The sequence below is a fragment of the Natrinema gelatinilyticum genome, assembly GCF_024266705.1.
Lineage (GTDB): Archaea > Halobacteriota > Halobacteria > Halobacteriales > Natrialbaceae > Natrinema > Natrinema gelatinilyticum.
Window position 1 is genome coordinate 2,549,902 of the sequence record NZ_CP100756.1, and the last position, 57,671, is coordinate 2,607,572.

At 60.6% G+C, this 57,671-nt stretch carries 41 protein-coding genes (2 of these 41 only partly in view); 19 read left to right on the forward strand and 22 right to left on the reverse strand.

The genetic code is table 11. The annotated features are described in order from the left end of the window. The 4 genes from NJU76_RS12565 to NJU76_RS12580 form a co-directional block, all read left to right on the forward strand. Positions 1 to 544: the end of an alkaline phosphatase family protein gene (locus NJU76_RS12565; RefSeq protein WP_254529063.1), read on the forward strand. 1,142 nt of this gene lie to the left of the window's left edge; the window shows 544 of its 1,686 coding nt (coding positions 1,143–1,686); its start codon lies off the left edge, out of view; the stop codon is at positions 542 to 544. A 96-nt stretch (positions 545 to 640) separates the two neighbouring features. Continuing rightward, on the forward strand, positions 641 to 1,303 hold the full coding sequence (locus NJU76_RS12570) for a helix-turn-helix domain-containing protein (protein ID WP_254529065.1): 663 nt from the start codon (positions 641 to 643) through the stop codon (positions 1,301 to 1,303). A gap of 274 nt (positions 1,304 to 1,577) precedes the next feature. Beyond that, positions 1,578 to 3,227, forward strand: a complete 1,650-nt coding sequence (locus NJU76_RS12575) for a right-handed parallel beta-helix repeat-containing protein (protein WP_254529067.1) — start codon at positions 1,578 to 1,580, stop codon at positions 3,225 to 3,227. A gap of 190 nt (positions 3,228 to 3,417) precedes the next feature. After that, positions 3,418 to 5,064 (forward strand): flippase, encoded by a 1,647-nt coding sequence (locus tag NJU76_RS12580; protein ID WP_254529069.1) that lies wholly within the window; start codon positions 3,418 to 3,420, stop codon positions 5,062 to 5,064. A 209-nt stretch (positions 5,065 to 5,273) separates the two neighbouring features. Here NJU76_RS12580 and NJU76_RS12585 read toward each other — a convergent pair whose 3' ends face one another. Continuing rightward, complete coding sequence (locus NJU76_RS12585) at positions 5,274 to 6,539, reverse strand: polysaccharide deacetylase family protein (RefSeq protein WP_254529071.1); 1,266 nt, start codon at positions 6,537 to 6,539, stop codon at positions 5,274 to 5,276. 225 nt (positions 6,540 to 6,764) lie between these two features. On the opposite strand from NJU76_RS12585, the gene NJU76_RS12590 reads away from it, so the two are divergent. Then, on the forward strand, positions 6,765 to 7,745 hold the full coding sequence (locus NJU76_RS12590) for a glycosyltransferase family 2 protein (protein WP_254529073.1): 981 nt from the start codon (positions 6,765 to 6,767) through the stop codon (positions 7,743 to 7,745). A gap of 187 nt (positions 7,746 to 7,932) precedes the next feature. After that, positions 7,933 to 9,051, forward strand: coding sequence for a PKD domain-containing protein (locus tag NJU76_RS12595; RefSeq protein WP_340681216.1), 1,119 nt, complete (start codon positions 7,933 to 7,935; stop codon positions 9,049 to 9,051). Positions 9,052 to 9,259: 208 nt separating this feature from the next. Here NJU76_RS12595 and NJU76_RS12600 read toward each other — a convergent pair whose 3' ends face one another. Next, positions 9,260 to 10,606: a polysaccharide deacetylase family protein gene (locus NJU76_RS12600; RefSeq protein WP_254529082.1), complete on the reverse strand. Its 1,347-nt coding sequence runs from the start codon at positions 10,604 to 10,606 to the stop codon at positions 9,260 to 9,262. Positions 10,607 to 10,856: 250 nt separating this feature from the next. Between NJU76_RS12600 and NJU76_RS12605 the strand changes: the two genes are divergently transcribed. Beyond that, on the forward strand, positions 10,857 to 12,551 hold the full coding sequence (locus NJU76_RS12605; protein WP_254532463.1) for an asparagine synthetase B family protein: 1,695 nt from the start codon (positions 10,857 to 10,859) through the stop codon (positions 12,549 to 12,551). Between the two features lie 365 nt (positions 12,552 to 12,916). Continuing rightward, positions 12,917 to 13,255, forward strand: coding sequence for a hypothetical protein (locus NJU76_RS12610; protein WP_254529084.1), 339 nt, complete (start codon positions 12,917 to 12,919; stop codon positions 13,253 to 13,255). A gap of 17 nt (positions 13,256 to 13,272) precedes the next feature. Here the strand turns inward: NJU76_RS12610 and NJU76_RS12615 are convergent, their stop codons facing one another. After that, a complete protein-coding gene (locus NJU76_RS12615) occupies positions 13,273 to 13,884 on the reverse strand; it encodes a DUF7344 domain-containing protein (protein WP_254529086.1) in 612 nt (203 codons plus the stop codon). Between the two features lie 409 nt (positions 13,885 to 14,293). On the opposite strand from NJU76_RS12615, the gene NJU76_RS12620 reads away from it, so the two are divergent. Next, a complete protein-coding gene (locus NJU76_RS12620) occupies positions 14,294 to 15,283 on the forward strand; it encodes a DUF1616 domain-containing protein (RefSeq protein WP_254532465.1) in 990 nt (329 codons plus the stop codon). Between the two features lie 614 nt (positions 15,284 to 15,897). On the opposite strand, the gene NJU76_RS12625 is transcribed toward NJU76_RS12620, so the two are convergent. The 5 genes from NJU76_RS12625 to NJU76_RS12645 are packed head-to-tail and all read right to left on the reverse strand — an operon-like array spanning position 15,898 to position 22,357. Further along, on the reverse strand, positions 15,898 to 17,886 hold the full coding sequence (locus tag NJU76_RS12625) for a hypothetical protein (protein ID WP_254529088.1): 1,989 nt from the start codon (positions 17,884 to 17,886) through the stop codon (positions 15,898 to 15,900). Then, positions 17,876 to 18,838: a glycosyltransferase gene (locus NJU76_RS12630; protein WP_254529090.1), complete on the reverse strand. Its 963-nt coding sequence runs from the start codon at positions 18,836 to 18,838 to the stop codon at positions 17,876 to 17,878. Before NJU76_RS12630 ends, NJU76_RS12625 begins: the two co-directional genes overlap by 11 nt. Before the next feature lie 2 nt (positions 18,839 to 18,840). Beyond that, positions 18,841 to 19,911, reverse strand: coding sequence for a DUF354 domain-containing protein (locus NJU76_RS12635; RefSeq protein ID WP_254529092.1), 1,071 nt, complete (start codon positions 19,909 to 19,911; stop codon positions 18,841 to 18,843). Then, positions 19,911 to 20,957 carry a glycosyltransferase family 2 protein gene (locus NJU76_RS12640; protein ID WP_254529094.1) on the reverse strand — a complete coding sequence of 349 codons (1,047 nt, stop codon included), beginning with the start codon at positions 20,955 to 20,957 and terminating at the stop codon, positions 19,911 to 19,913. Before NJU76_RS12640 ends, NJU76_RS12635 begins: the two co-directional genes overlap by 1 nt. Beyond that, entirely contained in the window at positions 20,957 to 22,357 is a 1,401-nt protein-coding gene (locus NJU76_RS12645) for a nucleotide sugar dehydrogenase (RefSeq protein ID WP_254529102.1), read from the reverse strand. Before NJU76_RS12645 ends, NJU76_RS12640 begins: the two co-directional genes overlap by 1 nt. Positions 22,358 to 22,755: 398 nt before the next feature. Between NJU76_RS12645 and NJU76_RS12650 the strand changes: the two genes are divergently transcribed. After that, entirely contained in the window at positions 22,756 to 23,406 is a 651-nt protein-coding gene (locus NJU76_RS12650) for a helix-turn-helix transcriptional regulator (RefSeq protein ID WP_254529104.1), read from the forward strand. 393 nt (positions 23,407 to 23,799) lie between these two features. Here NJU76_RS12650 and NJU76_RS12655 read toward each other — a convergent pair whose 3' ends face one another. Further along, positions 23,800 to 23,988, reverse strand: coding sequence for a hypothetical protein (locus tag NJU76_RS12655; protein ID WP_254529106.1), 189 nt, complete (start codon positions 23,986 to 23,988; stop codon positions 23,800 to 23,802). 78 nt (positions 23,989 to 24,066) lie between these two features. Here NJU76_RS12655 and glmS point away from each other — a divergent pair, with 78 nt between their 5' ends. After that, positions 24,067 to 25,875, forward strand: coding sequence for a glutamine--fructose-6-phosphate transaminase (isomerizing) (gene glmS, locus NJU76_RS12660; RefSeq protein WP_254529108.1), 1,809 nt, complete (start codon positions 24,067 to 24,069; stop codon positions 25,873 to 25,875). An 817-nt stretch (positions 25,876 to 26,692) separates the two neighbouring features. Here the strand turns inward: glmS and NJU76_RS12665 are convergent. Continuing rightward, positions 26,693 to 27,586 carry a carboxypeptidase regulatory-like domain-containing protein gene (locus NJU76_RS12665; protein WP_254529109.1) on the reverse strand — a complete coding sequence of 298 codons (894 nt, stop codon included), beginning with the start codon at positions 27,584 to 27,586 and terminating at the stop codon, positions 26,693 to 26,695. A gap of 1,214 nt (positions 27,587 to 28,800) precedes the next feature. On the opposite strand from NJU76_RS12665, the gene NJU76_RS12670 reads away from it, so the two are divergent. Further along, positions 28,801 to 29,262, forward strand: coding sequence for an SPW repeat domain-containing protein (locus NJU76_RS12670; protein ID WP_254529110.1), 462 nt, complete (start codon positions 28,801 to 28,803; stop codon positions 29,260 to 29,262). A 56-nt stretch (positions 29,263 to 29,318) separates the two neighbouring features. Here NJU76_RS12670 and NJU76_RS12675 read toward each other — a convergent pair whose 3' ends face one another. Then, entirely contained in the window at positions 29,319 to 29,831 is a 513-nt protein-coding gene (locus NJU76_RS12675) for a hypothetical protein (RefSeq protein WP_254529113.1), read from the reverse strand. A 227-nt stretch (positions 29,832 to 30,058) separates the two neighbouring features. Between NJU76_RS12675 and leuS the strand changes: the two genes are divergently transcribed. The 4 genes from leuS to NJU76_RS12695 all read left to right on the forward strand — a co-directional run bounded on the left by leuS (position 30,059) and on the right by NJU76_RS12695 (position 35,302). Beyond that, positions 30,059 to 32,785, forward strand: coding sequence for a leucine--tRNA ligase (gene leuS / locus NJU76_RS12680; protein WP_254529118.1), 2,727 nt, complete (start codon positions 30,059 to 30,061; stop codon positions 32,783 to 32,785). 229 nt (positions 32,786 to 33,014) lie between these two features. Beyond that, positions 33,015 to 33,617, forward strand: coding sequence for a DUF420 domain-containing protein (locus tag NJU76_RS12685; protein WP_254529120.1), 603 nt, complete (start codon positions 33,015 to 33,017; stop codon positions 33,615 to 33,617). A gap of 64 nt (positions 33,618 to 33,681) precedes the next feature. Further along, positions 33,682 to 34,581 (forward strand): thiamine-phosphate synthase family protein, encoded by a 900-nt coding sequence (locus NJU76_RS12690; protein WP_254529122.1) that lies wholly within the window; start codon positions 33,682 to 33,684, stop codon positions 34,579 to 34,581. A gap of 22 nt (positions 34,582 to 34,603) precedes the next feature. Next, complete coding sequence (locus tag NJU76_RS12695) at positions 34,604 to 35,302, forward strand: class I SAM-dependent methyltransferase (protein WP_254529129.1); 699 nt, start codon at positions 34,604 to 34,606, stop codon at positions 35,300 to 35,302. Positions 35,303 to 35,522: 220 nt separating this feature from the next. On the opposite strand, the gene NJU76_RS12700 is transcribed toward NJU76_RS12695, so the two are convergent. From NJU76_RS12700 to NJU76_RS12715, 4 genes are all read right to left on the reverse strand, one after another. Then, positions 35,523 to 36,287, reverse strand: a complete 765-nt coding sequence (locus NJU76_RS12700; protein WP_254529131.1) for a DUF7001 family protein — start codon at positions 36,285 to 36,287, stop codon at positions 35,523 to 35,525. 17 nt (positions 36,288 to 36,304) lie between these two features. Beyond that, a complete protein-coding gene (locus tag NJU76_RS12705) occupies positions 36,305 to 37,234 on the reverse strand; it encodes a sulfide-dependent adenosine diphosphate thiazole synthase (protein ID WP_254529139.1) in 930 nt (309 codons plus the stop codon). 214 nt (positions 37,235 to 37,448) lie between these two features. After that, a complete protein-coding gene (locus tag NJU76_RS12710; protein ID WP_425604302.1) occupies positions 37,449 to 38,912 on the reverse strand; it encodes an MATE family efflux transporter in 1,464 nt (487 codons plus the stop codon). 155 nt (positions 38,913 to 39,067) lie between these two features. Beyond that, complete coding sequence (locus NJU76_RS12715) at positions 39,068 to 39,334, reverse strand: YgaP family membrane protein (protein WP_254529143.1); 267 nt, start codon at positions 39,332 to 39,334, stop codon at positions 39,068 to 39,070. A gap of 455 nt (positions 39,335 to 39,789) precedes the next feature. Between NJU76_RS12715 and NJU76_RS12720 the strand changes: the two genes are divergently transcribed. Beyond that, positions 39,790 to 42,270 (forward strand): DNA topoisomerase I, encoded by a 2,481-nt coding sequence (locus NJU76_RS12720; protein WP_254529145.1) that lies wholly within the window; start codon positions 39,790 to 39,792, stop codon positions 42,268 to 42,270. A 20-nt stretch (positions 42,271 to 42,290) separates the two neighbouring features. Here NJU76_RS12720 and NJU76_RS12725 read toward each other — a convergent pair whose 3' ends face one another. Continuing rightward, positions 42,291 to 43,619, reverse strand: a complete 1,329-nt coding sequence (locus NJU76_RS12725) for an APC family permease (protein WP_254529147.1) — start codon at positions 43,617 to 43,619, stop codon at positions 42,291 to 42,293. After that, complete coding sequence (locus NJU76_RS12730; protein WP_254529149.1) at positions 43,616 to 45,211, reverse strand: ABC transporter substrate-binding protein; 1,596 nt, start codon at positions 45,209 to 45,211, stop codon at positions 43,616 to 43,618. The genes NJU76_RS12725 and NJU76_RS12730 overlap by 4 nt, the downstream gene beginning before the upstream one ends. A 368-nt stretch (positions 45,212 to 45,579) precedes the next feature. Here NJU76_RS12730 and NJU76_RS12735 point away from each other — a divergent pair, with 368 nt between their 5' ends. Then, positions 45,580 to 49,800, forward strand: coding sequence for an outer membrane protein assembly factor BamB family protein (locus NJU76_RS12735; RefSeq protein ID WP_254529151.1), 4,221 nt, complete (start codon positions 45,580 to 45,582; stop codon positions 49,798 to 49,800). 71 nt (positions 49,801 to 49,871) lie between these two features. Here the strand turns inward: NJU76_RS12735 and NJU76_RS12740 are convergent, their stop codons facing one another. Together NJU76_RS12740 and NJU76_RS12745 are read right to left on the reverse strand one after the other, a co-directional pair. After that, on the reverse strand, positions 49,872 to 50,513 hold the full coding sequence (locus NJU76_RS12740; protein ID WP_254529153.1) for a TlpA family protein disulfide reductase: 642 nt from the start codon (positions 50,511 to 50,513) through the stop codon (positions 49,872 to 49,874). 728 nt (positions 50,514 to 51,241) lie between these two features. Next, positions 51,242 to 55,189: an Eco57I restriction-modification methylase domain-containing protein gene (locus NJU76_RS12745; protein WP_254529161.1), complete on the reverse strand. Its 3,948-nt coding sequence runs from the start codon at positions 55,187 to 55,189 to the stop codon at positions 51,242 to 51,244. 119 nt (positions 55,190 to 55,308) lie between these two features. On the opposite strand from NJU76_RS12745, the gene NJU76_RS12750 reads away from it, so the two are divergent. Then, positions 55,309 to 55,989: a LysE family translocator gene (locus tag NJU76_RS12750; RefSeq protein WP_254529163.1), complete on the forward strand. Its 681-nt coding sequence runs from the start codon at positions 55,309 to 55,311 to the stop codon at positions 55,987 to 55,989. Positions 55,990 to 56,050: 61 nt separating this feature from the next. Here the strand turns inward: NJU76_RS12750 and NJU76_RS12755 are convergent, their stop codons facing one another. From NJU76_RS12755 to NJU76_RS12765, 3 genes are all read right to left on the reverse strand, one after another. Next, positions 56,051 to 56,725: an HD domain-containing protein gene (locus tag NJU76_RS12755; protein WP_254529165.1), complete on the reverse strand. Its 675-nt coding sequence runs from the start codon at positions 56,723 to 56,725 to the stop codon at positions 56,051 to 56,053. A 177-nt stretch (positions 56,726 to 56,902) separates the two neighbouring features. Then, a complete protein-coding gene (locus NJU76_RS12760) occupies positions 56,903 to 57,244 on the reverse strand; it encodes a hypothetical protein (RefSeq protein ID WP_254529167.1) in 342 nt (113 codons plus the stop codon). Next, positions 57,241 to 57,671 carry the 3' portion of a penicillin acylase family protein gene (locus tag NJU76_RS12765; RefSeq protein WP_254529176.1) on the reverse strand. 2,011 nt of this gene lie beyond the right edge of the window, so only the last 431 of its 2,442 coding nucleotides appear in the window; the start codon falls outside the window, past its right edge; it ends in the stop codon at positions 57,241 to 57,243. Before NJU76_RS12765 ends, NJU76_RS12760 begins: the two co-directional genes overlap by 4 nt.

Here is a 57,671-nt window from a genome sequence, read left to right on the forward strand (position 1 = left end):
CGTCCGCATCAACCTCGAGGGGCGGGATCCGGACGGTGTCGTCAGGCAGGACGCGTACGAACAACTCCGCGAAGATCTCATTCGCCGGCTCCAGGCCGTCGAAACGCCGGACGGTGAACCGTTTTTCGAGACCGTCGCGCCGCACGAGCAGTACTTTCACGGCGACGAAATCGATCAGACGGTCGATATCGTTACGATCCCGGCCGATTTCGAGCACGTGATCTCTGAGCAGCTAGTCGACGGCGATTACTTCGGCCCGGCGGAGCCCTGGAACCACAAACTCGACGGCGTCTTCGTGGCGATGGGCGACGGAATCGACGAGAGCGCACCGCTCGAACGAGCACATCTCTTCGACGTTGCACCGACGGTCATGGCAGCGATGGGAGTCCCGTACAGTGACCGGATGGACGGAGGTATCGTTCCAGTTGTCGATCCGGTCGAGTCGACCACGTATCCGGCGTACGACGACCACGATGAGGAGCGACGCCCGGAAACGAACGAGACGGTAACCGATCGGTTGGCCGATCTGGGGTACATGAATTGAGCGGACGAATTTGCCGGACTGTTCGGGTTAGTACAACCGTCTCTTATTCGCTCTATAAGTATAGAATCCCGATGATGCAGTACGATATCGACACTGATGGGATTTATCGCAGAAATCCACCTCGTTCACGATGAACTGCCGTTGGCGGCGACGATAGAACGTCAGTCTAGCGTGACGCTTAGATACGAGTACGAGATGACGACAGACGACCGGCGTATCCAGTTTGTTTCCGCCTTCGACGACGAGTACGGTGCCCTGGAGGAGACGCTAGCGTCCGATCCGACCGTGTCGGAACTGGACTGCATCGCCACGTTCGAGAATCGGGCGATCTATCGTATCGTTGTCGACACCGATCTACAGATCGTTCCGGCTCAATGTGCCGAGTATGGGTTGTTCGTGTTCACGGTAACGAGCGCCAACGGTGGCTGGGTTATCAGGGCACACCTTCCGGGCCGCGACGCGTTGACTGCGTTCCGGAAGTGGTGTCGCGACCGCGAGATTTCGTTCCGCGTGAATCAGTTGTACGATTCCTCGGTGTCGGACGATCGAGCCTACTTTTTGACCGAACGCCAACACGAAATACTCACGGTCGCGTACTACGCCGGGTACTTCGAGGTTCCGCGAGACGTGACACAAGACGCTCTCGCCGAGCGACTCGATATCTCGGACTCAGCGGTTTCCCAGCGGCTTCGGCGCGCCATATCGGAACTGATCACCGCGACACTCGAGAATAATTGTACGCCGGCCGAATACAGCTGATACCGGTCGTCGTGCTCGATTCGTTTCTCGTGACGGTCACCCCACTGTCAACCAGTCGGTCGCCGTCGCCGCACCAGCACGAATCGTGGCCCTTCTCGCTGACGGTGCGGGGTCGGGTCGTTCACTCGCCGACTTCCCTTTACCGATCAGAATCGATTCACTTTCATAAATCAATTCTGTCATGATTGCTGCTCTCCACTCCCAAACTTAAAAGCTTGCTATCCGAAGACAAAGTTACTGGACCCATTCATTATTCATACTAAAATGACCATCAATGTCGGAACGAAGCGGCACGCAGCGCTCAAACGAAGACAGTTCTGGCCATTCTAAGGCGACGGATAGGGGTGGCGGTCGGATAAATTCAAAAGAATTGACATCACAATCACAGTCGAGACGAACGGTCTTGAAGGGGACCGCAGCCGCGTGTGCTGCCGGGGTCGGATTGACGTCGACCGCCAGTGCGTCGTCGAACTCGTACGAACAATACTACGATGATTATCGAACAGTCGTAGACGTAACAGACGCCGGAGCGGACAACAGTGGCAACGAATCGATCACGCCGGTTCTCGAGGAACTTCGAGAAGACGACACGCTGCTCGTGTTTCCAGAAGGGCGATACTATATGGACGAGCAGTTTCGATTTACCGGGTTCGATAACTTCGGCCTCGTCGGACAGGACGCGACGCTCGTCCCGGCAACCTATTGGAACTTCGAAGGGCCGCAGTATCGATTGTTCCGTCTCGGACTCTCGTATAAGCCCGGAAATCACATCCGTTTCGAAGGATTCGATATCGATCAGACCGCTCCCGATACCGGTATCAGAACAATCGAAGCGTTCGCGGCTGACCGACTCGAGGTGCGCGACATAACGATCTACGGCCAACACGACAGCGGTACCTGGGGACCAGGGCGGTTCAACATTACCGAAGCCGACGGCAAAGGTATCGTCGATCAGTTCTGGGCACCGGACGGCGGTGAATGGATCAACGATACACCGACCGCGGGTGATCGCTGGCGCGGTCCAACCGGTATCGTGGCGAACATGAACAAGGGAACGCTCCAGTTCAAACACTGCTGGCTCGGCGCGTTTCCGGACAACGGCCTCTATGCGAAGAACAGCAACGGCACGATCATCGTTCACGGTGGCCTTTACCGGAACAGCAACGGTGCGAACGTCCGAGTCGGTGGCCAAAACAGCCAAATTCGGTGGCCGACCGTCGAAGTCGATTCGATGCGGCCAGAGGATCGATCACAGCGCGGCATCCGAATCGAGAACGGTAACGGCGTCAAGGTCTACGGTGCGGCCGTCACGATCACTGCTCCGGAACCGACCAGCCACGCGATTTCGCTGATGAACACCTGTCAAAGCGCGCGGATCGAAAACACTCAAATCGACATCCAGGGTTCAGACGTCAACCACGGGATCGTCCTGTCTCCGGGATGCGGGGAAACGGCCCTCGTCGACACGACGATATCTCACGAAACAGCGGGCGGCTTCCCGCTCTGGATCATGGATACTGATCGGACCGATCGGGTAATAGGCGAATATCTGACAATTACGGGGGAAGCAGGCGACGCCAGCGGATTCCGTGATGCGATTCGCTGCGAACGGGACAACTGTCGCTTCAACGAAATCCAGGTCGAACAGAGCGGCCGGAACGGCGCGAACCGGAACGCCATCGTCAATTCGGGACGCGATCTGACCGTCTACAAGAGCGATTTGCAGGCCGATCGGTATCCATACATCGACACCGGTTCCAACACACTCGTTCTCGGTTCGACACTGGCATCATCGGGAGGAAACGAGGCCGTTTGCCTCTACTCGTCCTCGGAGAATCCGACCTTCAAGCAGAACCGGCTCGTCAACGGAATCCAGGATTACGGTGCGAGTTCTGTTACGGCCTGGTCGAACGACTACAACTAGTAGTCCTCCCAATAATTCGTGAACACCATTCTGATCCGACCGCCTAAATTATTTGCTGCCGGTTGTTTAACTCCCGTATAATAACCCCCCGTCGTCGCTACCCGATCAGTATAGTGAGTCCGTTGGATGGTGAGCATATGTCGGCAACGGAAGCTGGCAACTGGCTGGCCGAGCGTTTCAGGGTAAAACTATGAACAGGAGTCTCGCAAGCGGCGTCTTTTCCGTCGTTAGTTCGAAAATAGTCGTCCTCGTCATAACTGCTCTCTCAACGCCGTTATTGTACCGATTTCTCGGTGCGGCCGCGTTCGGCGAATACGCATTTTTGCTCTCCGTCTTCGCGATATACATGATCTTCATCAGTTCCGGGATTACCGACGGCGTACGGAAATTCCTGGCCGAAGACCGTGGGGTGGCCAACTGGAGCGAATACGTCGTGGGGTTTTACTTCCGATTGGCGGTTCTTCTCTCCGTTATCGGTGCTCTCTTACTGGTCGTCGCGACCTGGACTGGACTCGTCTCCAATGCGTTCGGAGCCGATCTGTCCGTCTATTTTTACGTCCTCGCTGCGCTCGTCATTTCCGCTCAATTTCGTGACTACGCTCGAAAGACGCTCATGGGCTTTGGTCTCGAGCGGTATTCGGAGCCGCTGAAGATTCTCGACAAAGTCGGTTTCGTCGTGATCGCGATTCCACTGGTCTACGTCGGAGTCGGGGTAATGGGGGCCCTCGCGGGTCATCTGATCGCGAGTTTACTCGTCTCTCTGGTCGGACTTACACTCATTCATCGACAGGTTTCGTTGTCGTGCGTATTCTCCAGTCCGCCGGAGCGATTTCCTCGAAGACAGATGCTCACGTTCAATTCGATGAGCATTGCGCTGATTTTCCTGATGATGTCGCTCTATCACATCGACATCATGATGCTCCACCGATTTCGAGAAAGCTCGGCGGTCGGAAACTACAAGGCCGCGCTCACGCTCGCCGAATTCCTCTGGTTCGTTCCGATGGCGATTCAGACCGTGTTCGTCCACTCGACGTCGGAACTGTGGTCTCAGAACCGGCTGCGCGAGATTTCCGAGCTGGCGTCACGGACGACGCGCTATACGTTTCTGATAACGGCCGTCATGGCCGTCGGACTCGCTGCGCTTGCCGACGTTGCCGTGCCGATGTACTTCGGCCCCGAAGCCATCCCGGCGATCATGCCACTTCTATTATTACTCCCAGGTGCGCTCGGCTTTGCGCTCGCACGACCGATCCTGGCGGTTTCACAAGGAGAGGGGACGCTCCGATACCCTGTCGTGGCTACTGGCGGAGCGGCAGTGATCAATTTCGCGCTCAACGTCATCCTCATACCTCCGTTCGGAATGGAGGGTGCAGCCATTGCAACCAGCATCGGCTACGGCTCGATGTTCTTGTTCCATTGCTGGAGTGCTCGTCACGTCGGTTTCGACCCGCTCGCGGACGCTCGCCTCACTCGATCCGTGATTACTACAGTACTCGCGGCCGTTCCGATTGTCGCCCTTTCTGCGGCTATTTCGGATCGGTGGATTGCTATCGCGGTCGTTCCACCAACCGGATTAGTAATCTTCGTTGCGTTTGCGTTGCTCGTCGGTGCGCTGGATCTGGCCGAGCCCTTCGAGGTTCTGTCAAAGTTCCCAGATCCGATCGGAACGAAGGCTGATACGATCTATGAGTGGCTCATCGGCAGCGACCGTAGTAACGAGCCGGGGTCGACTCGAAACTGGCTACAGCATCTGCTGTTTGTCGCTGGCCTGTCGCTCTTGCTTTCTGGACTCGCTTTCGGTATTCTGGATCCGGGTATACAAACTGTTACTCCGTGACCGAGTCTCTTTTTTGTGTGCCGATGTCTGTTCACGAAATTTGAAATATTCCGTTTTCAGTCAGTTCGTGACGATACAGTCGGGTCACTTACTGGAACCAGGAGAATCGAGAGAAGCGACTGATCGGTAGAATTGACCGACACGAGTGAGTTCGTCCGATATAGCTTCACGGCCGATGGAAACGCGTTCCGAAGCACTGCCGGGAAACATTACGATTCTAATAATTCTGTTGCTGTTACGACCTCGACGCTCTTTCCGTCGATGTATTTGAGAACGCTTTCGAACTCGCTCGTGGTGATGCCCTTTTCGTTACCGAAGTAGTCGAACTGTAACACCGCGAGTTGGCCGTACTCGGCGGCGTAGTCGACGTACCTGTCCGTTACCTCGCCGGCAGTGCCTGAGAAGAATCCGAGGTTGTACGGGTCGGTGAGCGGTAACGCATTCGGGCCGCCTCCGAACCGAAACGCCTGCTCGTGGTACTCCTCGACGAGATCACGGGCGGTCGGACTGAGTATATTCCGCGGTGTGATAAAGTGCTTCGCGCCGTTCTCGAAGCCTAGTTCCTCGAGATGTCTCTTCGTGCGTTCGATCATCCCCTTTTGCATATCGGGAGAAAACTCGTGAAGGAATTTCGAGCCAGTACGCGGTCGTGCCGCCATGTCCCAGCCTGCGTCTTTCATTTCCCCGAGTCTGTCGATGGTGAGCCTCCCGTCTTCGCCGATGGCTTCGGGGATGACCGCTTCGACACCCGCATAGTCGTACGACTTCATTATTTCGAGGGCGTCGGTGTAATGACTCTCGAGTATCCCGTCGAACAGGAGCATCACTTTTCCCGTTTTCGGACGATCGACAACTCGGAGGTCGTCGACCTGACAATCGATTCGACCGGTCATGTCACCGCGTCTCCGAACAGATAATCGAATTTGGCGAACGTCCGACAGATCGGGTTGGGTCTCGATCCGGCCAATGCCGAAGTCGACGCGTACCCACCGATCGGCTGGCCCGATGAGCGTTCGCTGCAACACGTGGGCGTTCTGTGAGTTCGGAGCGAACAACTCGAGCGTGAGGCGGAGCTGCCTGCGACCGGTGAATTTGACGGCCAGCGAGAGGTTCTTTCCGGCCAGGTCCATCCCGTCGGGAATACTCTTGTATATGCCCGCTGCTTCAGTCCCTTCACTCGCGGTGAGGTGGGCCGATTGCGACCCGGCGTACGGATCGTCCGTTCCCGCTCCGAGTTTGCCGCTGTCGATCAAGGCCGACCACTTGTCGAGGGACTCGAACTCCTCGATCGATTCGCCGGGTAGTCCCAATCCGTCGTCGGTGTCGGGCTGGTCGGAGTCTCCGTCGTTCTGTTTCTGCTTCGGGGAATTGTTTTCTCCACGCCACTTGTCTAACCGTGAAAGACAGCCGGATAGGCCGAGCGTTCCAGTCGCTGCAACAGTGGTCAAGATCGATCGTCGGTTTCGATTCGCCATCGACCGCGTCGATGAACTGTTTGACTTTTCTTATATGGTCATTAATTGACCCGTTCGGCCGGATTGCGTCGGTCCCCGGTTCACCAGAAAGTCGTCCGGTCGGTAACTTTGATCTGGATCGTTCGCCGCAAGTGTCACCGCCCGACTCAGTGTTCCGACTCCAAAACAACGTCCCCCGACTTATCTACGTGATAATAATCCGATGAGATGGGGTACTGCTGAGAAATGACTCGAGTCAGCGTTATTATCCCGACGTACAACAGAGCGACGAAGCTCCCGAATGCCATCGACAGCGCGCTCGATCAGACGATCGACGACCTCGAAGTGATCGTCGTCGACGACGGATCGACGGACGGCACCGAGTCTGTGTTAGCCGGGTACGACGACCAGCGCGTTCGACCGGTCGTTCACGCTACCAACCAGGGTGCCAACGTCGCACGAAACACGGGGATCGACCACGCGCGCGGGGAATATGTCGCTTTCCTCGATTCGGACGATAGATGGCATCCCCAGAAACTCGAGCGTCAACTTGCGTCCCTCGAGGACCGCTCGAGCGATTGGGTCGGCGTCTACTGCGATAAAACGTATGATCTCTCGGGAACGAACGGCTGGCTTCGGGGTGTCGCCGCGTCGGTTCTCGCTCGCGCAGATGACGTGCCCACCCGAGACGGTGGTGAGGAACTTATCGGAGAAATCCTCGCGGGCAACGTCCATCCGAGTGCGGGATCGACGCTGCTCGTCGAGACCGATGTCGCTAAGAAGGTCAACGGCTTCGACGAAACGCTCGATCGGTTTCAGGATCCTGAATTCTGTCTGCGGGTCCTCAAGCAGGGGAAGCTCGCGTACGTCGATGACCCTCTCGTCCGCTGTGAGGAGACCGGACATCCGCCGGCGGACGTGATTGCGAACGCGAGCAAGGAATACCTGGCGACGTACGAAGACGAAGTCGAACGGTTCGAGGACGAGGGTTACGAGATTCGTTCGACTCATGCACTGATCCTCGCAAAGCGGTATTTTGCGGAGGGCAGATTTCTTCGAGGAGCACTCCACCTCCGAAACGCTGCAGTATCACCGCGAACCTATCCCGGCGTCTGCTGGGTTGCAGGTGTTGGCGTTCGACGCCGGCCACTCCCTGTCGTCGTGACAGTGGCCGTGCTGTTGCTGTTGGTCGCGACGTCGTTCGGGAGGCGTGCACTTTCCTCGTGAGTAACACGTTTACGACTATTTCTGATTTGGAACGTTCTGGGGCAGCAGGTTTTAATTTCATACACTGATGCAGCATTGAAACAGTACTGTTTCTTCAGGTTATCATATCTGTATTAAAACGGGTCCCATCCCATCAATTCGATGGATGAGACCCGAAACACTCACGAACACACTCCCACGACGATCAGTGTTGGCTACGACAGGCGGATGTGTACTCGCAAGCGCGAGTATCACCGGTGCCGCCGGCCAGACCGACACGGGGGGTGTCTCTCAAGAGTCGTTCGCCATTCGTGAAGGAACGGCGGAAGAGACGACTGTCTATGTTACCACTGCAGATGCCGACGGGCCGACTGCCTTCGTTATCGGCGGAATGCATGGGAACGAAGTCGCTGGCTATACCGCTGCGGGAAAGATTTCTAACTGGACGATTGAGGTTGGCACGCTCGTTACGATACCTGAGTCCAATGCTGTCGCTATCGAACGGGGGACCAGGAACGACCAACACGGAAACAACCTCAACCGTGCATTTCCCGAGTGGTCAGAGCCCGAAACGGAACTTGCCCGAGCTATCTGGGATGTCGTCAGCAAGTACCAACCCGACGTCGTCATTGACCTCCACGAGTCGACCGGAATTTACGGTGGTGACGTAACGAACGGCGTTGGACAGGCGATTTTCACCGGCACCAATTCCGACGAGGCTGCTCAAGTCACGGACTTCGTCAATCGGAACTACGTCGACGACTCGGATCTCGTGTTCCAGGTCGGTGGATTCTCGTCTCCGGACGTCCAGCCGCGAGATCTACTCGTCCACAAGGCAGCCCGTGATCTAGGAGCCGACGCATTCCTCGCGGAGACTTACTCCGGCGTCGCACTCGAGAAGCGTGTCCAGTGGCATACGGCAATCGTCGAGCGGCTCCTCAAAGACGGGGTATCTCCGAGCGGGATTCTTTCCGACTCCGAACGGACCGTCGAGTCGCAGTCCCAAACCCAAACGATTGAGACGGCGAGCGTCGATAGCGGATCGACGACCGACAAACCGACCGCGAAGATCACCACGCTACCGACCTGGACCTCCGCTTCGTCCGTCCAAAAGGGCGAGACGATCACGCTCGACGGCTCCCAGTCGAAATCTCCCACTGGTGGCATCGACTGCTACGAGTGGAAGATCGGTCCCGACGGAACCTACGAACAAGCCGGACCAAAGATCGATGTGACGGTCGAGGAGAACAACTACCCAGTCACGCTACGCGTTAATAGCAACGGAGCGTCTGACACCGACGAAATTACGCTTTCGACTGGCTGTTGACATGTTGCCCCTCGGGTCCCTGCTCGTCCAGTCGCGGCGCCAGCGAACGGGACGGTTACCTCCTCAGTCGCGGTTGAGTATGTCACTCACTTCTGTACCGACGTTCGCTTTCGTGCCACCGTTTGATTTCTGTACCGACATTTGTGCGGAGAACGAGAACTGCATCCTGTAAGCGGTTACGATCGGAGTTAGCGACGAACGCGATAACTCAGCGGCCGCTTGCCCGCAGTTTCCAGAGGTCGTCGAACGTGATTACTTCAATGTCAGTATCGTTGATGTATTTGAGCAACGACTCGTAATCGTCCGCGGACATCGTGTTGTTGGCATCGAACCGGTGGAAGTTGAGAATCGTACACTGGTTGTATTGAGCGGCCAGGTCGATGCACCGTTTCGAAATTTCGAGGTCGTTCCCGATCGTCCGTGGCAACACGAGCGGATCGAATCCGTAGACGCTCGTCGTATTGACGTTGCCAGCCTGATTGAAGCCACCACAGTAGTGGTAGTTCGCTGCCTGTTTGAGGCTCGTTTTGTCGAAGCTGTTGTGCGGATGGACGATGTAGTTCGCTCCCTCCAGTTCGTTCTGGATGAACCACTCTTTGTCTCGTTTGAAATGTTCCGCAATCGTGGCTTCGTCTTCGAGTTCGTGAATGGGTTTGTGTGTGCCGTGAACGACGATCTGGTCGCCTTTTTCCTGGCGTTCCTGAACTTGCGAGAGCGACATGTATCCTCCTCCGGCCTGTTCGACCCGTCTCGGGATCACTGCCTGAACCGACGAGAAGCCGTACTCGTCGTGAAGTGGCGCGGCCGTCTCGTAATAGTCGGTCCATCCATCGTCCCAGCTCAGCATGACGTATCCCGTATCGGCTGTCTTGTGTGCGCGCAGGTCGTCGATCCAGACCTCTGCTTTCGGCTTCGAATGGAGGACGCGAATCTCGAGCCGGTCGAGGTAATCTAGCGATGGTTCGACCGAGGATTGCGTGAAGACGCCGGGACTCGATCGGAACCAGCCGACGTCGGGCATTCGATACGAGATATTCCGCAGGGAGTATACCTTCTGGTTGCCGAACTGGTCGACGATCCGCACGTTGATCGTGATTTGCATCGGCGTCGTCGTTCGCACCGCAAACGAGAGGTCCGTATCCGTCAGGTCTTCGCCCTGAAGGCTCTTTTCGACGGTGATATTCTCGCTTCCGTTCGACTGGAGTTTGAAGCTTTGTTCTCCGTCGAACACGATATCCGAATCTGCTTCCCCCGTTCCTTGAACGACGGTCCAGTTCTCGAGATTGCTGAAGTCGTCCAGCGATTTACCCGGTTGACCGTACTGTTTTCGGCTGTTAAGTTCGGTTTCGAGCGGTGGAACCCCATCCACGAGGCCAGGTATGGACGATCCGTCCGTCGAGTTTGACTTGTTGTTATTGTTGTTGTTATTGTTGTTATCTTTATTTTTGTTCCCCATCATGGAGTTGAATTGCTCCATACAGCCCGCCATCCCTGCAATTCCTGTCGCACCCGCGAGTGCGAGAAACCGTCTTCGTGACGCACGTTTCCGATCCATTAGCGAGACGAAATTACCGATAACGGCCACATTATTATAGATCCAATAGTCCCCCGACCTACTCGCTCAGATCGGCTTGTGATGGTCGTTTTGACCTTAAGAATAGCATAGTTATTGAAAACTCGGTAGACGGTTCACCGGAGAGACGTACGTGAGCAAACTTGGTCTGATGTTCGGTCGGCTCGGCCGGTTCGATCGGTATCCAGTCGTCCTCTCCGTGACCGTACGTCGTCTATGGTGATCTCAGATGATGAACAGGGAACTCTTTGGTGTATTTGGTGGGAGCGAGACGTTCGAGCGGCTCAGATCCAGTGACGAATTCGACGAGGTACTCCACGGATCGACGGTTACGGTCGGAATCAGGGATCCGGATCTCGGGGTCCCCGGGTGGAGCGCCACGTATGCCGGTGAGGAGGGATGCTGTCTCATCTGGGGAGAAATATACGTTCCCGATGACGATCAGAATGCTGCGCGGTGGCTCCTCGAAGAATACGAGACGGACGGTGCCAATGCACTCGCGGGACTCAACGGGTCGTATCTGGCCGTCGTGGACTCCGAGCAGAGCAGCGGGGCATTCGTCGCAACTGATCCGGTTCGATCACGGGAATGTTTCTATACTGACGATCCGGGCGTTCGCGTCTTCGGAACGGACGCCGCTGCGGTCGGGCGGACGCTCTCAGACCCGACGCTTCACGGGGACAGCCTCTTGGAGTTCCTCCATCTGGGAGTGACCCTCGGTGAGAAGACAGCGTTCACTGATCTGTGTCGATTGCCGATGGATAGTTGCCTCACGCCGAAATCGGTCGTCCCTCTGAACCGGTTCGTCTACCGCCCTCGGGAATTCGACTACGTAGGTGAACTTGCCGAACGGCTCGAGCGCGCCCTCCAGCGACGAGCCTCGTTACCTGGACGGAAGGGGTTGCTACTTTCCGCAGGCTACGACTCGCGTATCATTCTTTCGAAAGTAGCTGGCATCGAGCATAGCTACACGGTTGGAACCCCGAACGCGGCGGAGGTACGCGCTGCAAAACGACTTGCTTCCCAGTACGACGCAATCCACACCGCCTTTCGGCCCGACGAGCGGTATATCCGCCCCGAAGGCTCGAAGACCCGGTACACACACGGAATCAAAGAATCACTGCATATTCACCACGCCGGATACACGGACGAAATTCACGTTGACACGATGTACCACGGCCTCCTCTTCGATACGTTCATCCGCGGCCACTTTACTGCTGAGAACACCGTTGAAGTCCTCGGTAAACCCGTCCCAACCGGCCGCCTCGAATCTGACCCGAACCCCGTGGAAACGCTGCTCAAGAAGTTTGGCTACAGTCGCGAGGCCAGTCTCGAACTCGCCGAGTTGCTGTCTTTCGATATCGAACCGGAATCGTTCGTCAGGAAGGCTATCGCCGACGAACTCGAATCGGTACGAGACCGTGTCAATTCGATGCAGAACGCCCTCTCTTGTGTTGGCATCGCGAACCAGCCGTCGATCCCGTTTCACGTTCAGCTGTCGGATAATTTCCTCACACCTTTTCTGGCGACCGATCGCGAACTGCTCGATTGGCACCTCCGAACACCACCGGAATACCGAACGACGGAAACCTTCCTTCAGGCGTGTCAGCAAATCGATCCTCAGATCTTGCGACACAGACCACCGGATCGGCCGTACGATGCGACACTGCTCAACGAAGTGGAAGGATTCGTTCGCCGGAAAACGCCATTTCTCGCGTCGTTCGAATCGCCGTGGCCGAATCGTGAACTGCTCTTCGAGCGTCATGATCTCGATCGCCGACTGTTAGCTGATTTCGAGCACGTCCACACGCTCCCCGCCAGGCACAAGCTTCGAATTACAGATATCCGTGGATGGCTCGAGTACTGGTCACGGTCGCAAATTCAGTCACTTCCATGGTTGCGTCCACCGGAATCGTCGGTGGTATAGTCTCACGTTCTGTTACTGCTCCTCCCACACATTTCTATACGGTAATTGAGACTCTCTCGCAGACCAAATCAGGGGCCAAAACCGCTCTAACAACCATTTATTTCGTTCTCGATAATCGAACCGTGAAAATACTTATGTACCACGATAAGTTACGGCGGAATATGCGTCTGACGCCGTCCTGGTTTCGGTCATCGACGGACGTTCACAATGAGGAGCGTTCAGGGGACGCTGATCCCCCGTCTGGAGTGGTGATTTTCTACCCTCCTCAGACCGAGCACCTGGAGGGCGAGGGAGCCGCCAGACCGGTCGAAGAGTTTGTACCGGAATCCGACACGGTTCTTTTATCTACACTCGATCAAATGAACATGCCCGCGACCGTCGACGAAATAGCCGATACGTTGATCGAACCGCGACGACCGTCGATCGAAACCTGGGCATCGGTCCACGAGCGGCTTTACGAAGAACGACTGCCAGCACTCGACGAGTCGGAGGCAATCGAGTTCGACGAAACGCAAGGTATCGTCGAACGGAATTCGAATTATTCGAACAAGAAGCGTCTCCTCTTCCCCGCTGCGTTGGTTCTGCTCTCAATTAGCGTGTTGCTTGCTTTCGTCGCTGTCGTCTCAGCTCACATGCTGCTTGCAGCGACTATCACGTTCGTTACATCCTCGTTTGCAGTCTGGTTCGTTCCAGGATTGGTGTAGCGATCGTCCACCACTGGTCAGTTCATCACCCTGCTCACGGTGAGGACGGTAAAGAGGAAGAGTATCAGCGCACCTATGCCGATTCCAGAGAGGAACGAAACGAACGGCAACTCCATCACTGCACCGAGTAGGACTGCATAGCAGAGGACTGTTGCGCCAATGTAATAGTCGTCCCAGTTACCACTATCGCCGCTACGGTCGTCTGTCGTTTCGTCTGTCGAATCTAGCTCGAGGTACCTCTCGAACTGGTCAGCGAGCGGTTTTCGTTCGACGATACCACGATTTTGCTGGTAATCGATGACGCCAACTTCGTCGAGCTTCGAGAGATGCGACTGATAGAGAGGGATGTAGACACGCTGGCGTTGAGTCGACGTGAGCTCTTCGACGGTCGTATCGTGCTCCCACGCTGCGACTTGTTCCGCGACATCACGCATGCGTACGGGCCCTTCGGTCCCACGCAGATATCGGAGGACCAACCGCCGTCGTTCGTTTTGCAGTAGATGAAAGATGTCATCTTTCGAAAAAGCAGGCTCTTCAGCGGGGCTATCAGTCTCGTCGCTCCCACCCTGAGCTTCGTCATTCGCACTCGTCTCATCTACTGCCTCCGAGCTGATATGTTTCGCTTTCATTGCACCAGCCTTCACTTATCACAAGGGGATAATAAAGTATCGAATCCGTGTATTCATGTCATACTCAGTTTACACTATTCATACATAGTTCACATCGTTTCACGAAACTCTATTTCTTTTTCTGTTATTTTATTCTCCCGATATTCCGCCTCATGCTACCAGTATTAGCCTTCTTCAGATTATGGAGGAGGGTGTATATTTCGGTAATATAGCTTCCAGTAATCTCGTACTTTAAATCTGAATTTGGGTGTCTTGCATCTCATTGGACAGTAAAGAATGGCAGAACACTGTTTTGGGTCGTCTGTGTCGAGATAGTTATGCCTCATCCGCCGATGACCGTCGGACTGACCCCGTTGACTGGGGCTTATCTGGCTGATAATAAACCATCTTCCCTGCTATGGACGATGCAATGAGTAACGACCACTGGTGGTTTTTCGACCAGGCAGCCATCATCGCAGCGACTGGGTTCGTCACGTTCGCCCTTATTTCAGATGTGGGTGGTGTGATAAGAATAGTGATGGCGATGCCGCTCCTTCTCTTTTTCCCGGGGTATACGCTCGTCTCAGCCCTCTTCCCGGACAAGCCAAACGATGAATACCAATCCTTCGACGAAGAGAAGACTGGACTGGGAAATCCCCTGTTGGTATCCGGTGGACTCAAGCCAGTCGAACGCACTGTCCTCTCAGTCGTCTGTAGTGTTCTGCTCGTTTCGGTAATTTCCCTCATTTCGGCTTTGACTCCTAGGGGTTTGAGTGCCAAAACGGTGCTCCCCGGGATTTCGGTCCTCGTGGTCGTTCTCGCCCTTGTCGCGATCGTCGCTCGCTACCGGTGTCCCCTCGATCAACGATTTGTTCCATCGCTTTCGTTTTTCTCTCCGTTTTTCTCTCAGACACGGCCGGACAGTTTTGGCCACATTGACCGCCGACCGTATAACCTCGCAATCGCTGTCGGTTTGATACTGTTAGCGGCGAGCAGCGGATTTGCCGTCGCAAACCCCCCTCAGCCCGATGGCTTCACAGAATTTTCGGTTGAAACGGAGAACGTTACGGGTGAGATCGTTCCTCTGTACAAATCGTCGTACAATTCTGGTGAGCAACAGGAACTGCAGGCGTCGATTACGAACCAGGAACATGAGGAACGAACGTATACGACCGTCGTTCTCCTTCAGCAGGTGAACTACGGAGAGGGCGAAGCCACCGTAACCCAGTCGACCGAATTGGATAGGAAAACGACTACCGTCGCCGATGGTGCAACTCAGAAACAGGCGCTCAACGTTACTCCGACGATGCAGGGATCTAACCTCCGACTGATGTTGTTGCTCTACGAAAACGAGCCACCGGCCCAACCGACCGCTGACAATGCGTATCGGGTTATTCGCCTTCCGGTAGAGGTGAGATAGAGTGCGACTGGAAGCACTCCTGCTCTCGGTACCCTAACCGATTGTCGAACTGTTCGTAGGACCTCGTTCCCAGAAACCGTCGTTCCGTACTCCCGTTCGTGCATCGCTAATTCGATTGTCTGCCCACGTGTAACGCGGTGGCCGTTCATCGTACTGACCAAATCTTCGAACGCGTCAGTTCGATCTCGGGACGTTCACACTCACTCACAACTACACTCGGCTACGTTGGCGTAACGAGTAGCAACCAGATCACCGTTTGGTGGGCTTCGTATCTTCACCATCTCTGTCGTTTCTCGATTACCTTCTACGCCTCGGTAACGTAGTTGAGCTGTTCGGTCGTCTTGCAGCCACCCTTTCGAACGGAGTTCTTCAGTGATGTCCGCTTCCCCGATAGTCGATCATTGGGGTCCGTCCCGAGCAATGTACCCGTTGTTCGTGGTGCAGCGAAGCGAACGGTAAGAGTGGGCGATGCTACCCAGAAGACGGGCGACTGTCTCTCGCCGATCGAAACCCGGGTGGACACATCGATGTCCGCTACGGTGCAATCATTGAGCGGGCGCGTCTCGCCGGAGCGATTGCCGTGTAGCAGCGTAAGCGCGAGAGTGACGAGTCGATCAATTGAGTGCCGGAGAAGGTGTACACAACGTGACGTCTCCGTTCGTGTAGACTGTCGCCTGCTCGGGCCGACAGATCTGAGATTTAGAGATTTCCTCTATTTGTGGGGTCCCGTTGGCAGCATCGAAGTACGTCCCTGGGGATGATTGCCGCGACCGATACACCGTGTAGCTATAGTCATGTGTGCCTTCCGTAGGTATTATCGCGGGCTTGGTCTCGTATCTAGCATATGCACCATTTCGCCCGATTAGCGTCTGGTATGGATGATCAGTGTACAGTTCCTGCTCGGGTTGGAGCTCGCTCGCGCTTGGCCTGCCGGTAACATCGCCAATTGCATCAACCGCTGCGAGTTCCGACTGATCGTACGCGAGCCGTTCGTGATGTTTCGGGAACACGGGATTGTCGGCGTTGCTACTTGCGGCGAGCGCCATCGCCCCCGGATACAAGAGAACGATCAGAAGGAGGGAGCCGACGATTACCTGCGGGGAGAGGTTTTGTCTGAGGGCCCGGAGCCCGATCGCCCCGAGGATCGCCATCGGTGCGAAGAGGAACGCGAACCATCGCGTCGGGATGAAGTTATCGATACCAAACATGGGCAAGCCGAGGACGAACACGAGCATGAACGCCGCCGCGATCAAGAGTGTGAACACGGACTGCTCCGCGCGTCGTCTATGGAGGACGTACAGACAGCCGACGAACGTGATGCTGAGGAGGAGTAGGAAACCAAGATTGTCCACATAGGGAACTACCTGATCGAGCATCGTCGATCCGGATTCGGCACCTGTTTCGGCCGCGCTCGATGCGGAGGAACTAGTGATACTGAGGAACCCTGCACTCTCAGTGAGCGTTTGTTCGAAGTAAGACAAGACTGTCTTCAGGAACGAATCTTTTTGTCCGTACGGCGTTATCGACCAGACGAATATAGTCAGCCCGGCATCGAAGACGACGAGTCCGATGAGATTGACCGGCTTTTTCGTCCGGAAGACGCTCGTGTCGAGTCGGGTCAGCCCCAGTGGACCGATCACGAATATGAATTGCGCGATGAAAGCCGCAAGCAACAACACGAGCATGATGAACGTCGATACCTGATGAGTGAAGATAACGGCGATACTCATGAGGACGAGGAATGAAAAGTCTCGAGTCGTATACTCGATCCGCATCACACGAATAAGTGCATACATCACTGACAGGAAAAAGACCAACCCGAGGCTCGTCGGGATGATGTGCATCCCCCACCGTGCGACGTGACTGCCCATGGCATATAACGCCGTTGCCAGTACAGCCCATCGAGTGGACACGAGTAGGTTCGTCGTCGCGTAGATAAGTAGAACCGAGAGGGTCATCACGATGCCCAACGAGAGGTACAACGCGCCCCGGACGGGGATATCGTACAGGGCCGACGAGGTCGCAACCATCAGGTGGTAAAACGGGGACGCGTAATGCTTGTCGTGGGAGATTGCATGGAGGGATCCTTCCGAGAGGATCGACTGGACGAGTTGACTGTGCGTCCAGATGTCAATTCCGATATATCCCTGTGTCACGTACAGCGCGGTGAATCGGAAGACGGCCGCAAAGAGGATGACCTGAAGAAGCAGCAGGCCGGGGTTGAGATCGCGGTCGTTCGCAAACAGTATCTGTCCTATCACGAGTGTTCCGACGATACCCGAGGCACCGAAGAAGAGCGGGGTCCGCGTTCCCTGAGCGACCGTCAGTGCGATGAGTCCCGCCAGACCGACGAAAACGACACTGGGTAGCGCCATCGACACCTTCGAAGAAAAGGTCGGAAGCGCTCGCGCGTCGTCTCGCTGGTACAGAGAGACGATGTAGAGCGAACACGCGGTCCCGAGGACGAACGGGACGGTGTTGAGATAGATCTGTGAGGCGAACAACTGAAGCGGCAACAGCGCGAGGGCGAACAACAACCCGCCGATCGCAGCAATGGTATCGAGTCGGAACGGACGTAGCTCCGACAGCGAGCTATATCTCATGGCTGACCTCCGTACGTCGGACCGTTCCATCGGTTCGATCGAGGACGCGGCGATACACGTCGAGAATCCGATCTCCCATCTCTTCGAGTCCGAGCCCGTCGATTACTTCACGGCCGTCTGACCGGCGCGTGCCGTCGAGTACGCACTCGAGGCCGGCGACCAACTCGTCGTTCGTCGTGCCCACGATGCAGTTTTCGACGTCGCCAATGGTCTGGCGGACGAAACCGACGTCGGTCGAGACGATCGGTACGTTACAGGCGGCTGCTTCCTTGACGACCATGGGGCCGCTTTCTCGCCGCGATGTCACGAGCAGAACGTCGCTTGCGTTCATGTAGTAGGGCATTTCCTCGTACGGAACGGCGTTGATCGTACGGACCTCGAGGTCCACGTCGGCGAGGTCCGCGACGCGCTCGGCCCGCGAAAAGTCCTTGACGTCACGACTCGGATCGTACGGAAACAAAGCGATACGATCGTCTGGGTCCCAGCCGATACGGTCTCGAGCCTCCTCGCGCGGGATCGGCCTGAAAAGATCCGTATCGACGCCGAAGGGAACCTCCACGTGGTCAACGTCGAGTTCTCGGGACATCACCGGACTCGGCACGATCGTCGCGTCGGCGATTCGAGCGCCGATTCGGCTGATCTGACGCAGCCATCCCATGTCACTCATCACGTCAGTTCCCCACAGGCTCAAGACGACCGGACGGATCGGTTGGGCCAGTGCGAACGGTGCGACCAGCCCGTAATGGCCGTGGACGAGATCGTACTCGCCCGACAGGACGTGGGAAAGTACCTGCGGGTAAAAGCGCAGATAATCGAGCAGCGTCCGTGGGGAATCCGCGCTGTATTCCCCAGGAACGCCGATAACGGTACACTCGATGCCGCGATCCTCGAGGACCGCGATCTGCTGTTCGAAAAACGATCGCGTTGAGGTGATGAGATGAAGGACGTGCATGCTTATCCTAGATTCGGTGCAAGCGCAGAGTGATCTGGATCCGCTTCGGCGGTGGCCGTCTCGACCTGTTGGACGATGACGTCCGTCACGTCAATCTGATCCTCGAGAAGCCGGTCGCGTCGGCGCTGCCACTTCGACTGGTCGTTCTCTTCGATAATCGAGATCGCTCTCTCGATCGATTTGACGTGGCGATCTGCGCCGTTATAGCTGAACACGAGCCCGTACGTCTGGTCGAGTTCGGTCACGTATCCAAGCGCGAGGGAGTTTACGTACACGGCCGGCGTGCCGAGGACCGCGGCTTCTGCCGCCATCGTTGCTCCTTCTCCGACGAAACAGTCCGCGTAGGCCAGCAGATCGTGTATTCGGTCCGGTGCCAGATTGTAACGGTACGACTCGAGTTCGCTCGGAAGTTCGACTTCTGACGTGAGAAGGACGGTCGACCCGACGTCCTCGAGGCGGTCGACGATGTCGATCGGATCGTCGAATCCACCCTGGCCGAGGTCGTGTGAGGAGTCCCAGCTACTCAGACGCATCACGACGATGGTGTCGCTCGGCGTCAGGCCGGTATCGTCGAGGACCGAGGGGTCGGGCTCGAATCGGTCGGGATGCAAGTACGCGAGTTCGTGGTAGCCGGGGTACGTAACTTGCTTCGAGCCGATATCCCCACGATAGCACTCCGGCGTGCAGACGATATCAGCGAATGGGTATGCGAGTTTTTTGATGATCGTCGCGTGTTCCGTATCGTAGAAGACGACGCTCTTTGCGCCGACCACGGACGCGACGTGAGACGCGGCGACACCACCGATAGCCGTGATCACGTCCGGCTTTATTCTGCGCGCTCGACGGAGGAGCCGCGTCTCGTAGGTCGCTTGCACTGCGGCAAGCGAGAACAGCGAGTTCGATTCGCCGGCCAGCACTTCGTGGTCGATCTCGGCGCGCTCGAGCAGTTCGACCGTCACTTCGTTTTCGCGAGCGAAGACGTAGAGATCGTGGCCCAGCGATTCGAGTTCTCGGATCGCGTGTTTGAAAAAGTGAACGTGACCCGGGTGCTGGATCGTGACAATTACACGCATTAGCGACGCACCCCCAGCTGTGCGTTGTCCCGTATGTCGATTTGCATCGCGACCACGAGCAGCCCGGCACCGACCAGAAACGCGAACAGAGCAGCGATGGGGTCGCGGATGGACGGCTCGCCGCTGACCGCGTTCACAGCGCTGACGGTTGCGATGGCGACCGAACTGATCAGCACTGCAATCCCCGTCGTATAGCAGAGGACGGCAGGATGACGCCGGTCGGTGGTGAACTGTGCCCGCATCCGACGGAGGAAACCCCTGAGTAGGGTCACCGAGGTGAGCGGGATGAAGGTACGATACCGGATGGTACTCTCCTCGTCGTCGTAGACCGCCGGCATCGACACGTCGGCGATACGCATTCTCGCGATGTTCAGTCGGACGAGCAGATCGTTAGGGTAATCGTGATCGTCCGGAAGCGACTCGATGTCGACTGCCGAGAGTGCGTCATGCGAAATCGCAGTGTATCCGTTCTGGGGGTCCTGCAGACGCCAGTATCCGCTTGCGATCTTCGTGAGTTGGGTCAAGAGCCAGTTGCCGAAGAGACGGAATGGAGGCATCTCCCGCCGTGAGAGCTGATCGGCGAGTCGGTTTCCCTTCGCGTAGTCGGCATCACCTTCCACGATCGGGTCCAGCAGCGCCGAAAGTTGATCGGGATCCATCTGTCCGTCTGCGTCCATCGTGACCACGATGTCGACGCCGTCGTCCCGCGCTCTGATATAACCGGTTCGGAGCGCACCACCGGCACCCTGGTTCTCGGCGTGACGAATGGGGACGATCTTCGATCCGACGACGGCGCCACCGTCAGGAAGCGATGTCTGAAGTTGCTCGTCACCGTTGTCTACCGTTTCGATCCCGGTAGACTCGCTATCTGGCTGCCTCGAATGTGACGCGTACTCTTGGATAACATGCCAGGTGTCGTCGGTCGAGCGGTCGTCCACGGCGTAGATACGATCGACGAAGTCGGGCATCGTCGCGAATACGTCACCGATGTGACTCTCTTCGTTGTACGCCGGGACGATCACGCCGATCGTGTGTCTTCGGTACATTATAAACTGCGGTAGACGAGTTCGGCGTCGGCTGCGTCTTCCGGTTCGAACGCTCCGGCGATGTCGATCAAGGCGGCATCGTCGTCGAGGGCAGCTGCGATGTCGTCGATTTCGATGTCCGCAAATGCCGAGTGCGACGTCGTAAGGAGGATGGCGTCGAACCCGTCGGGCGAGAACGATTCCTGGACGTCGATGTCGAACGAGTCTCGAACTGCGTCAGCGTTCGCATATGGATCGTACCCAGCGACGTCGATGTCGAACTCACGGAGATGATCGACGACGTCGGCCACCTTCGAACTACGAATGTCGCTGACGTTCGATTTGTACGTCAGTCCGAGTACCAGCACGCGGCTTTCTCGCAGCGTCTTGCTACACTGGTTGAGTGCTTTGATAGTTAGCTCAGTTACGTGGTTCGGCATCGACTCGTTTACCTTCCGACTCGTAAGCGTCAACTCCGGATCCGCCCCTGCTCGTTTCGCGCGATGAGCGAAAAAGTACGGGTCGACCGGAATGCAGTGGCCACCGACGAGGCCCGGTCGGTAGTCGTGAAAGTTCCACTTCGTCCCCGCCGCCTCGAGCACCTCGCGTGTGTCGAGTCCCATCTGTTCGAAGATCATCGAGAACTCGTTGACGAGCGCGATGTTGACGTCGCGCTGGATGTTCTCGATGACCTTACAGGCCTCTGCGACCTCGATAGAGGGAGCGCGATGAACGCCCGCGTCGACGATCGATTCGTACAACGTGGCGACGTCCTCGAGAACTTTTTCGGACTGTGCACCGACGACCTTGACGACGTCTCGAAGTCCGTGCTCGCCATCCGCGGGGGTAGCGCGCTCCGGCGAGTAACCGACGAAGAAGCCCTCACCTGCGATTAGGTCGGATGCGTCCTCGAGCGCTGGAACGAGAATTTCCTGCGTCAAGCCAGGGTAGACCGTCGATTCGAGAATGACCGTCGTCCCGGGATTCATCTTCGAACCGACGGTAGTCGCCGCGCTTTCGATGTATCCCAGATCCGGCCGGTCGTCTTCGTCGATGGGCGTCGGGACGGTGATGATAACGTAATCGGCCTCGCCGATTACGCTCGCGTCGGTTGTGTACGCGATATCGCCGTCCTGAATCGCTTCGTCAGAGAGGTCACCGGTCGTGTCGGTACCTGCCTGGAGACGCTCTACCGTCGTCTCGTCGATGTCGTAGCCGATTACGTGATAGTTCGACTGCGCGAATCCGACAGCGAGCGGCAGTCCGACGTAGCCGAGCCCGACGACACAGATTGTCGCTTCTCGCGTCGACTGGTCCGACGGATGCTCGAGGGTTTGTCCGTCGCGACTCGTTTCGAGCGCGTGATGGTCGCTCTCTCGGTCGTCTGCTCGCTTCTCCGTGTCGCTGATTATCGTGGTCATGAGTGATGCGTTGTCGCCGCCCCGTCGTATTCGGTCGTGTGACGGTGACCGCGTTGTTGCCGCCCCGTCGTACTCGGTCGTGTGACGGTGACCGTTCGGTATCGTTGCGCCCGTGAATGTGCGGGGACGTTCGGCAGAATCGCTAAGTCGGTGTTGGGGGTTTACTATACCGCGTATAAACAGATGTGCCTGCTACAACGTGCGAAACCCCCTGTTGGTGGCCTGTTGGAAGCCATATCGGGCGAAAAGACGCGCCTCGAGTCTGATGCTTAGATCGTTGTTAAGCCTACCTGTACCTGTCTATAATGAAGGTCCCGCGAATCAGATTTTCAGTGCGGTCGAAGAGGTCACGATACCTGTGGCTCGCTCACGCATCGGCCGTAGCAGAACCGCGAATCATGGTGCCCACTTCCCAGATTGGAGTCGAAGCCCCGCTCGAATCGATTCATAGCAGTGTCTCGATCGATACGCGTCCAGCTTCGTTACTTTCCCACCACGACGTTCACGTGTTTGCCTCGAGTGTGATCGGTCAGCCGATCGCCGATCGATTTGGCGGGCCATTGTATTTGTTGCAACTTCTTCGTGCGACGTCGTTCTTGGAGATGGCCCTTATCGTGGTTCTGTTCCTGTTGATTAGCGGACTCGTTGGTATCCGTCTCGCTGAGACGCTGTCGACCCATGACTTAGAGCTTTCGTCGCTTCCGCTGATCGCAGACTCGACAAATAACGCAGACGACACGAATCCCTCGCGCGCAGCAGATCATCGGGCCTACGAATATTATTTGTCGCCCGAAACACCACCCGAACTCCTGAGCGATGAGGGAAAAGTGGTCCGACTGCTCGTCGCAAATCACGGCCGTATTCGCCAGCATCGAATTACCGAAGAGACAGGTTGGTCGAAATCGAAGGTCAGCAGGATTTGCTCGCGAATGCACGCAGACGGCACGATTGAGAAGGCATCGGTTGGTCGAGAGAACGTCATTACACTGTCCAATCGAACGCCGGACGGGCAGGCGCAGTCGGATGACGTCGAGAATCCGCTTCCATAAGTACACACCAGTTGGTAGCATCCATTCGGAGCCGTTCGGAAGCCGGACGAATTCGGTTGCCACCGGTGACGGTGGCTCTCGGTCAGTCCATCCGTTCTCTCATCGACGATTCAATCTCCCTCGTTGTCTCGGTCGTCATCACGACTCGCTATTGAAAATTGTGCGTATGTCACTGATAAGAAACTTATGCGATCAGTTGAGCAGACGTTTTGTACCGATTTCCCGCTATTTCGACCTAAATCGGCCCAGCGTACCGAGACAGGGAATCGAATGAATGTCTTGGTACTCGCTCACGAGGGACCGAACGCGATGTAGATTGCAGCCTGTGAAAGTATATTCTATTTTATACAGACGATAGCCACCGTTTTATTCGTGGTATAGTAATGGCTGCCGTCACTCGTGGTGGATGTATGGCCCCGTCCCGTTCGCGCCGGACGGCGGGTACGGGAAGGAGATACCAATGACACGAAATAGAACTATGCTCCAGGTTGCCGTCTCGAACTGCTTCGATACGACCGACGGATCCGTCGATCGTCCCGTCGCAGACCTCTCGAATGGTGGGATGTCGGGGTTGAGCTCCATCGATCGTCCCGTCGCAGATTTCTCGTATGGTGGAACACCGTGGTTGACGCCAGTAGATCGAACGGAGGTGGTCGGCTAATGTGCGGTATCATCGCGCGAATCGGCCACGGTAACGCTGCGGAAACGTTGCTTTCTGGCCTCGAGAATCTCGAGTACAGAGGCTACGACTCCGCGGGAATCGCCGTCCAGAACGGTTCCGGCGTCAAGGTTCACAAGTGTTCAGGCGAGGTGTCCGACCTCAAGTCGACGTTGACTACGCACCCGCACGGTAATATGGGGATCGGTCACACCCGCTGGAGTACCCACGGACCGCCGACCGACGAGAACGCCCATCCACATACTGACACGGCTGGTGACGTTGCTGTCGTTCACAACGGTGTCATCGACAACTACGACGAACTGCGAGTGGAGCTCCAGGCGATGGGTCACGTCTTCGAGAGCGAGACTGACACCGAAGTCATTCCACATCTCATCGACGAGTACCTGAAGTCGACCGGCGATACCGAACTGGCGGTCCGGCAGGCGGTCGACACGCTCGAGGGGAGCTACGCAATCGCGGCGATCGTCGACGGCGAGGAGGCAGTGTACGCTGCGCGAAAGGGGTCGCCGCTCGTCCTCGGTCTCGACGACGAAGAGTGGTTCCTCGCTAGTGACGTTCCGGCGTTTCTCGATTATACGGACGAAGTCATCTATCTCGAAGACGGTGATATGGTTGTCCTCGAGCCCGATTCCTACCGTATTACCGATCTTGAAGGCGAACCACTCGAGCGGCCGATCGAGACCGTCGACTGGGACCCGGAGGACGCGGGGAAAGGTGGCTACGATCACTACATGTTAAAGGAGATCGACACGCAGCCGACGGCCCTCTCGAACACAATCGAGGGCCGAATCGACAACGGGACTGTCGCTTTTGAGGACCTCCAGTCGGGTACCTTCGAGGACGTCGATTCCGTCCAGTTTATCGCCTGTGGGACCTCCTATCACGCTGCCATGTACGGCGGACAGCTACTGCGGTCCGCCGGCGTCCGCACGGAGGTTCTTCGCGCGAGCGAGTATAAGTCGATGTCCGGCCCCGTCGATGACGCGACGCTCGTCGTCGCGGTCACCCAGAGCGGTGAAACCGCCGATACGCTCGATGCGGTCCGGACTGCGTCGGATCATGGCGCGCGGACACTCGCCGTGACGAACGTCGTCGGATCGACCGCCGCACGCGAAGCCGACGACGCAGTCTACATCCGTGCCGGCCCGGAGGTCGGCGTCGCGGCGACGAAAACGTTCTCCTCGCAGGCGGTCACCCTGGCACTGCTCACCCAACACGTCGCCGCTGACATCCCCGAGGCGACTCCCCGCGATGACCGGGCGTCGATGCTCGAGTCACTCGAGGACCTCCCGTCCCACGTCGAGACCGTCCTCGATACGACTCAGGCGGAGGAGCTCGCCGAGACGTACCTCGACAGCGAGTCGTACTTCTTCATCGGCAGCGGACTCGGGCACTCGGTGGCGCTCGAAGGTGCACTGAAGTTCAAGGAAATTACCTACGAACACGCGGAAGGGTTCGCCTCCGGGCAGCTCAAACACGGTCCGCTCGCCCTGGTGACCGAGACGACGCCGGTGTTCGCGGTCTACACCGGCGGCGAAGACGAGAAGACGAAGACGAACGCAATCGAGGCACAGTCTCGCGGCGCGCCGATCGTCGCCGTCGGACCGGACGACCACTCCCTCGTGGACGTCGCCGACGCGTACCTGTCGGTTCCGGACACGCATCCCGTCTGGGCGGGGTTGCTCGCGAACGTGCAGTTGCAACTACTCTCCTACTACGCCGCCAAGTTGCTCGATCGGCCGATCGACAAGCCGCGTAATCTCGCAAAGAGTGTCACGGTCGAATGATCGGATCGGTCATCGCTGACGTATCGTAGTTTCGGTCGAGTCGGGTCTCTGGTAGCCCAAATCAGCGGTTCGTTTTTCGTTCTCCACCGCATATCGATCGGAGGAATTCACGCGGTTGGTTCGGTCGCCGCTCAGACGGCGATTGTGGCGTTGTACGTCACTGACACTCGATCGACGGTAAAGTACATTCACACACCAGAAGTTCCAAGCAGGTATTGCAGAACGCAATCTCTCGTGGACACAATCCGATTGGACGATCGGGGCCGAGGGACGAACGAAACGGATCGTAAAACGAGAAGGTCGGTTCTTGCGCCGTCGAACGCTGATCCGGAGTCGGTTGTGGTCTCGCCGACGACATCGCTCCGAGATTAGTCGGATCAGCTGCCGCGCACTGCGGTTCGATCTTCGGTCGGTGGGCAGACCCTCGATCGATCGAACTCGAAGATTTGCCATAGCCTCCGGTTCTGAGACGTGGACGACGAATCTCGTCGATCATCAGACGCCGTCGTTTTCGGCTCGAGTACGTGGTGTGAAGAATTCGATCGGAGATGCGGAATTGCTGGCATTTGGGTGCAGAGTTCGACGACCGACTGGTCGAATCGGGCGTAAAAGTTCTCTCCGGACACACAGCTGGTGAGCGGCTCACGAGTCTGGGACAGGAGTCGAACCCCGTGTGCTGAGGAAAACCAGTCGAGTCGTCACGCTGTCGTCGAGAGGGGGTGTCATTTCCATACAAAGAAGGGAAGACCGACTCTCGAGCGAAGTACCAATTCCAGGAAATAGCACTGCCGACAAAACGGGGCCGCAGCGAACTACGTTACCATACTCCGGGAGCGATCACGAACGGGAAAATACTGCCGTCGTCATCGTCATCCTCCTTTTTGAGCGAAAACTGGACATCATCCTTGTCCGAGTCTTCGATCTTGATCTTTTGTTTCTTCTCTTTGTACCCGTCTGAGGACGCGATAACCGTGTATTCGCCGGGCTCGAGATCTCTAAACTCGAATGTGCCGTCATCGTTGACCCCCGTCATTCTGTCGACCCCTTCGATCGAAACGGTGGCGTTACTAATCGGGTCGCCGCTCTCGTTCGTCACGGTCCCTGCGAGCGAGTAGGTGTCTTCCTCGTCCTCTTCGATCGTCAGCGTAACTGGGTCGTCGAGCGAGCCCTCGACCTGGATGGTTTCATCGTCGGTTCCATACCCGTCAGCGGTTGCAGTCACCGTGTATTCGCCTTTCTCAGGAACTTCGAGCAGGAGCTCACCGTTATTTTTGACCGTTACCGTCTCACTTCCACCAGACGGCAGGTCGACGGTGAGAGTGGCACCGGAAACACCGTTTCCGTCTTGATCTACCACTTTCACTGGCAGTAAGTACGTTTCGTCGCCGCCAGTATCACCACCATCGTCGCCACCAGTGTTATTGCCGTCGGTGTTATTGCCGACAGTGTTGTTGCCGCCAGTGTTATTGCCACCACTGCCGTCACCGGTAGCGGCACCGTCACCGCCCGACCCACCGGTGTCGCCGGTGGGTTGGTTCGAACCACTCATCATGTCGTTGAACGAGCTGACCATGCCGCTGACGGAGAAGCCACCCACTGCGAGTGTTACCCCGGCCACCAGGAATACGACGCCACAGATGACGAGCAAAATCTGAACGGTGTTTTGAATCGATCGGGTCTCCGCACGCTGTTGTTGGGTGTTACTGCGCATTGTTACTAATCCAGTTCGGATAGTCGTTGATTATGCACTCCCCGTCCCGTCCGTCCTCGCGACGATCGGTTTGGATATGCTAGTTGCCGATTTGTACGTGAACGCTGTTCTTTCGTCCCCGAATACCCCCGTGAAACTCGAACCGTTTGGAGGGATACGGTATGGTAACTTGTGTGGTGCACGCTGCCGGCTACGTTGCCCGCAGGATGCAGTTACAAGCGAGTTCATTTGACGGAAGTTTCTTCTGTTGGGGCATCACTATACAGAGGATAAGGACGTTCTAAACACCGCAACTATTGGGGGATCGTCCGAAACTCGTCTCACGTCTCCGTGGGCCCAGGCAAGCATCGTCATTCGATCATCGTCGGATTCGTCAGAATCGAGTCTATTGCACTAATCGATTCGGTCCACTCGTCTGATCCATACCCGTATCCCGCACGGCTGTGCCACTCGAGTAAACCATTCGACTGCTGTGCAGGGGGATCGAGCCTGCTTTGGGCGGGATGTCGAGGTCGTGGCTGACGACGGAGTTGAGAGTGCTGTAACGTATCACGGGAGAACGCCCCGTGGCTTGGCTGTGTTGGCGGCAGGCCCAGAAACGGGCCAGATGGCCGCAAGCGAGTGTACTTCCCCTCTCTGACTTCCCGTACTGGGTTGCCTGGAAGTACCACCCGAACACCCGGTGTGTCCGTGAGGGTCGGCCGCTCCACCACGGCCGATTGTGTCTATCGCACTACGCCGAAGACATGGCTGGTGAGAGAGTCACACTCCCCCGCACCTTTGTACAGTCGCGACGAAGCACGGTCGGTAACCCGTCCAATTGTCCGATTCAGTACGCCAGAATGGACAATAAATTGCACACGATTCACTCTCGGAACCACGCCCTAAGGCACGTTCGCTGTAATACTGTAGACGGTGAACGGTGAACCCGCCGGGACGTTCTGACTCGTCGTACACGGTCTCGATCGAGTCGAGTACGGAACGTTACGGAGATGATTTTTCCAACGATTCGACGTATAGTAAGAGCATATTACCCGATCGAGAGGGGTATGCCAGTCGATTATTAGAGAATCGTAACAACGGTTTGGGCTGCGCTCACCGTTTGTCGACGAAACGCGGAACGATCGCGTTTCAGGTGGATTCCTGGTGAGTGGGTGGAACAGTCGTGCGGCTTTTGAGTGCCGTTAGCGTAGCCGCAAACGAGGGTGCTTCCCATGAGCGAGTCCACCACGAACGAACCAGCGGCCGGTGAATCGACTACCCACAGACAGGGCGAACCGGACAGTCAGAAGTGGCTGAGTGGCGTAATCTCTCTGATCGGTCTCTGGATGGCCGTCTCGCCGTTCGTCTACCCACAGGCGACGGCTATGCTGTGGAACAATCTTCTCATCGGTAGCGCCATCTTCCTCCTTGCGGGGTACAACTACTATCGGATCACTACGGGCCACTCGACCAGTACCGGCGTGATGTCGCTCGTCGCGTTGCTCGCGCTGTGGATGATCGTCTCTCAGTGGGCCATTAGCGGTGAGGTCGCGATGAGCGGCCTCGAGGTTGCCGGAACAGGGCTCGTCTGGAGTAACGTCCTATCCGGAATCGTCGCCGCGGTGCTCTCGGCGTACATCGCGTACGCGGGCGGTCGCGGCGTCCGCGCCGGGACGGCCGCCGGTGCCCGATAGTCTATCCCAGGGGATATTTTTCGACGGTCATCGAACAGACCAGCGTTTGCCGACAGCTAGCTATCATCCGGCTGATCTTCGGTATCAGGTTGCCCACGCTCGTCGTCGTCGAAGGGATCGCTATCGCGCTCGGCAGGCCTGTCTTCTTCGCCACCGCGCACTGCTTGCTCGATTGCCCGCTCTATGTCGCCGAGTTCCGACTCGGGCTCGGGCCGCTCGGGCGGGTCGTCCGAGGGCAGTCCGGGCTCAACCGTGGGTTCGTCGCCTTCGGACTCGGGAGTCGGAGTAGCGCCGTCGCCACCGTCCGCTGTGTCACCGGTCACCATCTCGGCGTCCGTCGATTCGTTCCGTTCGCGCTCGTCTGTCGTCTCGTTCTGGACTCGGACGACCGTTGTCTCGTTCGTCTGAGTTGCCGACGGGCCCTCGTGCTCCACCTCGGCGGGTGTCGAATCGTCAGCCGTTAGTTCGGGTGCGAAGACGGAGACGATGGCACCGAACGTGAGCAGGACGGCAGCGATGGTGACGAGCAACGCGACCGTCGATGGAAGATCGTCGCGAAATCTGGCCATTCGTCACCGTGGGAAAACGCTGTCCACCTGCTTTGTTAATCTCAGCCCATACTTGGTCAGGCACCGAGTTCGGTAGTCCGTTTGGTCCGTCTGTGACTGGTTTCTGGGGCTCTCGAACGGCCTCATTCGGCCGACCGCACGTCCCGTTTTGCGGGGCCGTCTCGACGCATGCGGCCGAACAATGATATAGCCGGCGCTCTGAGTGGGAATAACGGATCTCGCCGACAATGACGAGTCATTACGATCACGCCCAGATACAGGAATTCTGGCAGTACGTCTGGGAGCGCGACGACGTCTACGCGCTCGACGAGGACGCGGACGATCCGACGTACGTCCTCGGTATGTTTCCCTACACGTCCGGCACGCTCCATATGGGGCACATTCGAAACTACGCGATAACGGACGCCTATTCGCGCTATCGCCGCATGCAGGGAGACGATGTCCTCCACCCGATGGGATGGGACGCGTTCGGTCTCCCGGCCGAAAACGCGGCAGTCGAGCGAAAGACCGACCCGCGGTCCTGGACGCAGGCCTGCATCCGGCGCATGCGAGAGGAACTCGAGACGATGGGCTTCGGCTACGACTGGTCTCGGGAGATTACCACCTGCGAACCGGAGTACTACCGGTGGAACCAGTGGTTATTCAAGCGCCTCTACGAGGCGGGACTCGTCGAGTACGAGGCGGCGACGGTCAACTGGTGTCCCGACTGCGAAACGGTGCTCGCCGACGCGCAGGTCGCAGAGACCGACGGAAACCGCGTCTGCTGGCGCTGCGAGACGCCAGTCGGCCGGCGAGAACTCGACCAGTGGTTTTTCACGATTACGGACTACGCCGAGGAACTGTACGACGGACTCGCCGATCTCGCAGGCTGGCCCGACGGTGTCCGCGAGATACAACGCAACTGGATCGGCAGACAGGAGGGCGCGAAGATCGCGTTCGACGTGGTAACTCGTGAGGACGGAGACGAGAACGGGGTCGGCGCCGACCCCATCGAGGTGTTCAGCACGCGACCCGAGACGATTTACGGGGCGACCTACCTCGCAGTGTCGCCGGGCCACGAACTAGCGCGTGAGTTGGCTGCGACGAACGACGAGGTCGCTGAGTACGTCGATATCGTTCGCGAGCAGGACCCCGACGAGGTCGGGTTCGCGGGCATCGAAACCGAAGCGACCGCCGTTCACCCTCTGACCGGCGCAGAACTCCCCGTTTACGTCGCTGGCTACGTCCTCGAGGACGTCGGCACGGGCGCCGTAATGGGCGTCCCCGGCCACAACGAACGCGACCACTCCTTTGCGATAGAACACGATCTTCCGATCGAGCGCGTGATCGTCCCCACCGACGGGTCCGACAGTGATGGTCCCGGCGACGAGGCAGACGGTACCGGCGACGGTCAAAACGGCGCCCCCGCCGAAACGCCACCGTACACCGGTGAAGGGGTGCTCGAAGGAAGCGGTGAATACGACGGCCTCGAAAGCGAGGCGGCCCGTGGTCGACTCGTGGAAGATCACGACGAACTCGAGGAAGCCGTTACCTACCGCCTTCGCGACTGGCTCATCTCCCGACAGCGGTACTGGGGGACGCCGATTCCGGTCGTCCACTGCGATAACTGCGGCCACGTCCTCGTCTCGGACGAGGAACTCCCGGTCGAGCTCCCCGAGTTCGTCCAGACGACTGGTAACCCCCTGGATGCAGCCGAGGCGTGGAACGAAACGACCTGTCCCGACTGCGGCGGTCCGGCACGTCGAGAGACGGACACGATGGACACGTTCGTCGATTCCTCGTGGTATTTCTTGCGTTTCCTGTCGCCCCATCTCGAGGACGCGCCGTTCGACACCGATCTCGCGAACGAGTGGATGCCGATCGACGTTTACGTCGGGGGCGACGAACACGCCATTCTCCACCTGCTGTACGCCAGATTCTTCACGCGGGCGCTCGCCGATCTCGGTCTCCTCGAGCGCCGAGAGCCCATTCGGGAACTCATGAGCCAGGGGACGGTGCTGTACGACGGTGAAAGGATGTCCAGTTCCAAGGGGAACGTCGTCGCTCCGGACGAGTACGGGGCGGAGACGACCCGACTGTTCGTTCTCTCGGCGGCCCACCCGGAACAGGACTTCGAGTGGACCGCCAACAATGTCCGCGGAGCCTACGACCTCCAGCAGACGCTTTACCGGATGGCGACGGACTTCGTTGCGGAGGGCGATCCCCGTCTCGAGCGGCGAGCGCACGACGAGTACGTCGCCCGCGAAATCGATCGGGCGACCGCGGCGATCACCGAGGAATACGAGCGGTTCCGGTTCCACCGCGTCGCGACCGAAATTCAGGAACTCGCACGCCTCCTTCGGCGGTACCGCGAGTACGATCGCCCCCACGGCGAGATCTATCGACGCGGTTTGCTGACCCTCGCTGCGGTGATCGCTCCCATGGCTCCGCATCTGGGCGAGGAATTGTGGAACAAACTCCGCGGTGAAGGGCTGGTCGTCGAGGCCGATTGGCCAGAACCCGAGCGCGACGCATCGACGTACCAGCAGGAACGTCGACTGATCGATCGGACGCTCGAGGACGTCCGGGACATCGTCGAGGTCGCCGCAATCAACGAACCCGAGCAGATCGAACTCGTCGTCGCCGAGGAGTGGAAGTACCGGGCGGCCGAACTGGTCGATCAAACAGACGGGGACGTCGACATCGAATCGGTGATCGACGGCGTCCTCGAGGGGGACGGCGTCGACGCCGACCGGGAAACCGTCGGGGCGTTCGTCGCGGAGCGCTTCGGGCGCGACCGCAGCACGGAACGCAGCCAGCGACTCACTGCGGACGGCGAGTGTACGATTCTCGAGCGCTCGACCTGGCTCGTGACGGACGAGTTCGGTGCTGACGTCGTCGTTCGACGGGCGACCGCGGACGACGAACTCGCGAGCAAAGCCCGACCCGGAAAACCGGCAATTCACATCAGCTGACGGCGTTCCGTTTTCGTTTCCGGACGACGGTCGCCGTTCCGTCGTAGTCCACTCGGGAGTTCCAGACGGAAGACTCTCTTCGACGAACACGACCCGACGTACGATCTGGCCGATCGGCGATCGTGAGGGCGATCACGACGTCGACCTCGATGCGCTCGTACGGGTCAGCAAGGAACCGACACGACGCCGAACAGCAAGTATGATACGGCGATGCTTCTAACGACCGACAATGGCAACCGCTGACGCGAGACGGCGACTCCGGGAGCGGCCGATGGGCGTAACGATCTTCTTGACAATCATCGGCTACGCGTTGGTACTCGGAACGTTCCTGCTCGACGTGCCGATCTACCCCGACCTCACGCGGGGACAGATCAACCTGCTCACGCACGCAATCGCCGTCATAAACACGACGGCGACGATTCTGCTCGTCAGCGGCTGGTACTGGATTCGCGCGGATGAGATCAGAAAGCATCAGCTCTCGATGATGGGGGCGTTCGCGTTGATCCTGCTGTTTCTGGTCGTTTATCTGCTCAAAGTCGGCGGTGGCGGGGAGAAGCACTTCGTCGGGCCAGACCTGGTCTATTACGCGTACCTGATCATGCTGGCGATCCACATTGTCCTCTCGGTCGTCTCCGTACCCGTCGTCCTCTACGCACTGATCCTCGGGCTCACTCACACCCCCGCCGAACTCCGATCGACGCCCCATGCCAGGATCGGCCGCATCGCCGCCGGCGCGTGGATTCTGAGCCTCACGCTCGGGGTCGTCACCTACGTTCTGCTCAACCACGTCTACGACTTCGAGTTCGCGTCGATGCTCGTCCCGATCGTCTAACGACGCGCCGGTGGGATGCGGACCGATAAGTTATCCGGCCGCCGCTCGTACGTCCGTCTACCGAATGCAATTCGTCGAAGAAATCGTCGTGGATGAATTCCTTCCGACCGTCCGATCGTTGCTCGCGAGCAACCTCCGCGATCGGGGGCTCACGCAGAGCGAGGTCGCCGACGTCCTCGGTATCAGTCAGAGCGCCGTCTCGAAGTACGCCCACGGCGACGTGACGATCAACGACCGCATCGCCGACGACGACCGCGTTCGAACCCTCGTCGAGGAACTCGGAAGGGGGCTGTCAGCCGGCGATATTTCGCCAGTGCAGGCGCTGATCGAACTCGAGGTGCTGGTTCGCGACCTCGAATCCGGCGGGGACCTCCTCGCACAGCTCCACGAGGAGGCCGTTCCGGAACTCGCCGAACACGGATCGGGATTTCGAGTCCACGATCCGGAGAGCGAACGCCGGGCCAGCGAGCGCGTCCTCTCGTCGGTTCGAAAGGGATTGAGCGTCCTCGAGACGACGAGCGGCTTCGCGGCGCTCATTCCGGCGGTTGGCTCGAATCTGGTCGCCTGCACGCCCGATGCCGAGGACGTCGACGACGTCGCTGGCGTGCCAGGCCGCATTTTCGACGTGAAAGGACGGGCTACCGTTCCCGGCGCGCCCGAATTCGGCGTCTCCGAACACGTCGCGCGTGTCCTGCTCGCCGCTCGGCGCCACGGTTCTGCGGCCTCGGCAGCGGTCAACATCAGATACGAGCCCGAATTAGTAGACGAGTTGGTAGAACTGGGCCACGTCGCCGCCGAGTTCGACGAATCGGGTGACGTTTCGTCGAGCGTCGGCGCGGCGATCGAAGACGAGTCCGACGCGACGGTCTTGTATCAGACCGGCGGCATGGGAATCGAACCGCTGATATACGTCCTCGGTCCGGACGCCCAGTCGGTGGCGAACACGATCCGGTCGTGTACCTGAATTCGGGCAGGTGAAACGACGAATGTCGACGGAATCCGCACAGGAGTTCTACGGCCGCTGGGCGCGACTCTACGACGTGATCGCGCGGCGGACGCCGGGGATCGCACAGCTCCGGCGGCGAGCAGCCGCTGCCTGCCGACTCGAGCCTGGCGACACCGTCGTCGAGATGGGGTGTGGAACCGGTGCGAACCTTCCCTATCTCCGCGAACGGGTCGGTCCGACGGGGACTGTGATTGGGATCGACTTCACGCGACAGGTTCTCGAGCGAGCGCGCGCGGCGACTGCGGAATACGACAACGTCTCCGTGTTACGAGGTGATGCGACGCGGCTGCCGGTCGGGGCGGAAGTCGAGGCCGCCGAAACGGACGGCGGCGGCGGAATCGACGCCGTCCTCGCCACGTTCGTCGTGGGTATGCTCGAGGATCCCGTCGCTGCAGTGGACGACTGGTGCGATCTGGTCGGCCCCGACGGGACCGTCGTTCTCGCCAACGCCGCGCGTAGCGAGAAGTGGTACGCTCCGCCGGTCAACGCCGTCTTCCGGATGATCGTGATCCTCTCGACGCCGCCGACGACGCGACTTCACTACGAGAACGACCCACACATTCGACTCGACGAGAAGATCGACGCTGCTCACGCCCGTCTCCGCCACCGTAGCGTCGCCGTCGTGGACGAAACGCACGTCTTCGGAGTCGTTCGGCTGACCGGCGGTCGACTCGAGTGACCGGCGGACGATTCGACCGGTCGTCGGCCGCCTATACTGTCAGTTCGAGTTTCTCGTACTCCCCGATGCGCCGGACCATCGCGTCCGAACTCGGGCATGGGGTCTGTGTTTCGGGGTCGGCGTGAACCCCTCTCGCTGTGGTAACCCACACAGGTGCTCTCGGCACGATTACTTCACGTGAACCGCCCGGGGAAGCGCAAGTCCGAGGGCTCGGACCGTCTCACTCCGCGTACAGCCGCGCGTGTTCGGTGCAGAACGCTGGCTCGCGAAGTTGCGCGTCGATCAGGTCTTCGTGGTAGTGTGCGTTGAACAGCCGGCAGCCCTCCCGGTCGCAAAACGGCTCGCCTGTCTCGAGGTAGTCGAGGGCCTGCAGGACGTATCCCTTCAGCGCATCCGTCGTCCGGGGATCGTCCTGAATCAGAAATTCGCCGTCGACCTGGTTCTCGAGGACCTCTCTCGGTGGCGCGTCGCCGGACAGCAAGGCGTGTCGCTGCTTTTCTCTGTAGTACGCCTCGGGCTTTGCGGGTGCCTCGTAGAGGCCGGGAACCGAGACGAGAGCCGGTTGTCCGAGGACGGTCACCCGCTTGTGCCAGCGGCCGTCGTGGTCGCCCCACGTCCCGATCGCCCGATCCAGGACCGCCACGTGCAGCGTCTCGAGCCCGTGTGCGTCCTCGGGCAATGCGGCGTTGAGCGCCTGCTGAACCTGTTCGCCGTCGTAGAGGACGCCGCCTTCACGGTCGGGATTTTCGAGCGCCCGCTCCTCGTAGCGGATCGTCCCGAGCATCGTGTTGCCGGTCTCGCGTTCGTACGGGGACGACACTCGCGCCTCGGCAAACCGCTCCGCGAGGTCGTCCGTGCGGTGGACCTCGAGAACGCGGTCACGGACGGTCACGTCCGCGTCGATCCGTCCCTCGAGCCACTCGGCGATGTCGTCGATTTCCGCTCTCGTCGACGGCGCCCGGTAGCAGATGACTCGTTCGACCATGCATCGGGTGATCGCGGTCAGTCGTCGGCCGGTGCCGCCCGCGAGGTGAGTTCGACGGGCTCGGCGTCGACCTCGAGTTCGTCGAGTGCGACCTGGGCGGCGCGCTTGCCAGAGACGAGCATCGCGCCGAAGGTCGGCCCCATCCGTGGCAGTCCGTAGGTCGTCGCGGTCGCCATCCCGGTCGCGATGAGGCCGTCGTGGACGATGCCCGTGTGTTCGACGACGGCGTCCTCGCTCTTGCCGACCCACATCGAGTCGTGCCCGGGCGAGTCGTGGCCGGGTGCCCCGTAGGTGTCGGAATCGGTCTGATCCATGACCTGGCCGCGATCTCGAGCGTCCTGTATGCCGGGGGCGTCGAGGACTCCTCGTTCGTCGAGTTTTGTGACCGCCATCGCGTCGTGACCGGTCGCGTCGATGACCAGGTCGGCCTCGACGGCGATCGGGTCGACGCACGTGATCTCCCGGGGGAGCGCGTGGACCGGCGTCCAGTTCATCACGATCCCCGAGACCCTGTGGTCCTCGCGGATGACGATGTCCGTGAACTCGGTCATATTTTGCATCTTCGCGCCCGCGTCGCAGGTGGCCTTGATGAGCCCAGAACACGCTTCTGGACCGTTCGCGATGTACAATCCGTCGCTGTCCTGGGACTGCTTGTACGAGACCTCGAGTTCGTCGAGGACCTGCTGTGCTGGATCTCGAACCGTGACCTTGTTCATCAGGAAGCCGCCGAGCCAGAAGCCGCCGCCGAGGTAGTTGTTTTTCTCGACGACCATCGTCTTGACGCCGCGCTCGGAGAGTTCCTTCGCCGCGGTCAATCCAGAGGGACCGCCGCCGACGATAATTACGTCCGAGTCCGAGAAGTCCATGAACTCCTCGGTCCATTCCTGTCCGATCGCTCGGGTGACGTCAGCTTCGCCAACCTGACTGAACTGTTCGAAGTCGCTCATACAACTAGGTGGTAACACTAGGTAGTCTTAAGTCTGTTACGGTCGCTGATTCACGATACACAATTCGTACGAGGGCCAGTTTTGGCCACACACTGTGGTGACCGGGGTATCGCTCGAGGGGCGATGCCGACTGTCCCGCGGTGTTCGACGGCGGCTTTTGGTGACGTCGTGGCGGAAGGGGGTGCGAGCGACGGACCGGCCAGCCGATCAGTGATCAATCGTCGACGAACTCCGACTCCCGGTCGCCGCCTGCGGATCGGTCGCCACCCAGAAAGTCGTCATCACGTTCGGTGCCGGGCCGCTCGTCGATAACGCCCTCGGCCCAGGTCCCGAGTCGGAACCAGACGACTGCGACGACGAAGGACGCGATCATCCCGAACGCGAGCGCCCACCAGATGCCTTCGACGCCCCAGCCGAGGCCGGTGATCTGCACTCCGATCACGGGAATCGTCACGGCCCACGGGAACGCGAGTCCGAGAACGAGCGGAAATCGAAACACCCACCGCGAGAGGATCGAGAGAACCATCGCCTCGCGCGTGTTGCCGGCCCCGCGGAACGCACCCTGGATTACCATGACGCCGGCGAACGGTGCCCAGAAGAGGGTGGTGATCCGCAGGAAGACGACGCCTTCGGCGATCACCGCGGAATCGCCGACGAAAATTCGAATCGCGGCCACCGGAAACGCGAACAGGACGACCGCAACGGCGAAGATGATGGCCATCGTCGCCGCGGTGGCCGTCCGTGCGACGGCGGCGGCTCGGTCCGTCGACTTCGCGCCGAGGTTTTGGCCCACACCCGTTGCGGTCGCCTGGCCCACGGCACCCGCGATGGCCCAAGTCACCGACATCAGCCGGACGCCGATTCCGAACGCTGCGGTAGGCGCAGCGCCGAACCGGGCGACGAACCCGGCCATCGCCACCGCTGCGAAGCTACGGGCCCACCCGTCGAGCGTTCCCGGGGTTCCGATCTCGAACAGCCGCTTCTGAACGTCGATATCGGGCGTCAGATCGCGGATTCGGAGCCGGACGCCGAATCGCCCGTCCAGGAGGATGACGATACCCGTGGCGGTGGCCAGTCCGCGCGAAAGAAACGTCGCGATGGCCGCTCCTCGCGTTCCCATTGCAGGGACTGGTCCCCAGCCCAGGACGAAGAACGGATCGAGGACGACGTTGAGACCCGCCGAGACGACGATAAGCCACATCGCCGTTTTCGTATCCCCCGCACCCTGCAACGAGGCCCGAAAGGCGAAGAAGAGGAAGGTAAATGGCAACGCCAAAAAGATCACCTCGATGTACGCCAGTGCTTCGACGAAAACCTGGTTCCGGGCACCGATGAGCGTGAGCAGTGGTCGCCTGAATACGAGACCGAGGACCGCGAGAACGCTCGAGACGGCGAGCGTAAGCAGAATCGTTTGAGCGACGACGTGGTCGGCCGTTCGGTCGTCGCCCGCGCCGACGTACTGGGAGACCAGGGCGATGGTGGCCGCGGTGATCCCCATCGCAGTCGAGACGAACATCCATGACAGTGGAAACATCAGCGACACGGCGGCGACGGCGTCGCTGCTTACGCGGCCGACCCAGAACATGTCTGCCAGGTTGTAAACCGTCTGGAGGAGGTTTCCCAGCACTAACGGCCACGCGAGGTGAAGTAGCTTCGGCGATATCGCTCCCGACGTCATGTCGACGCGCTTGCGCTCCGGATCCGTTGCTGCCACGAGATACCCGCATGTGAATCTCACCCAGGCGAAGTAAAAGGGCTCGGCTCTCGGGAGCAGTTACCGGTTTCCGGCACCGCCGCTGCGTGTCGACCGATAGGACGAAAAATTGGTTTGAATTAGCTCGGCCGTTCCATCGACGCCTCGTCCGTATGGGTGGTCTCAGTCCGGTCGCCCCGGTAGGTGTCGAGTCCCAGTAGTCTATTGATCACACACCGCTGAAGGACGCCGGTGACGAAGAACACCGCACCGAGGACGACCATCACCCCTGCGAGAACAGGGCCGATAGCCACGGCGCCGACGAGCGCAGCTGCCCCGATTACCACCAGCAATGCTCCGCCAACGAGGCGCCAAACGCGATCGAATCCGCCTACATTTTTCTCCATTGTCTCATTCTCCGCGTATCCACACGCAGTCGCGTATAGGACTCGAGTAGGCTTAAGCGAGACGGCACCACGGACCGCATCAGAGTCCACGCGATAGACCGCTGCTCGATCGAATTGGGCTCGGCGGGTATACACGCCGATCGCGAATTCCGGCAGCGAATCCCAATTCGCTGCGCCCACCCCAGGCGAACCACGGATGACACGCACGGCCACGAACGACCCACAGGACCGGGGACGGCCACCGGGCACGGGGTACGTTCTGGTCTGGTGTGAGTACGTTCTGGTCTGGCCCGAGAGTTGTTTCGCTCGCACACGCCCGCGCGACGCACAACGCACGCACACCCGCGCTGTCGGCCGGTTTTGGCGAAAGCGTTATCAAACGTTCAATCGTAACGAGCGACGATGTACGATATTCGTCCGTCGTCGGGATCCCTCGCTCGAGGAGGTGATCCGCTGTGGAGCTGATAATTACGGAGAAAGATAACGCAGCTCGCCGGATCGCCGACATCCTGAGCGGCGGCACGTACGACTCGAGTCGCGAGAACGGAGTCAACGTGTACGAGTGGGGTGGTAAGCGCTGCGTGGGGCTGTCGGGTCACGTCGTCGGCGTCGACTTCCCGTCGGAGTACTCGGACTGGCGGGACGTCGAACCGGTCGAACTGATCGACGCCAGCGTCGAGAAGACGCCGACGAAGGAGAACATCGTCGCGACGCTTCGGCTCCTCTCGCGACGTGCGGAACGCGTGACGATCGCGACCGACTACGATCGCGAAGGGGAATTGATCGGCAAGGAGGCGTACGACATCGTCCGGAACGTCGACGAAGACGTCCCGATCCGCCGCGTGCGGTTCTCCTCGATTACGGAAAACGAAGTGCAGAACGCATTCGACGAGCCCGACGACCTGGACTTCGACTTGGCTGCGGCCGGCGAGGCACGCCAGATAATCGATCTGATCTGGGGAGCCGCGCTCACACGGTTCCTTTCCCTGTCCGCGGGGCAACTCGGTGACGATTTCATCTCCGTCGGTCGGGTGCAGTCGCCGACGCTGAAGCTGATCGTCGACCGCGAGCGCGAAATCGAGGCGTTCGATCCGGAAGACTACTGGGAGTTGTTCGCCGACCTGACCAAAGACGACACCCCGTTCGAAGCGCAGTACTTCTACCGCGACGAGGACGATAACGAGGCCGAACGCGTCTGGGAAGAAGCGATCGCAGAGGACGTCTACGATACGCTCGCCGAACACGACGTCGCGACCGTCGTCGACGTCGACCGGCGGACCCGAACGGACACGCCACCGACGCCGTTCAATACGACCCAGTTCATCCGCGCGGCCAGCGCGATCGGGTACTCGGCTAAACGGGCGATGTCGATCGCCGAGGACCTGTACACCGCCGGCTACATCACGTACCCGCGGACCGACAACACCGTCTATCCCGACGACCTGTATCCCGGGGAGCTGCTCGACGACTTCGTCGGCCACACGACCCTCGGCGAATCCGCCGAATCGCTGCTCGAGGCCGACGACATTGTTCCGACCGAAGGTGACGAAGAGACGACCGATCACCCGCCGATTCACCCGACGGGCGAGATTCCGGGCCGCGGCGACGTGAGCGACGACGAGTGGGACATCTTCGAACTCGTCGTGCGTCGATTCTTCGCGACCGTCGCCGAAGCCGCGGTCTGGGAACACCTCAAAGTCGTCGCTGAGGTCGACGATCACCGGCTCAAGGCCAACGGCAAGCGCCTCATGGAGGCCGGGTACCACGACGTCTACCCGTACTTCAACACCAGCGAAAATTACGTTCCGGACGTCGACGAAGGCGAGGAGCTGGCGCTTTCGGACGTCGAACTCGAGGCGAAACAGACCCAACCTCCACGCAGGTTCGGTCAGTCGCGGCTCATCGAGACCATGGAGGACCTGGGCATCGGGACGAAGTCGACCCGCCACGACATCATCGAGAAGCTGTACGATCGGGGCTACGTCGAGAGCGATCCACCGCGGCCGACGCGACTCGCGATGGCCGTCGTCGAGGCCGCCGAGGACTACGCGGATCGCGTCGTCAGCGAGGAGATGACGGCCCAGCTCGAGGCCGACATGAATGCGATCGCAAACGGCGACGCCACGCTCGACGACGTCACCGACGAGTCTCGTGAGATGTTAGACGAAATCTTCACGAACCTCGGGGACTCCCGCGACGAGATCGGCGACCAGCTTCGCAAGTCCCTGAAAGACGACAAGCGACTGGGGCCGTGTCCGGAGTGTGGCGAGGACCTGCTCGTGCGCCGGAGCCGACACGGCTCGTACTTCATCGGCTGTGACGGGTACCCCGATTGCGAGTACACACTGCCGCTTCCCTCGACCGGCAAGCCGCTGATCATGGAGTCCGAGTGCGAGGAACACGGACTGAACGAGATCAAGATGCTCGCCGGCCGACAGACGTTCGTCCACGGCTGTCCCATCTGCAAGGCCGAAGACGCGGGTGAAGGGCCGATAATCGGCGACTGTCCGGAGTGTGGCGACGAACACGGAGGCGAACTGGCGATCAAAACCCTCCAGAGCGGTTCCCGACTGGTCGGCTGTACCCGATATCCCGACTGCGAGTACTCGCTACCGCTCCCCCGGCGCGGTGAAATCGAAGTCACCGACGAATACTGCGACGAACACGACCTGCCGGAACTCGTCGTCCACAGTGGCGACGAACCCTGGGAACTCGGCTGTCCGATCTGTAACTATCAGGAGTTTCAGGCCCGCGAGAGCGAGTCGGGCTCGGATCTCGAGGCGCTCGAGGGAATCGGGGCCAAAACGGTCGAGAAACTCGCAGACGCGGGGATCGAAGATCTGGACGACCTGACTCAGGCCGATCCCGACGCGGTCGCCGCGGACGTCGACGGCGTCAGCGCCGATCGCGTTCGAAACTGGCAGGCGAAGGCGTAGACAGAGATAGAGGAAGAGGATTACACTCGTTTTTCCACCTCTCGGACGCCTTCCGAGAGGGTTCGTCGCTTGAAATACATCGCTTCGACCGTGAACACTACCGCCGCGATGACGACGACTAGCCAGAAGACGGCCGGGAGCTGCGAGTAGAGGTACCACGTCAGCATGACGAAAAAGGCGGCCGAGCCAATCATCCCCAGCAGCGGTGGGACCGGGTTGACGTCGACGCCCTCCTCGTCACGCACTGTCAGTGCGAGCGCGCTCATCGCCCCGAAGACGACGATGAAGGCCAGGGAAGCGAACTCGACGACGGCCTCGAGGCTCCCGAGGGCGGTAAAGGCGGCCGTCAGAACGCCGATGACGATCACGGTACGCTTGGGAGCAGCGTCGGCCCCCGCTTCGCCCATCTCGTCAGGGAGGATATCGTCGCTGATGAGGTTCTTCGCGAAGAGAGCTTCGCTGAACATGGTCGAGTTGATCGCGCTCGCCGTTGAGACGAGGCCGGCGATTCCGACGGCCAGTGCGAGCCACTTCGAGATGGCAAGCGCCCCGTAGAGCAGAGCCGGTTCCGGCTGGGCTGCGATCACCTCCTCTGGTAATAGCGTCGTGATTACGAACCCGACGAGGACGTAGATTGCCGCGGCGATCGGGATCGAGATGAACACGCCCTTCGCGAGCGTCTCGTCCGAGTTTTCGAACTGTTCCTGATCGTAAAACAGGAGCTGCCATCCTTCGAACGAGACGAATCCGACCGACGCGGCGAGGATCGGGTTGAGTCCGAGTTCTGAGAAGCCGAGGCGCAGTTGGTAGTGGGTAACACCGAACCAGAGTCCGATCAGGCCGAACGCGGCGATGATCCCTGCTTGCACGAACACGAGGTACCGTTCGACCGCAGCCGACGACCCCGCGCCGAATAAGTTCAATCCGACGAAGGCGGCGACGACGCTGACCGAGATGAACTGCCGGACAGGGAGGCCCCAGACGTACTCGAGGCCGAGCAGCAGCTGGCCGTACATGCCGAACGCGTAGGCGTACATCGCCATCGTTCCGATGTAACCGACGATCAGCGTCCAGCCAACGACGCCGGCGATCGTCGATCGTCCCGTCAGTTCCTCGATATACGAGACCGATCCCCCGCTGGTCTCGGTCGCCTCGTTTAACTTGATGTAGGCGTACGCACAGCTGAGGACGACGACGGTCGCCAGCGAGTAGGCGAACCACGTCAGGATTCCTGCCGCGGCGACGACGATCCCGATCGCCGCGTAGATGCCGCCGCCGACGATGCCGCCGACGCCCAGGGCGACGGCCGTCGCGACCCCGAATTTGTCGCCATTATCGCCATCGCTCACGGTTCGGACCCCACCGTCACGACGTCTTCCCCCGTAGCGACGCGCGGGTTTTCCTTAGCAATCGGGTGAACGCGAAAGTTTTGCACGTCCTCCGCTACGGCGAAGCTATTCTCGAACGAACAAATCGGCAGACAGACTCGGTCCTCAAGCAGCCGCGTGATTGTCCTTTCGTAGCGTTGTCGCCGCCGCTCGCGGTCTCCCATCGTCCGAGCCGACACGAGCCGTTCCATGACTGCGTCCTCGCGGTAAAAGGTCCCGTTCGTCACGCCGGCCATGTTCTCGTGGAACGTCGGGTAGAGGTGCGAATCCGGATCTGGCGTCCCGGCGATTTCGCCGACGAACACCGAGTAATCGCGCTCGGACCCGGTAACGGACTTCTCGAGAAAAACTGATTCTGGCTTCGACACGACGAGCGCGCCACGACCAGCGTCTCTGAGTCCACCGGCGAGCGCCTCGCCGAACTCCTTGTGTTTCGGATCCATCGACGTTAGGATGCGAAGCTGCCCGGTCGCTTTGCCGACTTCGTCGAAGAGCCGTCGGGCACGGTCGATATCTTTCGGAGGTGTGAGCGCCGCCCACTCGTCGACGGGCATGTCCCAGTCTCGAGCGACCTGCGGCGGGAGCGGACTGTGCTGTCTGGTCCCCATCGGTTCGACGAAATCTGCGACCGCCTCGTCAAGGTCGATGCAGTAACCGATCGCTTCCCTAACCCGACGATCGGTCGTCGGTCCCTGGTTCAGGTTGAATCCGAAATAAAACGACGTGTAGCCCCGTCGCCGTTGCACTGAGGCGTTCGCCACGTCAGCGACGTGGTCGACGATCAACGGCGACACCGGTTCGATCGCGTCGTTGCGATCCGTTCGCAGGCTCGTCAACTGCGTCATCGGAAACTCGACGTAGGCCATGGTGAGCGTCTCGATGGCGGGCTTCGGATCGTCCCAGTAGTCGGACCAACGACGCAGTTCGACTTTTGTCTCTTCGCTGAATGACGCCACCTCGAACGGCCCGGAGCCGACCGGCTCCGTCGCGAACGCCTTCCGACTGTCCTCACGCACCGAACGGGGAACGATCGAGTGCGTCAGCGCGTGCTCGAGCCCGGGATACGGCGCTGCAAGCGAAAAGCGGACGGTGCGCTCGTCGAGGGCTTCGACCGATTCGAACGGGCTCACCCGCCATGCCGGCGGCGCGTCCTCCTCGAGCGGTGCAGTGAACGAGTAGACCACGTCGTCGGCGGTCACCGGTCGGTCGTTCTGAAACCGCGCATCGCCGTCGATATCGACCACAATCGTCTGGCCGTCGGCTTCGTATTGCGGTTCGCCGGCCGCGAGTTTAGGAACGACCTCGATCCCCTCACCATAGGCGTAGAGGCCGTCGAAGAGCAGTTCGATCGCCTGTTCGGAGCCGATGGAGCGGGCGGAGATCGGATCGAGTGTGACCGGCGGACCAAGGGTCCCGATGCGGAGCGTCGAGCTCGATTCCGCACCGAAGGTTGTCGCGCAGCCTGCGATTGCCCCCAGACTTGTGCTGCCGGCGGCGACGAGCAGGTCACGCCGCGTCGGTTCGTCCGTCCGATCGTTCGTTCCACCGGTCATACGTTTCGAGACGTCGCGTGCAACAGGTCGCTTCTCTCGGTCGCCGGACTCGGTTACGGTCCGTGATGGATATCGTCGCGAAGGAAGTTGGGAGACCAGCCTGCACCTGACGGGGCGGGCTGTTTCGCTGTTCGCCGGGATGCGAACGCTCACCGAGAGATTCCAAACTCGAGGCACGTCCTCGATCGCTGCGGTAGGCAGTCGATTTGATGTATCGGTTCGTGAGCGACTACCCCGACGACGCCACCCTCCGAACCGGCCTATATCGGTCGATCTGACGATGCCGGGCGTAGCATTAACTGAGAGTCTCTGTACGTGTACCTATCAACGCGACCGCGAGTATCGCGATCGCGAATCGTGCAGCCACCATGTCAGAATCGGACCCCATTACGGACGAATCGGAAGACGAACGCACCGACGGACTCGAGGTCACCGTCGGTATCGATCGACTCGAGGCGTTTCTCACGGCAGAAGATCCGGAGGTCAGGGAGTACGCGGCCGAGACGCTGGCGACCGAGGCTGCGGAACGGCCGGCCGACGTTCGGTCGGCAGTGTCGGCGCTAACCGACTGTCTCGAGGACGATCCGGCGATCAGATCGCACGCCGTGTCGGCACTGTCTGCAGTCGCGGCCGTCTATCCGGAAGAGACCCGGGACGGCGTGCCGTCGCTGACGGACCGACTGGCGGGTCCATCGGCCATTCGGATCGACGCTGCGGACACGCTCGCTTCTATTGCCGCCGTCGAGCCTGCCGCTGTCGCCGACGCAGCACCGGTGCTCGCGTCCCACGTTACGGACGAGGAAGACCGCGTTCGGACCCGAGTGACGGACGCGCTCGCGGCAATCGCGGCGGCTGATCCCGAGCAGATGCTCCCGCTCATCGACGATGTCGCCGCGGCACTCGACGACGAAACCGCCGCGGTCCGCGAAAACGCAGCAGCGATCCTGGCGACCGTCGCAGCTCACGACCCCGATGTCGTCAGCGACACGACAGCTCGGCTCGCCGAGCGCCTCGAGGACGAGCGAACCGTCAGGGATCACGTTGCGCGAGCGCTCCGCCTAATCGCGGCGGAGCGACCTAACGCAGTAGCGGCGGCGGTAGAATCCGTCGCCGCTGGTCTCGCAGACGAGCGTGAGTGTGTTCGTGTCGACGTCGCACGGGCGCTCGCGGCCGTCGCGACCGAGCGTTCCGACGCCGTCGCTGCAGTCGTCGACGAGCTGGCCGCGAGCCTCGATGACGAGGCCGTCGTCCGTCGAGAGACGATACGAGCGCTTCGTGATGTTGCCGATGCCGAACCCGGTTCGGTCGTCCCGGCCGTGGACGCACTCGTCGAGCGAGTCGACGATCCACTCGAGGCGGTCCGAACGGACGCTGCCGCGACGCTTGCCACGCTTTCGGTGGATCGGCCCGCCGCAGCCGAACCCGCGGTCGATCCGCTCGCCCGCCGGCTTGCTCGTGACGAGCCGGCAGTCCGGAGCCACGGGATCGTGGCCATCGCTGCCGTCGCGGACGCAATCCCCGAGGCCGTCGAACCCGTCGTCGGAGATCTCGCCGTGGTCCTCGACGACGAGAACGACGCCGTTCGGCTCGAGGCGGCCCGTTCGATCGCGGCCGTGTCGGATACTGGTCCCGATTCGATCCGCCCGATCGTGTCGGAACTCGCCCGGAGAATAGACGATCCGCACGAACCAGTCCGCTATCGAGCGGCTGAGGCGCTGAGTGCAATCGCGCTCGCGGAACCGGTCGACGGGGTCGACGTCCCGGCGCTCGTCGACCGGCTCGAGTCGAACGACGAGTGGAGCAGCGGACACGCCGCGCGTAAACTGGCGGAAATCGCCGAGGCGCGGACGGCCGACGGCCATCCGGCAGTTCGATCGTTGTGTCGTCGACTCGAGTCCGACACCGAGGCGATTCGGCGGGCGGCCGCCCGCGATCTCGTTCCGATCGCAGCCGAGACGCAGCGATCGGCCCGCGAAACCGCCGCGCCACTCGGGGACCGGCTCGCGGACGACGATGCGAGCGTCAGAAACAACGCGGCCCTCGCACTCGCTCGGATCGCCGAAACGTATCCCGACGACTTGGAACCGGCGTTAGCGGGGCTCTTCCGCGCGCTCGACGATTCGGATCGGAGCGTGCGTGCCACGGTGCGCGAAACGCTCTTGGCAGTCGCGCCCGAATCGCACGCAGACTGTCGGCCGACGGTCGCGTTGGCCGTCGAAAAGATCGCTGCCGACGAGCCGGCCGTGCAGGCGGGCGCCTGCGAGGCGCTCAGGATCCTCGGACTCGAGTCCGGTGCCGAGACCGAGGCTGTCATCGGTTCCCTGGCGATGGCGCTCGTCGAACCACCGGTGAGGGTTCGAAGCGCGGCCCTCGAAACGCTCGTCGCGTTGCTCGGAGTCGACGGCGAAACCGAGCCGACGCCGGTCGAGACGCTCGACGGAATCCTGTCGTCCGACGACGAGCGTGCAACGGCAGTTGCGACTGCGCTCGCCGATGTCGCACGAATGGATCCGGAACTGATCGCCGACGCGGCCACGCCGCTCGTCGAGCGGTTACGAGCGGGAGATGCCAACCAGCGCCGAGCGCTCGAACGCGCGCTCGCGACAGCCGCCTCGGAGACGAATCTGCGATCGGTCACGGAGCTCCTGTGCGAGGACCTCGAGTCGGGCGTGGAAGCGACGGCTGCGGCGGGTGGCGCGGTCGATCGGCGATCGATCGCTGTCGAGATCGCTCGACTCGCGGCGGCATTCCCGGACGATGCGGCTTCTGCCCAGAACCGGCTGATCACCTTGCTGGCGGACGACTACAAATCCGTCCGAGCGGGTGCGGCGCTCGCACTCGGGATACTCGTGATCACGGGTCGGAGCGACGGTGCTGCGCTGGAGGACGCCCTCGAAGGTCTCGACGAACAGGTGGCCGAAGCGGCGTCACTCGTCGCCGGCGGCCGGACGCCCAGGCACACCGACGAGATGGACGCCTACCACTCCGCCCTCGGACGTCGGATCGACGGCAATCCGCGTGCCGGCGGACTGGCCGTTCTCGCGCTCTCGGTCCTCGCCGACGAGTCCGAGCGCCTGCGTCCGGCCGCCGTCTCGACTATCGCGACCGGACTGACTGTCGACAGCCCGGTCGTTCGGGTCGTGACCGGTCGAACGCTCGTGACGATGGCGACCGACGATCCTCACGGTCTCGCCGAGGCGACCGACGAGCTGCTATCGGCGCTGACGGACCCGGACGCCGACGTTCGGGCCACCGCCAGCCGCGCGCTTGCGGAAGTCACAGAAGTCACCGGGGAACTCGAGGGTGACGCTGACGAGGTCGCGCCAGCACTCCGCTCCCGACTGGCTGATCCCGACGCGAGAGTTCGAGCGGCCGCGGTTCGGACGCTCGCGGCTATCGACGCCGTCGACTCGGTGGCCGCGGTTCGACCGCTCGTCGACGACCCCGTTCCCCCAGTTTCGGGCGCGGCGGCGACCGCGAGGGAACGACTCGAATACGTCCGCGATCTCGGGGGGGCCGGGGACGCCGACTGGCCGATGGTCGGTGCGGGGTCCGCGGGCACCCGCTCGGCCGGGACCGGCGAGGCGTTGGGCAAGAGTCCGACGACGAAGTGGAGCCTCGAGATGGACGGCGCTGTCGTTGCTCCGCCGGCGCTGGTCGGCGACACCCTCTTCGTTGCGAGCGACAACGGCTGTATCACTGCACTGGCGCTCGAGGACGGACGTGAGCGCTGGCAGTTCGAATCTGAAGCGCCGCTCGCGACGACGCCGGCCGTCGTCGACGATACCGTGTACGTCGCCGGTGAAACCACGGTGCACGCGCTCGACGCGGAATCGGGTGAGCGAACCTGGCGCTACGAAACGGATACCCTCGTTCGGTCGTCACCGGTCGTCGCCGGCGGGAACGTGTACGTGGGCGGCACGACGCTGCACACGATCGACGCGGAAACGGGCCAGCCGGTCTGGACGGCGGGTCTAGCCGGCCCGCTCGTCGGGACGGCAGTCGACGACGGCGTCGTCTTCACCGTCTGTGAAGGGCGGGCGTCTGCACTCGCTTCCGCCGATGGCCGTCGACGGTGGATGACCGCCCTCGACCGCAACGGGGAGACGCTGACGAAACCAACGGTTGCGAATGGGTACGTTTACGTCGGCTGTGGGGGCTCGCTGCACGCGCTATCGGCCGCCGACGGTTCCCAACGCTTCCGATTCGATACCGGCGGCACCCTCACTCCGGCGCTCGCAGTCACCGACGGGCAGATCCTCGCCGCCAGCACCGACGGGAGTCTCTACGCGGTCGAAACGAGTACCGGCGCCGAGCGATGGCGGGTCGATATCGGCGATGCGACGACCGGTCCGGTAGTCGTCGGCGGGACCGTCTCGCTCGCCACCGCTGACGGGTCCGTCCACGGGCTATCGGTCGCCGATGGCACCCGGCAGTGGAACCTCGAGTCGATCAACACGGGGAGTGCCCCGTCGCTCGTCGGCGCGAACGGGCGGCTCTGTCTCGTCGGTCAGGATGGCATCGCCGTGATCGGAACCGAACAGCCGTCCTGGCGGGACTCGATCTCCGACTTGTTCTCTCGCCTCTAACGAGGCGAAGCGTCGCGACAATGCGATACGGCCGACGACCGGGATTCGATGGCCTCGGGTACGGTGCCGGATCAACCGCCGGTGGTCGCGTTCGGGGAGGGAGACGCGCCCGAGTCGGTCTCGTTCGTGGCGTTCGACGTGCGTCGTTCGCTCGTCTCGATAACAGACTCGACGGCCGTGACGATGTCTTCTGAACTTCCCACGCCGAGTTCTTCCCACCGTTTCTCGCCTCGCCTGTCGATGACGATGGTTACAGGGTAGCCGACGACGCCGTAGTTTGCCGCGAGCGTCGAGTGTGGGTCGTAGCCCACGGTCCAGTTGCCGCTGTGTTCGTGCCACCAGGTGCGAAGATCGTCCGGGGGCATCGTGCCCAACGACTGGTAGGTCACCGATAGGACCGTCAGCTCGTCCCCGTATTCGTCGACGAGCTGGGAGCGTGCCTCAGCGAGGCGGGGCATGTGGGCCTGACACTTCCCGCAGCCTGTGACGAAGAACATAACGACCGTCACCTCGCCGTTCGGAATCGTGATTGTCCCGGCCTCGCTGCCACGAGCGTCTATCGTCTCGACGTCGACCGGCAACTCCGAGTTTCCCTCGCTTGTGGAAGCGGACCGTTCGTTCCGAAACGAGGGAACGCCGCCGAGAACGACGCCCGTTGCGCCGGCGATGACGCCCAGGCTGCCGACACCGGCAATCAGTTCCCGTCGCCTCATCGGTCCCCACCCTCCCGGACGGAGCGTGTGCGATCGGGTTCGCGAGTTCGGTCGCCGCTCTGACAGCCCGCCATAGGCGACTATTGTCGTTCTAGATAAAAAGGATTCACTGGTTTGCGCGTCGAAACCGCAGCGCGTGGTCGCCCGGGGCAATCGGCGAGACGACTCGAGTGCCTGGTCTCTCGAGCCACGGTCCTGCGGTTCGACTGCGGTAGCTGCTCGAGGGTGCGACCGACGGCGCCGGCGAAGGGACTTGCAGCGGGCCGTCAGTACTCTCGTTCGGAGTGAACAGGGGACGTGCTGCAACCATATATATTTATAGAAGAAACTCTTAGAGACAAGTTATTTATGGTAGATAGAGAATACGATTTCAGTCGCGGACAGGCGACGGGGATCGAACCACGTTCGATTCCGGTCGTTCGGTCTCTCGAGGTGAATCCGTTACCACGACCGCACGATTGAACGATGATGTCGAGCGACAACACGGCTACCCACGATCACTGCTCTCGCAGCGCCAGTCCGAGGTGGGACTAATGGGTGAGTCATCCGAGACCGCCGACGAGTCGTCACTTCCAACTTGCCCTCGTTGTGGGGTTCGAGTGTCCCAGGTGACGATGCGCGGTCCGACGGACCAGATTGTGACGCCCTGTGGCTGTTCGATCGTGCCGGGTTCGCTCGAGCGGTAGTGATCGCTTTCCACCCGTTCGTCGCGACAGCCCTCACGGGTACTACTTCGAGATGACTGCCTCGACGCGTTCTACTTCGTCCTCGGTCAACCCGTATCGTTCGTAGACGAGTTCGTCGATCCGGCGGTCCGTCTCTTCGATCCGTTCTGTGAGGGCCGCCGCTCGATCCATCGTCTCGAGGTAGCGCTCCAGGCCGTCTCGTACGTCGTCGAGCGCGGGAAGGGTCAGCGCCCGAAGTCGGTCGACGAGGGAAATGGTTTTCGTGGCCGTCTTGCGGACGTTCGCGAAGCCACCGGCCTCGTCGACCGCGACGGGGACGAAGGCCTCGATCAGGTCCGCCTCGCTCGGAACGAGGTCGGTGAGACGGAACGCGGGCACCGGGTCGGTCTCGGTGTAGCCCCACTGATCCGTCTCGCACTCGGTCCCGTCCCCGGTAGCCACGGTGTCGGTCCCGTGTTCGGGTTTGTACCGGGCGGTCGCTTCGATCACGACCGTCCCGGCTGACGGGCGAGTCACGGTCGCGCGTCCGAGACGAAGTTGTGCCAGTTCGTCTGCTGTTCGGGACAGCGGCGATTCGAGCGGTCCTGACGGGCGTATCGACCCGACGTTCGAGAGGGATTCGCCCGACCGATACTCCCCCAGATGCGTTTCGAGGTCGAGCGTCAGCACCGCTCGCGCTCGAGTTGCCTCGATGCGTTGGGCCACGAGAGCCGCGAATTCGGGGTCCATCGGAACGGCGATCGGGTAGGACTCGAACGTCGACTGGTTGATCTGGGGGAAGACGGACCGATAGGCGGCGTGGTTCATCTCGTGATAGTATTCGAGCAGGGACGAATTGAGGACGCCGAGGATGCAGCGAAGATCCGTTTCGGAATCGTCCGCGGCGATGTTGTACACCGACTTGATCGTCACTCGGGATTCAGTATCCAGCGCTCCCGTCGGCGCTTCTGCGGTCTGTCGAAAAACGAGCTTCGGGCTTCGATACTGGTCACGGTCCTTTTCGATCTTCGACGGCGAGATGTATCGGGTTTCCGTAGCGTCGAATCCGTACGGTTCGATGGCCGAGCCAGGAACGATCGCTTCCGACTCGTTCTGTCCGGACGCTTTGGACAGCACGTCCGCCCGTTTGCTGATCTCCTCTCCCCTCGAGATCGAAACGCGTTCTCCGAGTTTCGGATGGGACGCCATCTTTTGCAGGATCGATCGCGTGGGTCGATTCAGGTGTAACAGGAATCGATACTCGTCCTGTTCCCGAAAGACCGACTGCGGAATCTCGTCGTATTGGATCGATTCGACAGCCCTGGATCCATCGGTCGACGCACATTTGACCGCAGCCGTTCCGGCCCCGGTTACGAGGACCGCAGCCCCGTTTTCGACGGCATCGAATGCCGTGCCGAGGTGAAGGACGAACGCGATGTCCGTGTGGTTGAGCAGATACCGGCGAATGTGAACGTTCTGTTCTCGAGTCAGTATCGCGTCGGGAACGACGATTCCGATTCGGCCGTCCGCAGCGAGACGGACGAACTGTTCGGTGAACGCGACGTACAGATCGAACTGCTGTCTCGTCGACTCGTACTCGTCTTCGAGATACGCACGGAGCGATCGGTCCATGGTTGCGCTGATGGCGCCCCGACCCGCCGTCGCGACCCACGGCGGATTGCCAATCACCGCATCGAACCCTGCGTGGTCTTGCAATCGCCCGTTCTCGTCGAGAACGACGTCGGGAAACTCGAGGTCCCAGTGAAAGAACCCCTCCGCCTCGCTCGTCGACTGCGCCCGTCTGAACCAGTCTGTCGTCTGCAACTCTGCCCACACATCGTCGTCCTCGAACGCCCCGGCCACCTGCTCGCACGCGTCGTCGGGGACCTCGCGGTCGAACCGTGCCGCGGTGGAAACGTTCGCCAGTGCGACCAGTCGCCGGAAGCGCGGCTCAGTCCGGTTCCACTCGTCGACGTCCGCCGTCGACGCCAGGTCGGTGAGCGTCTCGGTCGAGAGCCGCTCGGTTACCGTCGAACCGACCAGCGAATTGCCCACTACGAGGTGGTCGAGAGCGGGAGCCGGCCCGTCGGCCGCGGCCGTCTCGAGCCACAGCGTCAGTTTCGCCAACTCGACGGCCATCTCGTTCCGGTCTACGCCATAGATGCACTGCGAGACGATCGCACGGCGAACCCGCCCTTCGTCGACGGTCGTCGGCCCGCTCGTTGTCCGCCCCTCGGCCACCACTTGGCCCGTGAGATACGCCGTGGCCCGCGTGAGGAAGTGACCGCTTCCCATTGCGGGATCCAGAATCGTCACGTCGGTCGCTTCGCGGACAAACGCATCCACGTACTCGTCGGTTCCCGGCTCCAGACCGCCCGTCACGAGTTCGTCTCTGATTTCGTCGACCAGCGGTCCGATGGTCTTCTCGACGATGTCGCTCACGACAGCGTCCGGCGTGTAGTAGGTCCCCGTCGTCTTTCGGTCACCGTCGTCGGAGACGACGTACAAGTCACCGCTATCTACGGTCTCGATCGTATCGCTCGCCGTCACCTCCGTTGTCGGCTTCCAGACCGTCCCACCGTTCGCGAGAACTGCCGCATACTCGGCCGGCGCGATTCGAAACTGCTGCTCGAGCAACGCTTCGTAGCCGTTCCCGAGGTGGCGCGTATCGAGGTCTGCGTACTCGATCGGAACGGACCGCCCATCGTCCGTTTCGGTCGTCGAGAGCCGGTAGAGTGCTTCCGCGAGGTACCGATCGCCAACCGCGTTCACGGCCAGCAACTCGTGTGCCGACCGGTCGAACAACCCGCCGTCGCTCCCGGGCAGACCGAGGCGTTCGTTCCGCTCGTCGATCCACCGGAACAGCTTCTCGAGTCGCTGCCACAACGTCGTCGAATACGCGTCGTAGCGCTCGGCGAACCCGTCGCCGCTCGTGCCGATCTCGTCGTACACCTCGAGTCGGATCGCCTCGAGACTGAGCGGCGCGTCGTCCATCGGTGTATCGTTGGAATCTGCGGGTCGGACGAGTTCCCGGGACTCTGCGTAGCAAACGATCAACAATCGGTAGAGCAAAACGAGTGACTGGGTTTTCAACTCCTCGAGCTGCTCGTCGTCGCTTGGATCGATATCGAGGTCGTTGGTCTCGACGAAGCCGTGACCGAGGAGCCCCAGTGCAGTGAACCCGGTCGCTTCGAGATCCGCGCCGAGTTCGCGGACGGCCGCCTCGCTCTCCGCCCGGACCGAGTCGAGAACCGACCTGCCCCCGGACTCGCGGAACGCGGCCGCACGGAAGAGAACGTAAAAATACTTGAAGTCCTCACTGCCGTCGCGCTCGAGCAGGCCCGGTAGATCGATCTCGTAGCAGGCCTGCGTCTCGTCAGTGTCGGTCCCACCGTTCCAGATTTCCGAGGCGTCGATCCCGTCGGTTCGAGTCTCGTCTTCGTCTGCCCGGTTGGTCGGCGTGTCGAACTCGTTCGCACGGTACAGCCGCCACGTTCGCCCGTTCGTGAGGATACCCCATCTGATCGTCTCCGGCGTGCGCTCGAGAACGTGGGCAATCCGGTCGGACGCGGTTCGATCGAACGGTCGATCGCCGACCCGCGTCGTGCCGTCGCCGTCTTGGCGGCAAATCGCGACGATTCCGAGTGCGCGTTCGAACGGATCTGTCGAGTCGTCGGCGTCCGATACCGGTTTCTGGCTCTCCTCGTCGACCGCGGTATCAGCCAGAAGGGAGACGTCGACGGCGTCGTCACCGTCTGGCATCGTCTCCTGGACGATCGACCCAAAGCCAAGGACGTCGAGTGCCTCGTGGACGCGGTCTTCGGTCGCGAACTCGCTGTCAGAGACTGGATCCGACTCGCCGTCGAACAGCGCTCGCAGCCGCTCCCTCGCATCGGCCGCCGCCTCGTCGCAGTCCCACGCCGCTCGGTTCTGGATCTGCTCGTCGAGATAGTAGCTCGCAAAGAGCGTCGAACGAGCGTACGGACGATCCGTCGACGCAGCCTCCCTCATAGATACACGGTGTCTCGAATCGTCGGCGTAAGAAACCACTGGTCGATGCAGCCCTGTTCAGCGATTCCACCGAAGACAATACCCTTTTTACCGCCGCACGCTCACTCGAGAGCGAGACCGTGTCTTCCCTCGTTGGTACCACACTGGCCGGCGTGGTCTTCGGGCTCGCCCTCGCGGCACCGCCGGGACCGATGAACGCGATCATCGCCGAGGAGAGCGTCGTTCGCGGTTGGTCGGCCGGTGTCCGCGCCGGGTTCGGCGTGATGCTCGCGGACGCGCTGTTCTTCGTCCTGACGCTGGCCGGCGTCGTCGCCGTCATCGATCGCGCTCCCGTCGTCCGGCCCGTGCTCTACCTCGCTGGCGGCTGTCTCATGCTGTACTTTGCGATCGGCGCGGTCGACGAGGCCCGGTCCGCATCGTCGTTTACCGACGCCGGCCGGGTCGCCGCATCGGGCTTTCGGAAAACGTTCGTGCTCTCGCTGACCAACCCCTACCAGATCGGGTTCTGGCTCACCGTCGGCGTCGGCCTGCTCGAACCGGGAACCCTCGACGTCCTCGCGTCCATCCCGGTCGCCGGGCATGCGCTCGAGGGTGCGTTCGTCGTCCAGACCGGCTCGCCAGCGCTGTTAGCCGGCTTATTCGCTGGTGTAACGTGTTGGGTCGTGGTCTTTCCGGCAACGCTCGCTGCCGCCGGCCGTCGCATCGACGCGTTTGCACCGGCAGTGGCCGCACTGAGCGCCGTGGTCCTCGTGGGGTTTGGGCTACTCTTTCTGGTGATGGGGACGCTCCGAATCCTGTGACCGGCGCTCCGCGATTGATCGACCACGTGAAACGGTCGGATCCGTCCCGGCGGCGACGGGGCTACTCGCCCAGTGCGGCGATCTCGTCCTCGAGCCACTCGCTGAACCACTTGACGCGTTTCAGCCGTTGGTGCGCGATGCTTTCGGCGGTGTCGCTTTGCACGCGCGCGGCGGCGTCGTACCCCCGTTCGAGGACTCGCTCGACCATCTCGTCGGCGTCCATGTGGGTCCGCGCCTCGTAGCCCATTCGAAGCAACATCAGGGCGGTGCCGTTTGCCCCGATCTTGTCGAGCAAGTCGGCCTCGATGAGACACTGGGTCTCCAGGGCGAGGTCGGTCAGGTCGCCCTGATAGGAGTGGTCTTCGATGGCGCGACACACCTGACGAATGAACGATTCCGGGTATTCACCGCGGGATTCGAGGTACTCGCGGGCGACGCGAGCGCCGGCTTCGGCGTGGAGTTCCTGGTCGGTCTCGAGTTTGGAAACGTCGTGGAAGAGGGCGGCGACGCGGGTGACGTCGACGTCTGCGCCCTCCCTTTCCGCGATTTCGGTCGCGAGCTCGACCACGTTGAGGATGTGGTTGTGTCGGTACTCGGCGGAGTGCCAGGGGTACCAGCGCATGCGTCCGCCCTCGTCTTCCTTTTCGACGCTGGCCGTGAGATACTCGAAGACGAAGCCTTTCATCGCCTCGAACTCGGTATCCGTCACACCGGTTTCTTTTATTTCAACTCCCACGATAGATCCCTCCGCAGCAGACGAATGATAGTCATTACTGGAATGTTCGGTCGTTCCGTTCTTTAGCCTTTGGTTCGTCACGATTTCACAGGGTGTGGTTCCGACTGCGACTGTGACAATCCGGCGATGATATCCCGATGCCCTGCTGGCCGATCGCTCGGGTGCCCGCTCCCGGCGTCACCGCAGACCCCGAACGAGCGAGCCGAATAGCGCCGCACCGAGCGGAATCACGACGCTGACGGCGACCACCTGCCCCATCTCGAGATAGGTGTCGAGGATGCCGGCCATCCCGAGCCACAGCACGAAGGCGACGACGGACACCAGGCCGAATCCGAGACCGACGAGGAGGCCGCGCCGAATCGACGGCTGTACCAGGGAGACGATCGCACCCCCGAGAACGAACCCGACCCAGTGGACCCACGCGAACGCGAGTCCGACGACGACGCCACCGACTGTCGACAGCCGACGGCGACGACCGTCCCCTCGAGTCTCGTCGAGCCACGTACCGATCGACTTCATCCGTCACCCTCCGTGAACTCGACGGCAGTGGTGGTGTCCGGTGTCACAAGCGGTATCGGCTTGTACTCCCCGTCGGCCCATCGCTGCAGTTGGTCGGCGTAGTGCTCGGAGAACGGCGAGCCGTCGTTGCCACCCGGAAATGCCCCCTGTGACGGGCTTGAGTCCCCCATCGGACAAATCTGCCGCCAGCTACTCCCGACGTCACTCTCGGCGCGGAAGTTGTCGAGCGAGGCTGCCGATCCGTCCGTCGGATACCGCGGATAGTTCAGCCACTCTCTGTCGAAGGGATGGTCGATCGCCGTCGTGTTGTAGTCACCGTAGGTGTCCCACCCGTTCTCCTCGAGTTCGGCGGCGGTTCGTTCGAGCGCCTCAGCGATCGCAGTGGGGCGACCGTCGGGGAACCACGTCGAGTCCGGCGGAAGCGTGA

What these genes read in the sequence shown, in the direction of transcription:
- NJU76_RS12675 (WP_254529113.1), bottom strand. Translation starts at nt 29,831, where the DNA reads ATGGCCAGATTTCGCGACGATCTTCCATCGACGGTCGCGTTGCTCGTC.
- NJU76_RS12705 (WP_254529139.1), bottom strand. Translation starts at nt 37,234, where the DNA reads ATGAGCGACTTCGAACAGTTCAGTCAGGTTGGCGAAGCTGACGTCACC.
- NJU76_RS12620 (WP_254532465.1), top strand. Translation starts at nt 14,294, where the DNA reads ATGAGTAACGACCACTGGTGGTTTTTCGACCAGGCAGCCATCATCGCA.
- NJU76_RS12600 (WP_254529082.1), bottom strand. Translation starts at nt 10,606, where the DNA reads ATGGATCGGAAACGTGCGTCACGAAGACGGTTTCTCGCACTCGCGGGT.
- NJU76_RS12690 (WP_254529122.1), top strand. Translation starts at nt 33,682, where the DNA reads ATGCAATTCGTCGAAGAAATCGTCGTGGATGAATTCCTTCCGACCGTC.
- NJU76_RS12715 (WP_254529143.1), bottom strand. Translation starts at nt 39,334, where the DNA reads ATGGAGAAAAATGTAGGCGGATTCGATCGCGTTTGGCGCCTCGTTGGC.
- NJU76_RS12630 (WP_254529090.1), bottom strand. Translation starts at nt 18,838, where the DNA reads ATGCACGTCCTTCATCTCATCACCTCAACGCGATCGTTTTTCGAACAG.
- NJU76_RS12585 (WP_254529071.1), bottom strand. Translation starts at nt 6,539, where the DNA reads ATGGCGAATCGAAACCGACGATCGATCTTGACCACTGTTGCAGCGACT.
- NJU76_RS12570 (WP_254529065.1), top strand. Translation starts at nt 641, where the DNA reads ATGGGATTTATCGCAGAAATCCACCTCGTTCACGATGAACTGCCGTTG.
- NJU76_RS12710 (WP_425604302.1), bottom strand. Translation starts at nt 38,912, where the DNA reads ATGACGTCGGGAGCGATATCGCCGAAGCTACTTCACCTCGCGTGGCCG.
- NJU76_RS12610 (WP_254529084.1), top strand. Translation starts at nt 12,917, where the DNA reads ATGCCCGCGACCGTCGACGAAATAGCCGATACGTTGATCGAACCGCGA.
- NJU76_RS12665 (WP_254529109.1), bottom strand. Translation starts at nt 27,586, where the DNA reads ATGCGCAGTAACACCCAACAACAGCGTGCGGAGACCCGATCGATTCAA.
- glmS (WP_254529108.1), top strand. Translation starts at nt 24,067, where the DNA reads ATGTGCGGTATCATCGCGCGAATCGGCCACGGTAACGCTGCGGAAACG.
- NJU76_RS12745 (WP_254529161.1), bottom strand. Translation starts at nt 55,189, where the DNA reads ATGAGGGAGGCTGCGTCGACGGATCGTCCGTACGCTCGTTCGACGCTC.
- NJU76_RS12590 (WP_254529073.1), top strand. Translation starts at nt 6,765, where the DNA reads ATGACTCGAGTCAGCGTTATTATCCCGACGTACAACAGAGCGACGAAG.
- NJU76_RS12685 (WP_254529120.1), top strand. Translation starts at nt 33,015, where the DNA reads ATGGCAACCGCTGACGCGAGACGGCGACTCCGGGAGCGGCCGATGGGC.
- NJU76_RS12695 (WP_254529129.1), top strand. Translation starts at nt 34,604, where the DNA reads ATGTCGACGGAATCCGCACAGGAGTTCTACGGCCGCTGGGCGCGACTC.
- NJU76_RS12700 (WP_254529131.1), bottom strand. Translation starts at nt 36,287, where the DNA reads ATGGTCGAACGAGTCATCTGCTACCGGGCGCCGTCGACGAGAGCGGAA.
- NJU76_RS12730 (WP_254529149.1), bottom strand. Translation starts at nt 45,211, where the DNA reads ATGACCGGTGGAACGAACGATCGGACGGACGAACCGACGCGGCGTGAC.
- NJU76_RS12655 (WP_254529106.1), bottom strand. Translation starts at nt 23,988, where the DNA reads ATGGAGCTCAACCCCGACATCCCACCATTCGAGAGGTCTGCGACGGGA.
- NJU76_RS12625 (WP_254529088.1), bottom strand. Translation starts at nt 17,886, where the DNA reads ATGAGATATAGCTCGCTGTCGGAGCTACGTCCGTTCCGACTCGATACC.
- NJU76_RS12580 (WP_254529069.1), top strand. Translation starts at nt 3,418, where the DNA reads ATGAACAGGAGTCTCGCAAGCGGCGTCTTTTCCGTCGTTAGTTCGAAA.
- NJU76_RS12615 (WP_254529086.1), bottom strand. Translation starts at nt 13,884, where the DNA reads ATGAAAGCGAAACATATCAGCTCGGAGGCAGTAGATGAGACGAGTGCG.
- leuS (WP_254529118.1), top strand. Translation starts at nt 30,059, where the DNA reads ATGACGAGTCATTACGATCACGCCCAGATACAGGAATTCTGGCAGTAC.
- NJU76_RS12650 (WP_254529104.1), top strand. Translation starts at nt 22,756, where the DNA reads ATGGTGCCCACTTCCCAGATTGGAGTCGAAGCCCCGCTCGAATCGATT.
- NJU76_RS12740 (WP_254529153.1), bottom strand. Translation starts at nt 50,513, where the DNA reads ATGAGGCGACGGGAACTGATTGCCGGTGTCGGCAGCCTGGGCGTCATC.
- NJU76_RS12635 (WP_254529092.1), bottom strand. Translation starts at nt 19,911, where the DNA reads ATGCGTGTAATTGTCACGATCCAGCACCCGGGTCACGTTCACTTTTTC.
- NJU76_RS12670 (WP_254529110.1), top strand. Translation starts at nt 28,801, where the DNA reads ATGAGCGAGTCCACCACGAACGAACCAGCGGCCGGTGAATCGACTACC.
- NJU76_RS12735 (WP_254529151.1), top strand. Translation starts at nt 45,580, where the DNA reads ATGTCAGAATCGGACCCCATTACGGACGAATCGGAAGACGAACGCACC.
- NJU76_RS12645 (WP_254529102.1), bottom strand. Translation starts at nt 22,357, where the DNA reads ATGACCACGATAATCAGCGACACGGAGAAGCGAGCAGACGACCGAGAG.
- NJU76_RS12575 (WP_254529067.1), top strand. Translation starts at nt 1,578, where the DNA reads ATGTCGGAACGAAGCGGCACGCAGCGCTCAAACGAAGACAGTTCTGGC.
- NJU76_RS12640 (WP_254529094.1), bottom strand. Translation starts at nt 20,957, where the DNA reads ATGTACCGAAGACACACGATCGGCGTGATCGTCCCGGCGTACAACGAA.
- NJU76_RS12605 (WP_254532463.1), top strand. Translation starts at nt 10,857, where the DNA reads ATGAACAGGGAACTCTTTGGTGTATTTGGTGGGAGCGAGACGTTCGAG.
- NJU76_RS12760 (WP_254529167.1), bottom strand. Translation starts at nt 57,244, where the DNA reads ATGAAGTCGATCGGTACGTGGCTCGACGAGACTCGAGGGGACGGTCGT.